The sequence below is a fragment of the Kitasatospora sp. NPDC005748 genome, assembly GCF_040630735.1.
Lineage (GTDB): Bacteria > Actinomycetota > Actinomycetes > Streptomycetales > Streptomycetaceae > Kitasatospora.
This window is the reverse complement of the sequence record NZ_JBEXYD010000009.1, coordinates 57,672-113,851: the sequence shown is the minus strand read 5'-3', so window position 1 is coordinate 113,851 and position 56,180 is coordinate 57,672. Positions and strand designations below refer to the sequence as shown.

Sequence of the window (56,180 nt, the reverse complement as noted above, 5' to 3'; positions counted from 1 at the left end):
GCGCGGTCGGGGACTTCGCGGCTGCCGCGGCTGCCGGGGCTGCCGGGAACGGCCGCCGACCGGTCAGTCGAAGTCGACGAGGTGCTGCTTGGCGAGGATCTCCTCGCGGCGGTCCCGCTCCCGGACCAGGTGCGCGGCACCGTTGTGGACCAGGACCTCGGCGGGGAATCCGTGGCTGAGGAAGAGCCCGGGGGAGGCGGTCGGCCCGTAGGCGCCGGAGCGCTCGACGCCCAGCAGGTCGCCGGCCTCGACCGGCGGCAGGGCGACCTTCTTGCCGATGACGTCGTTGGGCGTGCAGAGCGGCCCGGTGACGGTGTACGTGTCGCTGGGCTCGTCCCGGTACCTGGTCAGCGAGCGGATCGGGAAGTTGCGCTTGACGAAGCTGCCGACGCCGACCGCCGCCATGTGGTGGTTGGTGCCGCCGTCGGCGACCACGAAGCGTTCGCCGAGGGACTCCTTCACGTACAGCGCGCGCACCACGTAGGTACCGGCGTGCGCGGTCAGGTAGCGGCCGAGCTCGTTGATCAGCCGGCAACCGGGGTGCGCCCGGACGAAGGGCTCGACGACCTCGTTGATGCCGGCGAGGACGGCCCCCAGGTCGAGGTCCTTCTCGTTGTCGAAGTAGGCGACGCCGAAGCCGCCGCCGAAGTCGACGGTCTCCAGCGGGATGCCGAGCGTCTGCGACAGCTCCTCGGCGATCACCAGGATCTGCCGGGTGTTGTGCACCAGGTCGTCGGCGTTCAGGAACCGGGTGCCCATGTAGGCGTGGAAGCCGCGGACCCGGACCCGGCGCAGTGCGTCGATCACCGGGCGGGAGCGGCGCAGCAGTTCCGCGTCGATGCCGAACTGGCGCGGCTTGCCGCTCATGGCGAGGCCCGAGCCCTTGGTGTGGAAGTCGGGGTTGACCCGGAGCAGGACCGGCACCTCCGCCCGCCCGGCCTGTTCGGCGATCTCCTCCAGGAGGCGCAGCTCGTCCAGCGACTCGCAGACGATGGCGTGCAGGTTCGCCGCGACGCACGCCTCCAGCTCGGCGCGGGTCTTGCCCGGCCCCAGGAAGATCACGTTCTCCGGCGCGATGCCGGCCCGCTGGACGGTCATCAGCTCGACCAGGGAGGAGATCTCGGCGCCGGCGCCGAGCGAGCCGAGGTAGCCGCAGACGGCGACGTTGGGGTTGGCCTTGAGCGAGAGGAAGACGTCCACCGCGGGGTGGAGCCCCTCGCGCAGCGACTGGTAGACGGTGCGCAGCACCTCGGCGTCGTAGACGAACAGCGGGGTGCCGAACTGCTCGGCGATCCGCGAGACCGGTACCCCCTGCACCCTCAGTTCGCTGGTGTTCATGGCGTCCTTTCGGTGGTGCCGAGACGGTGGAGCGCCTCGGTGGTCCGGCGGTCGAGGTTGCCGAGGCCGTGCCGGTCGGCGGCGAAGAGCAGGGTGTAGAGCCGGCCGTCGAACGGGAGGGAGGTGCCGGCCTGCGCGTTGACCGTGCCGAAACAGGTGACGACCAGCCCGTTGCCGTCGACGGGCGGCCGGGCGAGGTCCCCGAGGGCGTGGGCCACCTCGTCGAAGGAGACCGGGGCGGAGATCCGCAGTGGGTAGTGCTTCGCCAGCGCGGCCCCGCCCGGGGCGAGGAAGCGCTCGGTGACCTGCCCCTGGTAACTGGACATGTTCAGACGGGCGTTGATCTCCAGGACCGGGTACACCAGATCGTCCTGCCCGAGCAGCGCGTCCACGCCGACCACGCCGAAGAAGCCGTCCTCGAAGAGCCGGGCACCCAGCCGCTCGGCGGCGGCGACGAGGCTCTCGTGCTGGACGGGCGAGAGCGCGGCGGGCATGACGTGCCCGAGGTGGACGCCGCCGGAGGTCAGGGCCTCCTTCGCGAAGTCGAACCTCACCCGCCCGTCCCGGGCGATGGTGAACTGGTAGTTGAGATCGAACCGCTTGGGCAGGAACCGCTCGACGACGACGTGGATCGCGTCGTCCCCGCTGCTTCGCGCGCGGCGGTCGACCATGCGCAGCAGCCGGTCGGCCTTCTTGCGGGTGTCGAGCACGATCAGGCCCTTGCCGGAGACGCCGTAGGCGTCCTTGACGATCACCGGCCCACCGTCGCCCAGCGAGTCGTCGAGCGCCCGGTGGAGCTCGCCCACCGTCTCGCAGGTGAAGCCGGGGATCGCCCGCAGGCCGAGCTCCTCGGTCAGCCGGCGGCTGTAGATCTTGCTGTTGACCCGCGCCGAGGTCTCCGGACCGGGCACCGCGGGGCGCAGCCCGGTCCGCCGGCAGATCTCCTGCTCCAGGGGGGAGTTGCCCATCGGCATCAGATAGGCGCCGCCGCCCGCGAGCACCCGCAGCCGGTCCAGCAGCTCCGGGGAGTCGAGGACGGCCCCGCTGGTGCCGTCCTCGCCGGCCGGTGCCCGGGTGATCAGTTCGGTGGGCGCGCCGAGCCCGGTCTTCTCCGCGTACGCGCGGTAGCCGGGATCGAGCGGGCGGTCGAGCAGCAGGTGGTCGGTCGGCTCGGCGAGCAGGGCGCCGAGCTCCTCCATCCGCTGCACGGTCGCGGCGGTGGTGGTGATCCGCGCCGCCGGGAGCCCGGTGTGGCCGCGCGCCCACTGGTTCTCCACCTCGAAGTTGCAGAGCCAGACGAACCGCGCTTCGCGGTCGCCGGTCAGCGCCTCCTTGAGGTCCGCCGTGTAGGCGGTGCCGGTCATGGGGTGCCTCCCTCGCGGTGGGTGATGACCATGGCGCCGAAGGTGGCGCCCAGGCCGACCGAGACCAGGACGTAGTGGCCGCCGTCGACCAGCCGGCCCCGCTCGCGCAGGGTGGTGTAGTTGAGGAACACGTCCGAGGCGAAGCAGTGGCTGTAGAGCGGGATGTTGTCCAGGAAGAAGCGGTCCGGGTCGGCGCCCATCCGCTGGATGGTGTGGCGCCAGGAGACGGCGTTGACGTTGTGCGGGATGACCAGGTCGATCTCGTCGAAGCTCAGGCCGGCCCGGCGGACGGACTCCTCGATGACCTCGCCGAGCACGGTGGCGTAGTCCTGGCCGAAGGCGCTGATCTCCTGCGGGGTCATCTCCAGGCCCGCCGCGTAGGCGCCGAGGGTGCGGGTCAGGTACGAGCGCACCTCGTCGCCGGGGCCGCCGACGGTCAGCAGGCAGGCGGAGGCAGCGTCCGCCATCACCGCGCTGTTCGGGATCAGCTGGACCTTCGGGGAGTACGCCCGCTCCCCCGTGACCATCAGCGCGTACGCGCCCTCGGGCGCCTCGGCCCGCAGCAGCTCGCCGGCCAGGTCGATGGCGCCGAGGCTGCTGACGCACGCCTGCTGGGTGAGGGCGAAGGCCTCGGCGTCGTGCAGCTCCAGCTTCGCCCGGATGACCCGGGCGGCGTCGATGTGCGGCGGGGCGAGCGTCTGCATGGTGTGCGCGTAGATGACGTAGTCGACCCGCCGTCCTGCGGGAAGCGCCGCCAGGGCACGGCGGGCCGCGGGAAGCACCAGGTCGAAGAGGCCGGTGCCGGGATCGAACCGCAGCCGGTCGAGGCCGTAGATCTTCCGGAACACGCCCACTTCGGCGCGGCGCAGCCCCAGGCTCTCGGCGAGGTCGTCGATCCGCACGCTCCGTTCGGGGAGGAACGACTCGATCCTCTCCAGTGTGGTCACGCCACCCATCCGGGTACTCCCCTCATCCGCCCGCTCCTCATCCGCCCGCTCCTCATCCGCTCCCTCCTCATCCGCCCGCTCCTCAGCGGCCGGCGAACTCAGCGCGGACCAGCCAGCTGCGCGCCACGCCCCGGCGGTCGCGGGGCTGCACCTCGTACGGCCAGCGCCCCTGGCCCGCGCCGGGCTCGCCGGGCTCCCGCAGCTCGCGGACCTTCCAGCCGGTACCGGCCAGGAACTCCTCCGGCTCGTCGGTGCCGAAGAGCCAGGGCGTGCCGTCCTCGCGCAGGCCGGCCAGGAAGGCCCTGGAGAAGGGGCTGCGCAGCAGCGCCCGGCTGGCGAAGTCGACGGCCAGCCGGCTGCCGGGGGCCGAGACCGAGCCGAGCACGCCGAGCAGGTGGGAGGCCTGCTCCTCGGTGAGGAAGAACATCAGCCCTTCCGCGACCCAGAGCGTGGGCAGCTCCGGGTCGAAGCCGGCGCGGTGCAGCGCGGGCAGCCACTCCGTGGCGAGGTCGGCCGACACCTCGCGGCGCTCCACCGTGGGCTCCGCCCCGAGCGCGGCCAGTCGGGCACGCTTCTCGTCGATGAGGCCGCCGTGGTCGACCTCGTACACCGTGCTGCCGGGCGGCCAGGCCAGCCGGAACGCCCGGGTGTCCATCCCCGCGGCGACCAGGACCACCTGCCGGATGCCGCTGTCCGCCAGCAGCGCCTCGATGCTGTCGTCCAGGTACTTGGTGCGGATGGCGATGAACGGGATCAGGCCGCCGCCGCCGTACTTGTCGAGGAGCTCGAAGCCTCGCGGGGCCGCGAGATCGCGCGCGAACCTGTCCTGGAACATGGCGTCACCAGGGCGCTCGGACTCGACGGCGCGGGCCGCGGCGGTCCACTGGGCCGTGTACGAGACAGCTTCCATGGGGATGGCCTCCTACGGGAGTCGGGCCGGGGTGAAGAAGGCCTTCTCGATCGACGAGAGGGTCTGGAGGTCCTGCATGTCGATGCTGTCGAAGTCGATCTCGACGCCGCTGGCGCTCTCGATCGTGTAGACCAGCTCCACGAAGGAGAGCGAGTCGACGAGGCGGCTCTCGATGAGGTTCTCGTCGGGCTCGATGGATTCCCGGTCCGGGTGCCTGGCCAGGATCCACTCGCGGACCTGGTCGATTCCTGCCGAAGCCATTGCCACTCCTCGGGTGTTGGGGCGATAGGGGGATAGGGCGATAGGGCGATAGGGCGATACGGGCATGCTCGGGCCGTGCGGGATGCGCTCGGGACGTACGGGATCCACGCTGCCCGTGCCGGGCCCACGCGGGCCGGTGCGGGATCCAGGCGGCCCGGTGCGGGATCTACGCGGAGGCTCCGCGGCTCAGGCGAGCTGCCGGGCCGCGGTCCGCACCGCGTCCAGGGCCTCGACCGCGTCGCCGTGGTGCAGGTCGACCAGGACGGAGAGCCACCGCTCCAGGCCGAACGCCACGCAGCTGGTGAAGACGAACTCGTTCTCCGGCCCGCGGATGTCGCAGCGCTCGCCGAAGAAGTTGCGGTGCGTGTTGACGGAGGAGACAGCCAGGTCGCCGACCTGGAACTCGTACTTGACGGGGCTGAGCTTCTGGAGCAGGGCGCGGGCGCCGTCGGCCCGGAAGAACGGGTCGAAGGCGGGCACCTTCTCCAGCCGCAGGGACAGCGCGTCGGCGAACGCGGCGATCCGCTCGGCGAAGGACCCGAGGACCTGCTGCGTGTGCTCGTACGAGCCGAGTGCGACGACCTCGCGCATCTGGAAGCTGAGCAGCCGCCGCAGGCCCTCGTACCGCTCCTCGTTGCGGAAGCAGCGGTTGACCAGGGTGATCAGCGCGTCCGCCGCCACGACGGAGTTCTCGTAGTACAGGAAGGCGCTGTAGCAGGTCGCGTGGGGCAGGCCGACCTGTGCGCCGCGCAGTGCGGCGGGCGCGAACCGGCCGTCGACGGGCTTGTTCTCGCCGCTCTCCAGGTCGAGTCCGGCACCGACGAGGGCGAGGTGCGGGAAGTTGACGTAGACGTCGAACTTCTCCAGGTCCGACACCGGGTACAGCGGCGGCGGGAGGATCTCGCGGGCTCCGGCGGAGCGGCCCCAGCCGGCGAACGTCCGGTCGAGTTCGAGGAGCAGGTCGGTCTGGTCCGGGTCGAGGATGACCAGTCCGCCGGCGGGGCCGGTGGTTCGGGGGGCGGTGCCGGCCATCAGATGAGCCCCGTCTTCTCGAGGTACTTGGCGGTCTTGCGGTAGACGCTCTGCTCGAACTCGGCGCGCTGCGGGGATTCGAGGAGCTGCCGGCGCAGGCCGTGCGGGTCCTCGATGCCCGCGTCCCGGTACACCTGCGGGCTGTAGAGCGTCTCGAAGCTGTAGGTCATGTAGCGCCGGATGTAGCCGGCGATGTCCCGCATCTCCTCCTCGGTGGAGGTCTGCCGGACGTCGGCGGCCAGCGCGGTGACCAGTTCACGGCCGAAGGCGATGTGCCGCGACTCGTCCTGGTGGTGGATCCGGTTGATCCCGCGGACCGTCTCGTGCAGGCGGTCGTCCAGCGCCATCCGGGAGTTGAAGTGGTCCACCAGCTCCTCGAAGATCAGGATCCGGGCGAAGACCAGCAGGCTCTCCACGTTCGAGCGGGGGATCTCGACGTTCGCACCGGCCGGCTGCCGGTAGATCTTCCTGCCGTAGCGCAGGCAGAACTCGGCGAAGAACCACATGTGCTCGTTCTCCTCACCGATGAAGTGGTGGAAGAAGTCCGAGGGCGTCTCGAAGCCGGTGGTGTGAATCCGCTTGGTGACCTCGATGAGAAGTTCCCGGATTCCGTGCACATTGAGGCTGTAGAAGTTGATGCTCTCGTACCGCGACAGTGCGTGGAGCTCCTTTTCGGTGAGCCGCCGGGCGGCCTCGGTACCGTGGGTGGTGGTGAGTTCGGGGCTCATCCACCACATCTCCTCGGGCAGGCTGTCCGGCCATTCGAAGAGTTTGTAGGGGTTGTAGTAGTCATCGATCGACTTCGTGGTCAGACGGTCGAGTATTTCCAGGAACCGGCCGTCCTGGTCGATCAGTTTGCTGACCATGCTGGCGTTGACCTCCGAGTTTCCCCGGCCGCCTCGCGGTGACCGGCCGCCCCAATGCCGTGCCGTTTTCCGGCACTCTTCGAAGGTAGGGAAGTCCCGGCGGGCGCCGCAATGACCTGATGTGGTGTGGCCACATACGGCCATATCGAAGCGGCGACGCCCGCCGGGACCGACGGCACCGGACCGGTCAGCCGGCGGCGCCCCGGACCGGCAGGAGTCCGGCCTGGACGGCGGCCGCGCCCGCCTGGAACCGGCTCTCGGCGTTCAACTCGTCCATGATGGTGGCGAGGTGACGGCGGAAGGTCCGCGAGGACATGCCGATGCGCCGGGCCACCACCTCGTCCTTGAGCCCCGAGGCGAGCAGTTCCAGGATGGCGCAGCGGACCTCGTCCAGGGTCTCGCCGTACCTGACCACGTTCGAGTCGATGTCCGTCCCGGACGCCCAGGCGTGCTCGTAGGAGCGCACCAGCCGGGCGACGATGGCCTGCTCGTAGACGACGGTGACGCCCGCGTCGTCACCCCCGGGGTCGGCCAGGAAGGCCACCTCGCCACCCACGATGACCAGGCGCTCGAAGGCCTGGGTCGAGGTGCGGACCCGCGCGCTCGCCTCGGCCAGCGTCCGCAGGCTGCCGCGTGAGGCCAGGCTACTGCGGGCGGTGTGCGGGTACAGGACCTGAATCGGGACCCCGGGCGGCAGCGCCGACAGGCCCAGCACGTGCGAGTCCTGCCCCTGGACCGGGGCGAACGGCTCCATGACGAGGATCTCGGACGGGCGGTCGCGCAGGGCGTCCGCCATCCGCAACCCGGTCTGCTCCCGGTCCAGCCCGCTGAGCACCGGCTCCCTCCGCAGCCGGGTGCGCTGGAGGCTGCTGTAGGTGTCGGCGAACGAGCCCAGCGTGTCCTGGAAGTCCGTCAGTTCACGGCGCTTCTCGCGGATCGCCTGCTCCAGCGGCATGAGCAGTTCCAGTTGGGCGATCTCGGGGCTGCGCGCCACGAAGCGCCCCTGCTCCTGGCAGTACCTGACGAGCTTCAGGCAGCGCAGGGCGGAGAGCGCCTGTTCCGCCCGCTCGGCCGTGATGCCCAGGTCGGTGGCGAGCTCCGGGAGGGTCACCCCCTTGGCCACCAGCAGCCGCTCGTAGACCCGGACCGCCAGCTCCTCGTCGATCGAGCACAGTCCCCGCTTCACGCTCTGTCTCCGTCCGCTCGTCCGGTGGATCCGACACCCAGATCCGCGGTGATCGTCGCGACCACCGCGGCCAACTGCTGATCGAGGAAGAAGTGGCCACCGGGGAAGGAGGTGAGCCGGAACTCCCCTGTGGTGTGGCCCTTCCAGCCGAGCGCCGCCGCCAGGTCGAGATACGGGTCGGCGTCCGCGAACAGGAAGGTGACCGGACAGGTCACGGTGGTGTCGGGCCGGGCGGTGTAACGGGAGTTGGCCCGGTAGTCGTTGCGGATGACGGTCAGGATCGACTCGCGGTACTTCGGGCGGTCCAGCAGCCTCGCCGGGATCCCGCCCAGCTCCCGGAGTTCGTCCAGGACCTCGTCGTCGCCCCGGGGGATGTTCAGGCCGAGCCCGGCGGACGGCGAGCGGCGGCCCGAGACGAACAGCCGCACCGGCGCCCGCCCGGCCGCCTCCAGCCGGCGGGTCACCTCGAAGGCGACGACCGAGCCCATGCTGTGGCCCAGCACGGCCAACGGCAGGTCGTCGAAGCCGAGCAGTTCGGTGCCGATCCGGTCGGCCAGCGCGCCGATGTCGTCGATCCCGCGCCCCCCGGACCCGCCGCGCCGCCCGGGGTACTGGACCGACAGCGCCTCGACGCCGCCGGGAAGGGCGGCCGAGAGCAGGCGGTAGGTGCCCGCCGAGGCCCCGGCGTGCGGGCAACAGACCAGGCGCAGCCCGGCCTTCGGTGCGGGGTCGAATATCCGGATCCATCCCGTGTTATTGGTCAAGCCTTGTTCTTCCATCCCAGTTGTCCCGTCCTATCCGATCACTGGGCAGCGGAGACGCAAATGATTGACGCAGGCGTGGAAGTTCTTCGGTGAGGAGAGTCGGCAGAAGGCAGGTTCGGCGCTTTCCTCGAGCCGTGATCGCCGTCGGGGCGGAGTCGACGGCGGCAACTCGCGTTATCCATGGTGAGGGCCGCAACACGGTTCGCGGCCACAGCAGTTGCCAGGACGTCAGCTTACCTTGCGCCACTTTCATGTCAACCAATCAGAGTCCGTGTGCGACGTGTTCCCCGTGGGACTGCTGGTGAGGATTGGAAGGCCATGAAGGAACACGCACCATCCTGCCCGGACGCACCCGGGAGGCGCCTCGACCACCTCTTTCCCGACCGTCCGCCCCCGGGATCGCGGTCCGTACCGCAACGAAGCGGTGGCGAAGGCCATTCACCTCCATGACAGAGATATCTCGACGGTGCACATCGCCTATCCGCGGAACGACCCCGCGAAAGTCCGCCCCTGCACCACCCGGAGGCCCCCACGGCCTTCTTCGGCGTCAAGCCCGCGTAGTTCTTCGGTGACGAGGTCGCAGAGGAGGCCGATTCGACGCCGACGAGGTGGCTCCGCCGGTCGGCCCTGTCGGCCCTGTCGGCCCTGTCGGCACTGTCGGCCCTGTCGGCACTGTCGGCACTGTCGGCACTGTCGTCAGCGGCGGCAGCGGCGGGCAGCGGCGGCCGCTGCCCGGCGGCCTCACTCCGCGGCCGAGGACACCGGCGCGGCAGGGGGCTCGGCGGGCGCCGTGCGGCCGTCCGCCCGGCCCGAGATCCAGGCGAGGCCGGCCGCCGACACGGCGAAGGCCGCCGCGACCGGGAGCAGGTGCCCGGCGGAGCCGAAGGCCTTCAGACCGATCGCCCCGAGGACGCTGGACAGCGAGACCGCCAGGTACAGCACGGCCGCGTTGAGCGAGACGACGAGGGACTCGGAGCCCGCCGGGGCGAGCGCGATGATCCGCTGCTGCTGCGGCGCGGTCAGCGACCAGGAGGCCACCCCGCAGAACGCCACCGACACCAGCGCGGCCGCGAACGAGCCCCGGCCCGCCAGCATCGCCAGGAAGACGGCCGCGAGCCCCAGGGTCGCGGCGATCACCACCTTGCGCGGCCCGTACCGGTCGGCGAGGTGCCCGGCCATCAGGTTCCCGGCGGTGCCGGCCACCCCGAAGACCAGCAGCAGCAGCGACACCCGTGCCCCGTGTCCCCCGACGGCCGGCGCGAAGACGGAGCTGATGTACGTGTAGGGGAGGTAGACGCCGACGAAGGCCAGCAGGGTGAAGGCGAGCACGCCGGCCACCCGCCGATCGGTGAGCGGTGACAGGCGCCGTCGTAGCCCGGCCGCGGTGCCGAGCCTGATCTCGGGCAGTCGCCACGCGATCACGGCGGCGACCGGGACCGCCAGGGCGGTGACGAACCACATCGTCGCCCGCCAGCCGATCGCGTCGCCGAGAGCGGTGCCCAGCGGCGCGCCGAGGGCGAGCGAGGCGGTCAGGCCCACGGTCACGATGGCGATCGCCCGGCCACGGTGGCGCTCACCTGCGAGCGCCGCCGCCGTGGCGCCCGCGTTCGGGGTGAACATCGCCGCACCGACCGCCGCGATCACCCGCGAGGCCAGCACCAGCCCGTAGCCGGGGGCGACCGCCGTCACCACGTTGCCCACCCCGAACACCAGCAGCGCCGTGACCAGCACGGTACGCCGTGACCAGGTGCCGGTCAGCGCCGCCAGAACCGGGGAGAGCACCGCGTAGGCGAGGGCGAAGACACTGACCAGCTGGCCCGCCGCGGCGACATCGACGTGCAGTGAACCGGCGATGTCGGGGAGCAGGCCCGCGATGACGAAGGCGTCGGTGCCCACGGCGAAGGTACCGAGGGCCAGGAGCATCGCGGCGGGTCCCCAGGGGGCCGCCGGGGACGCGTCGGCGGGGTCGGTCACGGTGCGACTCCCGGTTCGATGATCGGCGTCTGTTACGACCGGCATCGTAACGGCAGAGGCCTCCCCCACTGGTGCCGACAGCGCGGCCGACCGTCGGGTTCCGGCCAAATGCCCGTCGGAGAAGTTCCGTTGTAGCCATCGACGGCCGACGACCCCGCGGCGACGCCGGTCCCCCGCAACTCCCCCGCGGCGGCCGAAAGACGTCAGAAAGGTCGATGTCCATCGGACAAGACGACTACTATCGAAGCACGGAGAGCCTCCTGCCGAGCGGCCCGGGCGGATGGGTACCGTCGGCACCGGTGCACGGCCGCACCGACGAGCAGGGTGGAGCGGATGCACGCGATCGAGGAGACCTGGCTGCCACAGCCCGACCTTGCGGCGGTGGACATCGGCACCGTGCTCCAGGCACTGGCCGATCCGGTGCGCCTGCAGATCCTCCGGGCGCTCGACGCCTCCGCCGAGGAGTCGTGCACGTCGCTGGACCTGCCCGTCAAGCGCTCGACCGTCTCGCACCACCTGCGCACCCTGCGCGAGGCCGGTGTCGTGGCGACCAGGCTGGTCGGCAACAGTCGGCTCAGCCGGCTGCGCCGGGACGACCTCGAAGCCCGTTTCCCCGGACTCCTGACCTCGATCCTCACGGCCGCCCCGGCGACCGCCCCACCGGCCGTCCCGACCGGCTGACCCGGCTGACCCGGCGGGCCCGGTGATCCGGTGATCCGGACCGCCACCGCACCGCCGCGCCATCGCGCCATCGCGTCCACCCAACCGCCCCACCGGCGAGAAGGAGCACAGCATGGGCCGCTACGCCCACCTGGCCTACACCGACGAGGTGCGCCTGGTCCAGAGGGAACAGGGAAGCGAGTTGTCGGCCATCCGCCAGCTCGCGCACGGCGACGAGCCCGAGGAGCTGACGGACGCCGAGACCGACTTCATCCAGTCCCGCGACGGGTTCTACCTGGCCAGCGTCAGCGAGACCGGCTGGCCGTACGTCCAGTTCCGCGGCGGTCCGCCCGGCTTCGCCCAGGTCGTCGACGAGCGGACGATCGCCTTCGCCGAGGTGCGCGGCAACCGCCAGTACATCAGCACCGGCAACATCCGCGCGGACGGCCGGGTGGCGCTGTTCTTCATGGACTACGCCCGCCAGGCCCGGCTGAAGCTCTTCGGCCGGGCCTCGGTGCAGGACCTGGAGGAGAATCCGGAGCTCGACCGGCGCCTGCTCGCCACCCGGACCGGGGGCCGGGTGGAACGCCTGATGACCATCCACGTCGAGGGCTTCAACTGGAACTGCCCCCAGCACATCACCCCGCGCTTCTCCGAGGCCGAACTCCGGCCCCACCTCGACCAGTTGCAGGACCGGCTGGCCGCATTGGAGAAGGAGAACCGCCTACTGCGGACGCAACTGGAGCAGCGGGCCGGGTAGACCCGCCTGAAGGTGCGCGGACCTGAGAACGCCGCCCCTCCTTTGCTCTGGCGCCTTTCACCTCCATCTCATCTGCTGACCGGCTGGCCGGCATGGCTCCGTGTGTGCGGTCAGGAAGGCAAGGTGACCGACTGGGCGTGGTGGAAGACGTTCTTCTCGTCCCAGGTCTCCTTGGCCTTCAGCAGTCGGGCGTAGTTCTGCTTGTCATCACGCGGTCGGCGTCTCCGCGCAGCCCAGGGGCGCGATCCATCAGCCGTGCCGCCGAGATCCTCGACCTCGGCCTGGACGCCCGGGAAAGCTGCTGCCGTGGACCTCCATGTCCAGGCACTGGGGACGTGGCTCCGCGGCTATCACGAATCCTCGCACGCGTGCGGGGGGGCAGCACGGCGGCGCCCCGGCGCTGTCGGCCCGCTGACCCGGAGTTGCCGGCCCGCGCGTCGCCCGTTCGGGAACTACCGTTCAGGTGCGGGCCGTTTGTCGGTCGGAACACGATGCGGGGAGCGTCGTGCAACTGGGGGTCACGGGTCGATGGTCATGGCGTTCGCTCTTACGTTGCCCGGTTTGGCGCTGGCGGTGGCGCTGTTCGCGCTAGCCTCGACGGCGTTTCGACAACTGGCCGGTTCGAGGCTGGTCCCGGCTCGGCTCCGACGACGGCTGAGCCGGGTCGGCGGCGCGCCTTCGGTGTCCACCGTGGCCATGGACGTCTTCACCGGCTCGGTGAACAGCGGCAAGGCCACTGAGCTGGAGGAACGCTCTGCCGAGGCAATGCGCCGCGATGAGGAGGGCGACGCCGCACCGCCCCGCTCGACCATCGATCTACACTCGGGCCGCGCCGTCATCGTGCTCCCGAAGCAGCCGACTGGCACCGACCGAAAGCCCGGCGGACGGAATTGACCGCCTCGACCCTCACTCCTCCACTCCCATGAGAGTCGTGAGAGTCGATGGTCCCCCGTGCCCGACCGGCGGCGGCCAACCGGCCAACTGCTCCCCGCGCCCGTGACAGTCCATCGCGGTACCGGCCACCCACAGTCCCCGCTCGCAGGTCTCGGCCGCCCAGATCGTGACCCGTCTAGGGCGGCGGCTGACCCCCGCGGACGCGGGGAGGACGGCCGCATAGCGATCATCAGGCTGTGGTCGGGTTGGTTCCGGGCGGTCGCGCCAGCGTTGTTCGGCGGTTCGGTCTCGAAGAGGGGCGAACAGCCGTGGGGCGAGGCGGGGGACGCCAAAGCCAATGCTGCGCCGCAGGTCGGAAGGGGTCCTCCCCGCGGACACCGCCGCGAAGGCCCCGGCGCCGTCGCCCGAATAGACGGGCGCGGACCGAACGGTCCTCCCCGCGTCCGCGGGGGTCAGCCCTTCAGCAAGGAGCGGACGCGGCACACAAGCGCGGCAGTGCGCGAGCTGCGTGGTCCGAACACCTTGCAGGACGAACGCGCCGCGCCCGCTGCGGGCGGCAGGCCCGTACAGTCCGTCCCCGGACCGGGCCACCGCAGCCGCCTTCTGCGGGGCGCTGCCGCCTGATCCCACCGCGCGGGACCTCCTGGCGCGGGACGCGCCCCCGCCCGACGCACGGCTGGCAAAAGTCGGCCACCAATCCCCGAGAGCGAGCGGTGAATGACCGAACAGCAGGAATTCCGCGGTGGCGTGAACGTCGTGCGCCGCCGCGGGGACGTCGTCCACCGGCCGACGTCCCCGGCGACGCCGGCGATCCACCGGCTGCTGCAGCACATCCACGACCACGGGTACCACGGCGCACCGGAGCCCCGGGGCTTCGACGCCGACGGCAACGAGCTGCTGACCTTCCTCGACGGCGAAGTGCACGACGCGCTCACGCCGGACCTGCGGACCGCCGAACTCCTCTCCTCCGCCGCCGAGCTGCTGCGGGGCCTTCACGACGCCACCGTCACATTCCACCGGCAACCGGGCGATTCCTGGCTGTTCCCGGTCCGGCAGCCGGCCGAGGTCATGTGCCATGGTGACGCCGCTCAGTACAACTGCGTGGTGAAGGACGGCCTGGCGGTCGGTTTCATCGACTTCGACGCGGCGCATCCAGGACCACGCGTCTGGGACGTCGCCTACGCCGTCTACCGGTTCGCGCCGTTGCAGGGGCCGGACAACCCGGAGAGCTTCGGTACACCCCGGGAACAAGGGCGCCGGGTCGCAGCCTTCTGCCGGGCCTACGGGCCGGGCGTGGGCGCCGAGGTCATCGACACCGTCCCCGACCGGCTGCAGGCCCTCATCGACTTCATGCGCGACCAGGCCGCGCAGGGGAACGAGGCATTCCAGCAGCACATCAGGGACGGCCACACCGACCTGTACGAGGCAGACATCCGCTATGTACGCGCCCACCGCGACACCCTACGCGCGGCCTTCGAGGCGGCATGACCGTGCCACCCGCACTCCTGCTGCCCCCCGCACACACAAGCGAGGGGATCACCCTCGCCCGGCCTGCGAGACGGTGTCCACCATCCGCTGCTCCGACTCCGGCGGTGGCTGACGCGGCGGCTCTTGCCGGACTCCCGCGTCACGGGCGGTCGCACGGGAAGTCGGCGGGGCCGACTTCCTGTGCGCGGGTGTCACTCGTCAGTGGCGCCGTCGGTGAGTTCGCGGACGATGTCGAGGTGGCCCGCGTGGCGGGCGTATTCCTGGAGGACGTGGAACAGGATCCAGCCCAGGGTGGGGCGCTCGGTGCCGTCGTCGGGGAAGCGGCCGCCGGCTGAGGCGACGGCGGACAGGGGCGTTTCCGAGGCGACGGCCCGGGTGTACTCGCCACCGGCGCGCAGGTCGGTGAGGAGGTCGGCGGCGCTCTCCTGCGGGGTGACGTGCCAGCGGTCCTCCGGACCGCGGTCGCCCCAGGGGGCCGGGACCGTCTCGGCGCGGAATCCCCATCGGAGCCAGCGCTGCTCCATGTGGACGAGGTGCTTGAGGAGTTCGAGCATCGTCCAGCCGGAGGGGACGCGGCTGGTGCGCAGGTCCTCGTCGGACAGTCCCTCGATCTTGGCTCCGATCGCGGAGCGGTAGTAGTCGAGGTAGTCCAGCAGCAGGGTGCCGGGGTTGGAGAGTCGCGTGCTCGGCTCGGGCAGGGGGGTGATCACGGCGCCGAGTCTGCCACGGGGTGTCACATCTCCTGCCGCTGCGCTGTCACCCTTGCGGACGTGGGAAGCGGGAGAAGTGCTCGTGAGGATGAAGGCCGTCATCGTGTGCGCAGGCCCTCGTGGCTGATGTCGCCGACTACCTCCTCGGCGGCCAGGCGGTCGACCGGTTTGGCCAGGCTCCTGGTCGGGAAGAGCAGGCCGTGTTCGGCCTGCTGGGATGTGGCGGCCTGCTTGATCCCCCGGCGCTCGGGCATGGTGCAACGTGCTTACCCCGTGCGGTCCCGGGAGTTCGACACGGAGATCGTCGACGCGGGTCAGGGGTTCCGGCAGAATCGGCTCTTCCCGGTGAGACCGCCCGCCCGGCCTTTTGGGCGGGCGGTCTCACCGGGTGTCAGGCCGCCCGGTAGTACTGCCGCCTTGATGCGCGTCGGCCGCTGTCGGCGGCTCGACGGCATGTCTCGCGCGGTTCACGGTCCTCCCGCGCGGCAACGGGAGCCCGGCTCAGCTTCTCGCCGTTGCGTCACCTGCCGCCACGCGGCAGGTGACGCAACGGCCGCCGCTCACTTGGCGAGGAACGCCAGGAGGGCTTCGGAGACTTCCTGTGCGTGGGTCCACAGGAGGCCGTGGGGTGCGCCGTCGATGACGACGTAGTCGGCGTGCGGGAGTGCCTGGTGGAAGAGCTCCCCGGTTGCCTCGATGGGCAGAATGCGGTCGGCCGTGCCGTGCAGGATCAGAGTCGGCACGTCGATCTTCCGGACGTCGGCACGGAAGTCGGTGGTCCACGTGGAGACGCAGGCCAGCGAGGCGTACCAGGAGGCGCCGGCGGCCACGTTCCAGCTGTTGCGGACGGCTTCCTCGCTGATGCGGGTGCCGAGGTTCTCGTCGAGGTTGTAGAAGTCCTCGTAGAACGCGCTGAAGTAGGCGTAGCGGTCGGCGGTGACGGCCCCTTCGATGTTCTTGAAGATGGCGCCGTCGACACCGCTGGGGTTGTCGTCGGTCTTGAGCAGGAAGGGTTCGAGGGAGGCGAGGAAGGCGGCCTTGGCGATCCGGGCGGAGCCGTAGGTACTGAGGTAACGGCCAACCTCACCGGTGCCCATGGAGAAGCCCACGAGGACGACGTCGTCGAGGTCGAGGGTCTCCAGGACCACGTTGAGGTCGGCGGCGAACGTGTCGTAGTCATAGCCGGTGGTGGGCTGGCTGGAGCGGCCGAAGCCGCGCCGGTCGTACGTGATCACGCGGTAGCCGGCCGACAGGAGCGCGGCGGCTTGCTTCTCCCAGGAGTGGCCGTCGAGCGGATAGCCGTGGATCAGCACGACCGGCTGCCCTGTGCCGTGGTCCTCGTAGTACAGCTCGATACTGGTGGAGTTCTCCTGGTCGACGGTGATGAACGCCATGGTGGTTGCTGCCTTCCGGTGTGCATGTGTCTGATGGTGAAGTGCCCCGATCGGGCACGGCTGTGCGGTGATGCGCGATGAGCGACAGGGCGGGGCCTCGGTCATCGGACCGTGCGGGCCGCCTGCTCGACGATGCGGGTCACGGCCTCGGGACGGGATACGGATACCGCGTGGGACGCGTCGATGGTCGTGGTGCGGGCACCGGCGCGGGCTGACATGAAGCGCTGGGCAGCCACTGGGATGTTGCGGTCCTCCGTGGTCACCAGCGACCAGGAGGGGATCGTCTTCCAGGCGGCCTGGGTGGACTTCTCCTCCAGAGCGGCGGCAGCGATCGGACGCTGCCCCGCAGCCATGAGCCCGGCCTTGTCCTTCGGCACGTCTGCGGCGAACTGGTTGTGGAACTTCTCCGGCTTGATGTACACGTCCGCGCCCTGATCACCGTCGGGCAGCGTGTAGTTGACGGACTCGACGGCTTGGCCGAGGGTGCTGCCGGGGAACTTGTCCGTCAGTCCGATCGAGCTCTCGCCCACGTCCGGCAGGAACGCCGCGATGTAGACCAGTGCCTTCACCTTGCCTTCGAGACCCGCGGCGGCCTGGCTGATGACGGTGCCGCCGTAGGAGTGACCGACCAGGACCACGGGCCCGTCGATGTGGTCGAGGACGCTGCGCAGGTAAGAGGCATCGGTCGCCGGACCTCGCAGCGGGTTGGCGGCGGACACCACCGGGTAGCCCGCACGCTGCAGCCGGGCGACGACACCGTCCCAGCTCGCGGCGTCGGCGAACGCTCCGTGTTCCAGCACGATCGTCGGACGTGCGGGGTGGTGGGGCGTGGCGTCGGCCGCAGCGGGCAGGGTGACGGCGGCGACGGACAGTCCGACGGCCGCGGTGACACCGAGCAGCGCGGATCTGCTGCCCGGACGGACGAGGCGGGTGTTACGCATGGGTGAGATCCCTCTTGTGTGATGGATGGTGCTCGACGGCCCGAAAGGCGATGCAGCTGGTACGTCGAGAAGCGGGGCCGGAGCGCTTCTCCTCCGGTACCTGGTTGGCGTGCGTCCGTCTGCGCCACGTGAGCAGCGCGGAACGGAGTGCGGGTGGGCGGCAGCGACAGCGGCCCGGAGGGCGGCTGCCGGGCGGCACGTTCGGCGGTGTGCCACAGCGCCGCGCGCGGAGCCTACGGCTCACCTCAGCCGGTACGCTCCAGGGCTTCGTAGACATGCCTGAGGTAGCTGTGCGTGCGCTCCGAGCCGAGGATGCCGTCGCCCACCCGGTTCATCGTGTAGGAGAACGTGACGCGCCGGTCGAGGTCCATCATGACGATCGAACCGCCCCGACCGACCCAGAAGCAGATCCTCCCGGTGGGCATGTGCGGCATCGTCCTCGGATCGGAGAGTGCGTAGCCCATGCCCCAGCGGATGGGAACGCCCAGGAACAGGTCGACTCCGTCGGCCTGTACGTCGAACACCTTGTCCACCGTCTCCTCGGAGAGCAGCCGGCGGCCGTTGACCTGGCCGCGCCGCGAGATGACGGAGAGTGCTCGGGCCAGGCCACGCGCGTTGCCGTGTCCGTTGACGGCTCCGAGTTCGGCGGAGCGCCACTGCGGCGTGTCGACGTGCTCGTCCCGTGCGGGGCTTCCGAGCAGCGTCTTGGTGAAGATTCCCGCGGGATCAAGACCCGTGGGTATACCGCCTGGCTGTGAGGGGGCCACCAGATCGGCGATACGCGGCCAGTCGGCCCGTCGCGCACCGATCTGGACATCAGCTTGCGCCGGTCCGGCGATCTCGGTGGCGACGAACTCCGTCAGGGTGAGACCACTGGCCCGCCGGACGAGCTCTCCCACCAGTTGCCCTTGGGTCTGCACGTGGTAGCCCGAAGCGGAGCCCGGCTCCCACCAGGGTGCCTGCGCGGCCAACCGGGCACTCGCGGTAGGCCGATCATAGAGATCCTCCATGCGGAAGGGCTGCTCCCAGCCGGGGAGTCCCGAGGTGTGAGCCAGGACGTGACGCACCTCGATGCGCTCCTTTCCCTGGGCGGCGAACTCGGGCCAGTAGTGCGCGACCGGGCGGTGCAGATCCAGCGCGCCCCGGTCGACGAGGATGAGAGCCGCGAGATTGGTGAGGGTTTTCGTGGTCGACCACAGATTCACCAACGTGTTCCGGTGCCACGGAGCGGTCCGTGCTTCGTTCGCGTGGCCACCCCACAGATCGACTTCCATGACCCCGTCCACATCGACGGCGATCGACGCCCCCAACTCCTCGCCGGCTTCGAGGTGCGCCCTCAGCGCCGCTCGCACCGGTTCGAATCGGTCTGTGCTCGTTCCCTCGACATCCATGCTCTTCTCCACTTCGGACGACAACTGTGCGGCGCTGGGCCCCTGGTCAGGCCCGGTTCTCCGCCTGGAACATCCAGCTCTGCTTCTCGAGATCGGCCGTCAGCCCGATGAGGAGATCCTCGGTGACGACATCCACCGGGCCCATCGCGACGATGCGCTCTCGCAGCCTCTCGGTCACGGTAGAGAGCGCGTGCACCAAGGCCTCGACGGCGTCACTGTCCTTGGTCCAGCCCGGCGGAAAGGCGGGCACGCCACTGGCCCCCGCAACGGTTCCGGCCCGTCCGTCCGGACTGATGCCCAGGGCGGCCGCGCGCTCAGCCACCGTGTCCGCATGGTTCCGGGCGACGGTGGCGGCCTCGTCGAGCTGGACGTGAACCGAGCGGAAGCGCGGGCCGTACACATTCCAGTGGGCCTGCTTGGCCACCAGGGACAGGTCGAGCAGGTCGGCCAGGGTCGCCTGCAGCGCCGCACCCGCGGTCTCGCGGTCGCGCTCGGGCAGAGGGTTGTTGACAACCGGCACAGGAGTGCGGTCCTTTCGTGACAAGCGCGGGCTCTCAGGCGGCGAGGAAGTCGAGGAGGGCGGCGTTGACCTCGGCCGCGTGGGTGAGCAGCAGCCCGTGCGGAGCGCCGTCGATCTCGACGTACCGCGCGTCGGGCAAGCGGCGGCGGAACTCGCGGGCCGTGGCGTCGATCGGCAGGATGCGGTCGGCGGTCCCGTGCAGGATCAGCGACGGCACGTCGATGCGCTCCACGTCGGCCCGGAAGTCCGTCAGCCACGCCGGGACACACGCGTACGCCGCCATGGGCGACGAGTCGATGGCGGTGGCCCAGTTCGCCCGCAGCGCGGACTCGCTGAGCCGCGACCCGAGCGTCTCGTCGGTGTTGAAGAAGTCGACGAAGAAGCTCTCGTACCAGGCGTAGCGGTCGGCCTCCGCCTGCTCCGCGATGCCGTCGAAGACGCTCTGCGGCACACCGGTGGGGTTGTCCGGCGTCTGCAACAGGAACGGCTGGAGCGAACCGAGGAACGCCGCCTTCGCCACCCGCTCCGAGCCGTGGGCGCCGAGGTAGCGGGCGACCTCGCCCGAACCCATCGAGAACCCGACGAGAATCACGTCACGCAGGTCCAGCTGCGTCAGTACGGTGTCCAGGTCGGCGGCGAAGGTGTCGTAGTCGTAACCCGTCATGGTCTTGCTCGACCGGCCGAAGCCACGGCGGTCGTAGGTGATGACGCGGTAGCCGGCCTTGACCAGCGCATCGGTCTGCTTCTCCCACGACTGCCCGTCCAACGGGTAGCCGTGGATCAGGACGACCGGCTGCCCCGAACCGTGGTCCTCGTAGTACAGATCGATGCCGGTCGAGCCCTCGGAGCCGACGGTGATGGTTCCCATGGTGTACCTTCCCGCCCGTCCGCCGTGTGCGCACCGGGCATGGCACAAACCTAGGAAACAAGCAGGTCGGACCGCGTCCGTCGGACTACGGGTTCGACGTACGTCATGGTGCTGCGTCTTCCGTGTACGTCATGACGCTGCGCGTTCGGGCTAGGTCGCCGGGCCACCGAGCACCGCGGCGAGTTCGCCGCGGGACGTGACCCCCAGTTTGGGGAACATCCGCTGGAGATGGGTGCTCACCGTCCGGGGCGAGACGTACAACCGCTCGCCGATCTCCCGGTTCGTCAGACCCTGCGCGGCGAGCTGGGCGACGTGCAACTCGGTCGAGGTCAGCCGGTCGACCGCGGCCGGAGCCTGGCGCGGGGACGACGCGCCCGCCGCACGCAGCTCCTGCCGTGCCCGCTCCGCCCATGCCGACGCACCGAGGGCGTCGAAGATCTCGCGTGCGGCCTGCAGGGCGACGCGGGATTCCGCGGGCCGCCGGTGCCGCCGCAGCCACTCGCCCAGGGCGAGGCGCGCCCGCGCCCCCTCGAACGGCCAGTCCGAGGGGACGGCGTCGAGGGCCGCCCTGTACAGCGGCTCAGCGGCATCCTGCGGGCTCAGCAGGGCCCGGCCCAGTCGCAACCCGCAGAGCAGGGCGGGCGAAGACGTCGATTTCCCGAGCGGGGTCAGCTCCCGCACGATGTCGCGTGCCACCCCCGCGGATTCGCTGCGCACCGCCGCCTCGACCAACTCCGCGACCGCGTAGAAGCGCAGCCAGGAGTGGAAGGCGGGGTCGGCCGGGTCGAAGACGCGGTGCAGGTGGCCGAACGCGTCGCCGTAGCGGCCCTGACAGAGTGCCGCCTGCCCGCGGGCCATCTGCATGATGGCCAGCACCGGGCGCCCTCCGCTGGGAAGGGCCTCGCGTTCGGCTTCCGCCGCCCATGCCTCTGCCGCCGGGTCGCCACTGACGGCGGCCAGCTGCGCGCGGATGGCATTCACCATCGCGTGCACAAGAGGCTGACCGGTCTCGCGGGCAAGCGACGCGGCCTCCTCCGCGGCCAGGGAACCAGCGCGCACGTCACCCAGCCGTGCGGCGCTCCCCGCCTGGACGCAGAGGGCTCGGGCCAGCATCGACAGCCTGCCCTGCGCTCGCAGAGCGTCCAGCGACCTCGCCGTCAACCGGCTCGCCAGGGCGGGAGCGCCCACCGTCACGGCGGCGGCCCCCAGGAGCTGGTCCCCCTCCGCGTTCTCCGACGAGCGCTCCAGCTGACCGGCCAGGCCCTCCATGACCCCTATCCCACGCTCGACCGGCGCCGAATACGCCCGCAGAGCGACCAGGTCGGCGTTGTCGGCAGGCACGGGCATCAGGTCGGCAGCGGTGGCCACCCGCTCCCGGGCGGCCGGGCCCGGCTCTCCCCAGAAGCACTGCAGGACCGCGCTCCACAGCATGCGCAGCCCCAGTTTCGGCTCGCCGCCGGCGGCGATCTCGACCGCCAGCTCGGCCAGCTCGGCGGTCGCGGCACCCTCCCCCCGCGTCCCCTCGGCCAGAGCGATGCTGACCCAGGCCGCGCGGCCTTGGTCCCGGACCGAAAGGTCCAGTGAGCGCGCCTGGGTCAGCAGATGCGTCGCGATGTCTCCTTGGCCCGACTCCAGTGCGAGCTCCGCCGCGCGGAGCAGCCGGTCCGCCCGCGCGGAGGAGTCCTTCGTCAGCTCCGCCGCCCGCCTCAGCGCGGCCAGAGCCGCGGCGACACCGCCTCGCCGCAGGGCTCTGCCGGCGGTGGAGTCCAGATCCCGTGCCACTCCTTCGTCGAGGCCGGCGGTCGCGGCGGCACGGTGCCATGCCTGCCGATCGGGCTGCCTCTGGAGCGCGGCGGCCAGCGCGGCGTGCGCGGTCCGGCGTTCCGCGGCGGTGGCGGCGTGGTGTATCGCCGAGCGGATGAGGGGGTGCCTGAAGGCCGTCCCCTGGGCCTCCACCAGGCCCGCGTCGATCGCTGTCTCGAAAGCACCGACGTCGACCGTCGTCCCGAGCATCCGGGTCGCCGCGGCGAGGCATTCGTCCATCGTCCCGTCACCGTTGAGGGCCGAAAGGAGCAGGACCGCACGGGTGTCGGCCGGCAGGCGGGAGATCCGTGCCGTGAACGTCCGCTCCAGCCGCGCGGTCAGCGGCAGCGGACCTGGGTTGAGCGCGTACGCCCCGCCGACCGACTGCAGCGCGACCGGCAGCTCGGTCAGCGCCAGCGGGTTCCCGGCGGCCTCCTCCAACAGTCGCCGTCTGACCTGCTGTCCCAGTGCGGGGGCCACCGCGTCCAGCACCTCACCCGACACCTCGTCCGTCAGCGGGCCCAGGTGCAGCACCGGCAGGCCGGCACTGCTGAGGCCGTCGTCGAGGCGCCGGGTGACGGCGACCAGAACGAGAGGGTCGGACTCGATCCGCCGCGCCACGAACCCGAGCACATCGAGGCTGGCACGGTCCATCCAGTGGGCGTCCTCGACGACCACCAGCAGTGGCGCCTTCGCCGCCGCGTCCGTCAGCAGGGTCAGCGCGGCCAGGCCGACGAGGTACAGATCGGGTACGGCCTCGTCGACGAGGCCGACGGCCGCGAGCAGCGCGGTGCGCTGACGTCCCGGCAAGTCGTCGATTCCGTCACGCAGTTGGTGAACCAGCTGGTGCAGACCGGCACAGGGCAGGTCTTCCTCCGACTGGACCCCCACAGCGGTGATCACACGGGTCCCGCCGCGCGTTGCCGCGCCCGCGGCCTCCGCGACCAGCGCCGACTTGCCGATCCCCGGCGCCCCGGTGATCACCGTCGCGCCGCCCGAACCGGCGGCCCCCTGCTCGACCAGGGCCGCCAGGGTGTGACGCTCCGTATCGCGACCCAGTAGCGCCCGCCGATGCATGCCGCAACCCCCGTGTCTCTGTGCCTCCCCAGCAGCCGACGGTCCGCGTCCTCGCGGGACCAGGCGACCTGGGCGGCATCTCCAATGGCGGGCGACCTGGAAGCCTGGCCTGGATGCCGATCACGCAATGGTATGCGTGCTGCTGAGCGGGAACGACCGCTGTGCTCGGGAGCGCAGAGCATCACCTCCAGGGCCCCGTCGTCGCAAGCCCGTCGGACGACTTCTGCGGCCTGGCCGGTCTCGCGTACGTCGCCGGGCACCGCGAAGGCGGACCCACCTGCCTCCTCGATCCGCGCGACGACCCGGTCGGCGGCGGACGCGGCAGCGCAGTGATTCAGCGCACCCGGAAGCCGGATGCGCTCAGCTCCCGTGCCATGGCAGCCCCGACCCCCTCCCCGCCACCCGTCACCAGAGCCGTTCGTCTCCCTGCGACGGTCATCTCGACCTCCCGACCGTCGAGCCGGAACCATCCGTGCTTCCATCCTATCGGAGCGGAGCACTCCGTTCCGATAGGATGGAAGCACCACCCAGGCGATCGCCCGCTCCACGCGGCGGTTACGCCACTCCCCCGCACATGAACGGAGGCGTCGTCGATGGACGACACCAGAACTCGGCACCGCGCCAGGGCCGCATCAAGGCCGAACGCGGTGCTTGCCGCGCTGCTCGCGACCGTGGGCGCCTACGCGCTGATGCAGACCATGGTCATTCCCGCGATGTCCGTGCTCGCGGAGCGCCTGCACGCCGACACCGCCATGGCCGGATGGCTGATCACCGCGTTCCTGCTCGGCGGGGCGGTCCTCACCCCGGTGCTGAGCCTGCTCGGCGACAAGTACGGGCACCGACGGCTCCTTGTGGTCGTCCTGCTCGTCTTCCTCGTGACCACCCTGGCCGCCGCCGCCTCCCCGAACATCGGCTTCCTCATCACGATGCGGGCCGTGCAGGGAGCCTCGATGGCCACGCTCCCCCTCGCCCTGGCGCTGGTCCGCGAGGCGATGCCCAGGGAGCGGATCGCCTCCAGCTTCGGCATCACCGCCGCCATGCTCGGCGGCGGCGCAGGCGTCGGGATGGTCGTCGGCGCGCTGATCATCCAGCACACGTCATGGCGCTGGATGTTCGGCGCCGAAGCCGTGTTCATCGCCCTCGCGACGCTCATGGTCATCGCCTGGGTGCCGGAAAGCCCCGAGCGCCACCGCAAGCGGATCGACGTGCCCGGGGCGCTGCTCCTTGCCGGAGGCCTCACCGCCCTGCTGCTGGCGATCACCGAAGGCACCAAGTGGGGCTGGGCCTCCGCCGGGGTGCTGTCGCTCTTCGCGGCCGCCGTGGCGCTCTTCGCCGTGCTCGGCGTGGTGTCGGCCCGTCGAACGGACCCCATCCTCGACCTTCGGCACGTTACCCACCTGCCGATGCTCGTCACGAACCTCGCGGCGCTGCTGATCGGCGTGGTGCCGTTCTTCTTCTACGTCCTGGTCCCCGAACTGCTGCAGCTGCCCACCGGGCTTCCGCCCGTGCTGCGCCCCATGGCCTCCTACGGAGCCGGCCTGAGCATCGTCCAGGCCGCGCTGCTGATGCTGCCGAGCTCGCTCTTCGTCGTCGTGGGCGGACGCACCGCGCACGCGCTGCGGGGACGTCTCGGCACCAGGGCGCCGCTCGCCGCGTGCATGACGCTGATGACGGCCGGAGCCGTACTCACCGCCCTCTTCCACAGCTCCCCGGCGGAACTCGCGATCTGGTTCTGCCTGGTCGGCCTCGGCGCGGGCTACGGGTACGCGGCGCTCGCCGACCTGGTCGCGGCCCTGGTGCCGCGCCGTGAGATCGCCTCGGGCAACGGCCTGAACACCGTCATCCGGACCGTCGGCAGTGCCATCGGCAGCCAACTCGCCGTCGGCTTCCTGCAGACCTACACCGTGCACGGCACGCCGGTCCCTGCCGAGAAGGCATTCACCGTGAGCTTCTGGGTCGCCTCCGCGCTCGGAGTCCTCGGTATCCTGCTGGTCGGCGCCCTGCGCATCCGCCCCTACCACCAGGAGCCCATGCCCGAGGCCAGGGTGGTGGCCGTAGACCGGGCCGCCGCCAACCAGCACTGAGCGGTCACCCCGCACCGCGCGGCGGGTCGGCGTCGCCTGCCCGCCGCGCGGCACCGAAGCGAAGGAGCACGAGCATGCGCGCCGCCCGCAGCGGACCGCCCAGCGGACGCCAGAAGGAAGCCGACCGCAACGACGAGCGGGTCCTGCGCGCGGCCCGCGAAGTCTTCGCCGAGCTCGGCTGGAACGCTCCCGTCTCGGAGATCGCCCGCCGGGCCGGCGTGGGCATGGGCAGCCTCTACCGCCGCTACCCGGCCAAGGAGGACCTCGCCCAGGCGCTCCGCGTGCAGGGCATGGATGAGCTGGCAGCCCTGGCCCGCAACGCCATGGCCGCCCACACCGATCCCTGGACCGCACTGGCAGCCTTCCTGCGCGCAGCTCTCTCCGCACCCGACGCGGGCTCGCTCCTCCCCCTCATCGGCGGTCGCCTCCCCTCCACCGATGAGATCGACGCCGCGTCCAACCGCCTCAAGGCCGCCCTCGACGACCTGGTCGACGCCGCCCACCGCTCTGGCGCGCTGCGCGAGGACGTTGGCTCCGCAGACCTCCCGCTGCTGCTCAGCCACCTCAGCCCCCGCCTGCCCACAACCGCCGAACGCGCGGTCGAACTGCACCTGCGCTACCTGGACCTCGTCCTGAGTGGCCTGCAGAACCCCTCGACGCCGGACCAGCAGTCCGCCGGCCCGCCCGACTGGACAGAGCTGACCGACCTGTGGAACACCCCGTGACCCGCACGCACCCTCAACTCCACTGAAGCCACTCGCCATCGGCCTCCGGCAGTGCGCAAGCCGGTAGCCGCACCCTGACAACGCGCCGCGCCGACACCCGGATGACCTCGCTCTCATCCGTCACACCCTCGACGACAAGGGCCGAGACCGTACGGGCCCGTACCCGAGGATCCGGGAGTGGCGACGGCGTCGGGCATGGGGGAAGGCAGATCGCTGCCCTGGACGTTCAGTTCGGCGAGGAAGGCCTCGGTTGCCAGGAAGCGGGTTTCGGAGCAGCCGGCCGCGTTCCCTGCCGGTCTGTCCTCCGCTGTTCCCGAGGTCTTCGATGCCCGCCGCCCACCGGCTGGCACGCGTTCCTCACCGCGCGGCGTCGAGGCGGCCCTCCAATTGCAGCAGCAGGGTGGCGAGGCCGTCGGCGAGCTCGGCCCGGGTGTCGGGGGCGAGGCCCGACAGCAGTGAGCGTTCGAGCTCCAACTGGGCGGGCTGGGTGCGGTCGGTCAGCTCGCGTCCCTCCTCGGTGAGGGTGAGGCGGGAGACCCGCCCGTCGCGACTGTCGGCCTGCCGGCTGACCAGTCCCCGCTCCTCCAGGGCGCGCAGGCGCTTGGTGACGGCCGCACCCGAGGCGAAGGTCTCGCGGACGAGTTCGCCGGGGGTCAGCGAGCGGCCCGAGCGGCGCAGTGTGCCCAGCAGGTCGAACTCGGCGCGGGTCAGCCCTTCGGGGCGCAGCCGTGCGTCCGCCGCCTGCTGGAGCAGTGCGGCGCAGCGGTTGATCCGGCCGATCAGTGCCATGGTTTCGATGTCGATGCCGGGGTGGACCGCCTGCCACTGCCGCATGATCCCCGCGACGATGTCCTCACCGGGCTGTGGCGTCGGCTGCTGCGCCTTTGCTGGAGCGGGCCGCCGACGCCGTCGAGCATGCGAGCGGCCGGGAGATCGTCCCGGGCGGCGACGGCGAGCTGAAGAGGAAATGCGCTACGACCTCGGCGCCGACATCGTCTCCGGCAGCGTGATCGCCGACGCGATGACTGAGCTGAACGCCGGCGAGCGGATCGCCCTGGTCGCCGTCTGCGCGCTCGCCGCGGCGATGCCCGCCACCGTCCTGAACGACCCGGGCCGCGAGCTGCCCGCCCCCGCCACCACCCTGCAGGCCACCACCCAGGCCGGCATCGCCGCTGGCCTCCGGTAGGGCCACCGGCTACAGCCGCTGGGGAAAGTGCTCCGGATCCAACGGGTGAAGCCAGCCGGTCGGGACGCGCACCCGCGTGTGGTCAGGACGGCAAGGTGACCGACTGGGCGTGGTGGAAGACGTTCCCGGCATCCCAGGTCTTCTTGGCCTTCTGCAGCCGGGCGTAGTTCTGCTTGTAGTAGAGCCGCTGGTAGGCCGGGTGCTTCTGGTCGGCCGTTCCGAGGTCGACGTCGGGGTAGTTCACATAGGCGCCGTCGGTGTCCGTGTCGATCTCCGGGATGCCGTTGGTGGCCCTGTAGACCGCTTGGTAGAGCCCGCCGAGGTAGGCCAGGTGCGCGGCGTCCTGCGCGGGGTCGGTCCAGTAGGTCTGGTACTGGAGCTTCATCACGGAGTCGCGCTGGGGGATCGCGGCTTCGGCGGGCTTGTGCTCGTTGATCCGACAGCCGTAGGAGTCGATCTGGACCAGCGTCTGGGTGAGATCCACGCCGGGGACGGTTTTGGTCAGCCACTCCCAGAAGGCGTCGATGTGTGTGGGGGTGAAGCGCCGCCGGTGGTAGGCGGACTTGTACTTGCCGCGCTGATTGGCCCCGGAGGGGTTCAGCGTCATGGTGGCCTGGAACCACGGCATCTGTCGGCGCTTGTCCGGATACGGCAGGAGCACGCCCCCGGCGGCGTAGCTCTGGACCACGGCCCTGCTCGTCAGCCCGGCCTCCATCGCGGCCAGGAACTCCTCCAGCGGCGCCGGATCGTCCTCGTCCCACTGGCTGAGCAGGACGACGTTCCCGTTCGTCCGGTGGGTGAGTTTGAGGATCGCGAAGAGGCCCCGGTAGACTGTCTCCTTCGGACCGCTGTGCTGGGCGAAGAAGGATCCGAAGTTCTCCACGAGGCGGCGGAAGTCCTCCGGGTGCTTGAGCAGGTCCGCCCAGGACCAGGCCACGCTGCTCAGCCAGACCCGTGGCGGCGGCTTGGGGAGGCGGGCGAAGTGGTAGCGCAGGACGACGCCGAAGTTTCCGCCGCCCCCACCGGTGTGCGCCCAGAAGAGGTCGCTCTCCGGCGAGGTCGCGGGGTCGTCCCGGTGGGCCGTGGTCAGCTCCACCGTGCCGCCGCGGACCGTGACCACGTCCACCTGGACGAGGTGGTCGACGGTCAGCCCGTCTCTTCGGGAGAGCAGCCCGTACCCGCCGCCGCTGACGTGACCGCCCGCCCCGACCGAGTAGCACGACCCCGCGGGCAGCGTGACGCCGTACGTCCGGAACAGGCTGGTGTAGACGTCCCAGTTGGTCGCGCCGCCCTCGACGCAGTAGGTGGGGGCGCCGAACTTGTCCCGCGCCGCGCGGACACCGCGCAGAGTGCTGAGGTCGAGGATGACGCCCCGGTCGTTGTCGACGAACCCCTCGTAGCAGTGCCCGCCGCCCCGGATCGTCGGCCGCAGCCCCTTGTCGAGCGCGGTCTTCAGCGCCGCCACCGCGTCCGCGTCGCTCCCCACCAGCCGGATGTAGGCCGGTCTGCTGGACCAGCGCTGATTGAAGCCCTGACTGAGCGTCTGGTACCGCGGATCGCCCGGGAGCACCGACTGCCCGCCGAGGACGCCGGGGGCGCCGGGGGCGCCGGCCGAATCGGCCGCGGCCGGGCCGGCCGCGCCGACCCCCAACGAAACGGCGGAAACCCCGGCGGCAGCCATTCCGGCACTGCCCAGGAACCCGCGGCGAGAGAATTCTTGACTCATGTCAGGACCCACTTTCTCGATTCTGAGAGCTGGCGTCCGCACGCTAGCACGGGCATTCGCCCATGTGAATACTTGTACGAATTAGTGTGACTGTACGTCCTTTTCAATCCCCCTTCGAACTCTCCCGACTCAGAGCCATTGTCAGTGGCGCCGGTTAATGTCCCCTCGTCGACCCCGGGCCCCGGGGTGACAGCTCGATTCCGGGCCTCGCACCCCGGGCCGCACGACCCTCGGAGAATGTGATGCGAAATAAGAACGCCAATATGATGAACGCGCCTCGCGCGGGCGAATTCCCTGCGCTCGGCCACTGGACGACCCTGCCGGCCGTCATCGGCGGGGTCGGCCCGGTCACCCGTCGACGTCGTCGGGCCCGCGCAGGGCGGCCACGACCAGCCCGCGGATCTCGTCCGGCCGGACGCCCCCTCCGGCGACGAGCCGGTCGAAGACCAGCCCGTCCACGCAGGCCAGCAGGGCGAGGGTGCGGCCCGCCGGATCCGCCACGCCCGGCCCTGCCCGGCGATGAAGGCGCGGACGCCGGCGCGGGCCGCGCTCTCACCCGGGACGGCTCGCGCGCCCCCGGGAGTCCGGAGGTCCGCCCAGGGCGCCTTCCGAACGGGGCTCGAAGGCGCCCTGGGCCCGCCGAGAACCGGTCCCCGACCCCTGCGGGAGGCGCCCGCGCCGCCCCCGGAACAGCCCCCGTCACCCGGAGGGAGCACGATCCGTGTGGCGTGGCTCACCATCGGGATTCTGATCTGACGATACGTCAGAGTCGCTGATGGGTCGTCACATCCACCACGGGTGAGCCCAGTTACGAGCTGATGCAACGTCAGATTCATTCAGCTCAAGGCCAGTTGAGCAGAGTGTCGGGCAGTACGCCGTTCATCACACGGGGCTACCATCGGTGAGGTTGTCCGCTCCGGCCCCGGAGTGGGGTCACCCGATAGACTGAGTGGTCCCACCGCCCCAAGGGCCGGACACGGTCGGAACCAGGGGCGAGGACGAGGAGCGCACGGCAGCCATGACCGCTGAACCGAGCCACACAGAACAGACCGCGCGGGCCCCGCAGGCCCTCTTCCCCGGTCGCCCGGCTCCGGCCCCGCGCACCCTGGTCGACATCCTGGACGCCGCCGTCCGCGCCCACCCCAACGAGCCGGCCCTGGACGACGGGCACACCGTCCTCGGCTACCGGGCACTCGCCGCCGAGGTCGAGCAGCTGCGCCACCGGCTGAACGGCGCCGGGATCGGCCCCGGTGACCGGGTCGGCGTCCGCGTCCCCTCCGGCACCAACGACCTCTACATCGCCATCCTCGCCGTACTGGCCGCGGGCGCCGCCTACGTCCCGGTGGACGCCGAGGACCCGGACGAGCGCGCCCAGCTCGTCTTCGAGGAGGCCGCCGTGGCCGGCGTGCTCGGGGCCGAGCGCGTCCTGACCCTCACCGGCGACCCCCGGCCCGCCGTCCCCGCGGACACCCGGCCGACCCCCGCCGACGACGCCTGGATCATCTTCACCTCCGGCTCGACCGGCCGGCCGAAGGGCGTCGCCGTCACCCACCGCAACGCCGCCGCGTTCGTCGACGCCGAGGCCGCCCTCTTCCTGCAGGAGGAGCCGATCGGCCCGGGCGACCGCGTGATGGCCGGCCTCTCCGTCGCCTTCGACGCCTCCTGCGAGGAGATGTGGCTGGCCTGGCGCTACGGCGCCTGCCTGGTACCCGTCCCCCGCTCGCAGGTGCGCAGCGGCGCCGATCTCGGCCCGTGGCTCGCCGAGCAGGAGATCACCGTCGTCTCCACCGTCCCGACGCTGGCCGCGCTCTGGCCCGCCGAGGCACTGAACGAGGTCCGGCTGCTGATCTTCGGCGGCGAGGCCTGCCCGCCCGAGCTGGTGCAGCGCCTGGTCACCGAGGGCCGCGAGGTGTGGAACACCTACGGCCCGACCGAGGCGACCGTGGTGGCCTGCGCCGCGCTGCTCACCGGCGACGGTCCGGTCCGGATCGGCCTGCCGCTGGACGGCTGGGACCTCGCCGTGGTCGACGAGGCCGGCGAGCCGGTCGCCGCGGGCGGCACCGGCCAGCTGGTGATCGGCGGCGTCGGTCTGGCCCGTTACCTGGACCCGGTCAAGGACGCCGAGAAGTACGCGCCGCTGCCCTCGCTCGGCTGGGACCGCGCCTACCGCAGCGGCGACCTCGTCGAGGCCGACCCCGAGGGCCTGCTCTTCCTCGGCCGCAGCGACGAGCAGATCAAGCTCGGCGGGCGCCGGATCGAACTCGGCGAGGTCGACGCCGCGCTGCAGGCCCTGCCGGGCGTCGCCGGTGCGGCCGCCGCCGTGCGGACCGCCCGCGGCGGCAACCAGCTGCTGGTCGGCTACCTGGTCACCAAGGACGGCTGGGACCGGGAGGCCTCGGTCGAGCGGCTGCGCGCCGAGCTGCCCGCGGCTCTGGTGCCCCTGCTGGCCTCCGTGGAGTCCCTGCCCACCCGCACGTCCGGCAAGGTCGACCGCAACGCGCTGCCCTGGCCGCTGCCCGACCTGGAGACCGCCGGGCCCACCGAGCAGCTCTACGGCACCGAGGCCTGGCTGGCCGAGCAGTGGACCGAGATCCTCGGCGTGCCGGTCGGCGGCCCGCGCGAGGACTTCTTCGCCATCGGCGGCGGCAGCCTGGCCGCCGCCCGGCTCACCACCCTGCTGCGCGCCCGCTACCCGAGCGCCGCCGTGCTGGACATCTACCAGCAGCCGACGCTGCGCAAGCTCGCCCGCCATCTGGAGCGGTCGGTGGCGGACAGCGGCGAGACCCGCACCGTCGCCCTGGTGCCGACCAGGGCCAAGCTGCTCCAGCTGCTCCTGCTGATCCCGCTCTTCACCGTGGTCGGCCTGCGCTGGACGGTCGCCCTGCTCACCCTCGGCAATGTGCTCGCCTGGTTCGGCGACTACGCCTGGGCACCGACCGCCTCGTGGTGGGTGGTCGGCGCGGGCGCGCTGGCGCTGTTCTCCCCGGCCGGCCGGCTCGCCATCGCGGCCGGCGGCGCCCGGCTGCTGCTGCGCGGCCTGCGGCCCGGCAGCTACCCGCGCGGCGGCAGCGCCCATCTACGGCTCTGGACCGCCGAGCGGCTGGCCGAGGTCAGTGGCGCGACCTCGCTCTCCGGAGCCTGGCTGACCCGCTACGCGCGGGCGCTCGGCGCCAAGGTCGGCCCGGAGGTGGACCTGCACTCGATGCCGCCGGTCACCGGGATGCTCAAGCTGGGCCGGGGCTGCGCCGTCGAGGCCGAGGTCGACCTCTGCGGCTACTGGCTGGACGGCGACCGGCTGGAGGTCGGCCAGGTCAAGGTCGGTTCGGGGGCCGTGGTCGGCACCCGCTCGACCCTGCTGCCCGGCGCCCGGGTCGGCAAGCGGTCGCACGTGGTGGCCGGTTCCAGCGTCACCGGGCACGTGCCGACCGGCCAGCGCTGGGGCGGCGCGCCCGCCGCCAAGCTGGGCCGGGCCGAGCGGACCTGGCCGAAGGACCGGCCGGCCCGCCAGGCGCGCTGGGCGGCACTCTTCGGCGCCAGCGGCACAGCGCTCAGCCTGTTGCCGGTGCTGCCCGCCCTCGCCGGGCTCGTGGTGCTGTCCCGCTTCGTCCAGCCCGGCCAGGACCTCGGTGCCGCGCTCGGCGGCGCCCTGCTCGGCCTCCTCCCGGCCACCCTGGCCTACGGCCTGGTGTACGCGGCGCAGCTGGTGGCGGCCGTGCGGCTGCTGAGCATCGGGCTGGCCCCGGGCGTGCACCCGTTGCACGGCCGGATCGGCTGGCAGGCCTGGACGGTCACCCAGCTGATGGACCAGGCCCGCGAGATCCTGTTCCCGCTGTACGCGGGTCTGGTCACGCCGCTGTGGCTGCGAGCGCTGGGGATGAAGGTGGGCCGGGGCGCCGAGGTGTCCACCGTGCTGGCGCTGCCGAGCCTGACCACGGTCGGGGACGGCGCGTTCCTGGCGGACGACACCCTGATCGCCCCGTACGAGCTGGGCGGCGGGTGGCTGCGGCTCGGTGAGGCGAAGGTCGGTGAGCGGGCGTTCCTCGGCAACTCGGGGATGACCGCTCCCGGGCGGGCCGTCCCGGCGCGCGGGCTGGTGGGTGTGCTGTCGGCGACGCCGAAGAAGGCCAAGAAGGGCAGCTCCTACCTGGGCATGCCGCCGATGCGGCTGCCGCGCTCGGCCGACCAGGCCGACCAGAGCCTCACCTACGAGCCGCCGGCCCGGCTGCTCTGGGCCCGCGGGCTGGTGGAGGTGGCCCGGCTGCTGCCGGTGCTGGCCTCCGGCGCGCTCGGTGCGCTGACCCTCGCGTCGCTCTCCTGGCTGTCGGCGAACTGGTCCCCGGTGGCGGCGGCGCTGCTCTCCGGGCTGGTGCTGCTCGCGGCGGGCGGGGCGGCCTGCGTGGTCGCGGTGGCCGCGAAGTGGCTGCTGGTCGGGCGGTTCCGGGCGGTGGAGCACCCGCTCTGGAGCGGCTTCGTCTGGCGCAACGAGCTCGCGGACACCTTCGTCGAGGTCCTGGCGGTGCCGTGGCTGGTGGGCGCGGTACCGGGCACGCCGGTCCTGAACGTCTGGCTGCGGGCGCTCGGCGCGCGGGTCGGGCGGGGTGTCTGGTGCGAGAGCTACTGGCTGCCGGAGGCGGACCTGGTCACCCTCGGTGACGGGGTGACCATCAACCGGGGCTGCGTGGTGCAGACCCACCTCTTCCACGACCGGATCATGCGGATGGATACTGTCATCCTCCGCGAGGGCGCCACCCTGGGCCCGGGCGGCATCGTGCTGCCCGGCAGTACGGTGGGCGCACGCAGCACCCTGGGCCCGGCCTCGCTGGTGATGCGCGCCGAGTCCGTCCCCGCCGACACGCGGTGGCTGGGCAACCCGATCGAGGTGTGGCAGGCCACCTCGTGACCGCCGCCCCCTCCGACCCGCCCGCCACCTCCACGTCCCCCAGTTCGCAGGGAGCGCACGACCCGGTGAAACCCCGCCCGGTGAACCACCAGCACGCCTCGGCGGCCCGCGCCGCCGCCCCGGACCCGTACTTCCCGAACAGCGGGGACACCCGCTACCGGGTGCACCGCTACGAGCTCGCCCTGGACTACCGCCCCGGGCCCAACCGGCTGGGCGGCACCGCGCGACTGAGCGCGGTCGCCGGGACGGCGCTGCCCGAGTTCGCGCTCGACCTCGCCGAGTTCCGGATCGGCCGGGTCCTGGTGGACGGCAAGGCCGCCCGGTACACCCACCGGGCCGGCAAGCTGCGGGTGCGGCCGGTCAAGGCGCTCGCGGCCGGCGCCGCGTTCACGGTCGAGGTGCACTACACCGGGAACCCGCGGCCGGTGCGCAGCCCGTGGGGCGGCCTCGGCTGGGAGGAGCTGACCGACGGCGCGCTGGTCGCCAGCCAGCCCGTCGGCGCGCCGTCCTGGTTCCCGTGCAACGACCGGCCCGCCGACAAGGCGACCTACCAGATAGCGGTGACCACGCCGTCCGCGTACACCGTGGTGGTCGGCGGCCGGCTGCTCACCCGCACCACGCACGCCTCCAGCACGACCTGGGTGTACGAGCAGAGCGCACCGACCTCGACGTACCTGGTGACGGTCTCGATCGGCCAGTACCGGCCGGTCGTGCTCGCCGAGCGCCCGGCCGTCCGGCAGACCGGGTACGTGCCCGAGCGGGTGGCCGGCGACTTCGCGGTGGACTTCGGGCGGCAGCCGCGGATGACCGCGTATTTCGAGGAGGTCTTCGGCCCCTACCCGTTCGGCGAGTACACGGTGGTCGTCGCCGACGAGGAGCTGGACGTCCCGGTGGAGGCGCAGGGCGTCGCCACCTTCGGCACCAACCACCTCGGCGGGGGCTGGGAGCGGGAGCGGCTGATCGCCCACGAGCTGGCCCACCAGTGGTTCGGCAACAGCGTGTCGATCGCCGACTGGAGCCACATCTGGCTCAACGAGGGCTTCGCCAAGTACGCGGAGTGGCTCTGGTCCGAGCGGGCCGGCGGCCCGTCGGCCACCACGCACGCGGCGGCCGCGCACGCCGTGCTGGCCGGCCTCCCCCAGGACCTCAGGCTGGCCGACCCGGGCCGGAAGCTGATGTTCGACGACCGGCTCTACCAGCGCGGCGGCCTGACCGTCCACGCGCTCCGGCTCACCCTCGGCGACGCCGCGTTCTTCCCGATGCTCCGGGAGTGGGCCACCGCCCACCGGCACGGCGTCGTCGGCACCGCCGACCTGCGCGCCCATGCGGGGCGCTACGCCGATCACTCGCTGGAGCCCCTGTTCACCGCGTGGCTGGACCGCCCGGAGCTCCCGCCGCTGCGGGGGCTGAGCGGGCCGACCGGCCCACCGCGACCAGGCTACTGACGGTCCGGCCCGGACCCCTCGCGGTGAGGGGGCCCGGGCCGGACCGCCGGCCCGGTGTCAGCCCGTGAAGCCGGCCGTGATGGAGGTGAACTGCCAGTCGTTCTGGGCGATGCCGGAGCAGGTCTCCTGCAGGCCGCCGCCCGCGCAGCCGCGGTCGCGGTTCACCGACCAGAAGGCCAGCCGGGCGATGTGGTGGCTGTTGGCCCAGTCGCGGATCGCGGTCCAGTTCTGGACGGTGGTGACCTCGTTGTTGTCGCTGAGGCCGTTCATGCCGGAGATGCCGACGTGCGCGTAGGCGGTGGCGTCGTCCCAGCCGAAGGTGGACTTGAGCTTGGCCTTCAGGCCCTCCGCCGCACTCACGGTGGCGGCGTACATGTCGGTGGAGGCGTTGCCGAAGTCGAACGGCATGATGGTGAACACGTCGATGTCCGCGCCGAGCGCCTTGGCCTGCTCGATCAGCCGGTTCCCGTAGGAGGTCGGGCCGGTGGTGCCGGTACCGAAGGTCAGGATGGTGCGCAGGCCGGGGTTGTTCTGCTTGACGATCTTGAGCGCGCCGAGGATGCGGTCCTGGACGACGGTGTTCTCGAACTCGTCGGTGTTCTCGATGTCGACGTCGATCGCCTTCAGACCGTAGGCGTCGATCACCTTCTGGTAGGCGCCGGCGAGATCGGCGGTGGTGGCGCAGTTGGGGCCGAGCTTGTTGCCGCTCCACCCGCCGATGGACGGGACGACGTCGCCGCCGGCCGCGCGGACGGCCTTGATGGTGGCCTGGTCGACCCCGTTCAGCAGCGGCCGCTGGCTGTCCCAGGTGGGGTTGCAGCCGTTCTGGGCGAGGACGAAGGCCAGGGTGAACCACTTCACGCCGGTGGCGTTCATGACGGTCGTGGGGGCCGGCGGGTTGCCCCAGCCGTTGTAGAGGTAGGGCGCGGCCTGCTTGAACCCGGTCGGGGTGCCGCCGCCCGGGTCGGTGGTGACCACGAGGGCGGCGGAGGAGCCGGAGGTGTTGCCGGCCGCGTCGCGGGCCTTGACGGTGAAGCTGTACGCCGTGGCGGCGGTCAGCCCGTCGACGGTCGCGCCGGTGCCGGTCGTGGTGGCGACCTTGGTGGCGCCCTGGTAGACGTCGTAGCCGGTCACGCCGACGTTGTCGGTGGCGGCGTCCCACACGAGGGTGACGCCGGTGGCGGACTTGCCGGTGCTGCGCAGGTTGCCTGGGGACGTGGGTGCCTGGGTGTCGCCCGGGGTCCCGCCGCCTGGCCCGTCCAGGCTCAGGTCGTCGGCGTAGTAGGTGCCCTGGCCGTACCAGCCGTTGACATAGACCTCCGCGCTGGTCTGCGTGGCGCCGGTGGTGAAGGAGACGCTCAGCCGGGTGTAGTCGGCGGCCGAGGTCCAGGCGGAGCCGGCGCCGGTGACACCGAGGTAGACATAGCTGCCGCGGACCCAGCCGGACAGCGAGTACGTGGTGTTGGGCTGGACGGCGACGGTCTGCGTGCACTTGGCGTTGTCGCTCGCGGAGGCGGCGCCCGCCAGCGCCTTGCCGCCGCCGTGCACGGGGGTGGAGACCACCGAGCCGAGTCCGCCGGCGCAGGACCAGCCGGACAGGGTGCCGGTCTCGAAGCCGGGGTTGCCGAGTTGGTTCGCCGCGTGGGCGGCGGTGGGGGCGGTGAACGCGGCGGCGGCCGCGAGCAGGGCTGCCGCGCCGACGGCGGGCAGTCGGGTGCGCTTGAGCACCGGGGACCTCCAGTGGGGGTGTGGGGGTGGAGGTGCGGGGAGGAGCCCAAAATGGACTGGACCAATTCATGCTGTCAAGTACCGTCCGGCGAGCGGACGGTGAGCGGGCGGCGAGCGGGCGGCGAGCGACGGGTGAACGGGGCCGAGAGCGGTCCCGAGCGCGGGGAGGACCAGGAGAGCGAAGGTCACGAGGGCAGCCGCAGTGACTGCCCTCAGCCAGGCTCTCCTCAGGTTTCCCATCACCGGAGGCCGGCTGTCCCAGGCCGGCTCTCCCAGGCCGGCCCCGGAGGCGGTCGTGCCGTGCGAGCCGGCTTGTCATGGTCGAGCCGAGGCTACTCCGCGTCGATCGGCAACCGACTGATCGTCACCATCGCCGCGTGTTGGCGGCTCCGACCCGGGGCGGGCGCCGCGAGCGGCGCGGCGGGCCCTCGGCGGGACTCCCCCGGCCGGCCCGGAAAGGAGGTGGAGGACCGTGGACGACCGACGTAGGTTGAAGGAGCCGTCCGGCCCCGCCGACGGCATCCGGCGACGGTCGACCCCCGGCCCCGGTCCGCGTTCCAGCCGCTGCACCGAATGATTCAGAGGATCAGATGACCGACCAGTACGACGAGCTCCTCCCGACGACCCGCCGCGCGCTGCTGCACCGGATCGCGGTCGCACAGGCCGAGGGCCGCACGCCCTCCCTGGTCGCCGCGGTGGTCCGGGACGGCAGACTGGTCTGGAGCGGAGCGCGCAGCATGATCGACGGTCATGCGCCCACCGTCGACGTGCAGTACCGGATCGGCTCGCTCACCAAGACCTTCGTCGCCGTCCTGGTGCTCCGGCTGCGCGACGAGGGCCTGCTCGACCTGGCCGACCCGCTGGAGCGCCACCTGCCCGGCACCCCGGCCGACGGCGCCACCGTCGCCCAACTGCTCGCCCACTCGGCCGGCCTCGCCTCCGAGACCCCGGCGCCCTGGTGGGAGCGGACCGACGGCACGCTGCGCCCCGAGCTCGCCGACCTCCTGGAGGGCGACAACCCGCGCAAGCACCCGGCGGGGCGGCTCCACCACTACTCCAACCCCGGCTACGCCCTGCTCGGCGCGCTGGTCGAGCGCCTGCGCGGCGAGCCGTGGCACGAGGTGCTGCACCGCGAGGTCCTGACTCCGCTCGGGATGGACCGCACCACCCTGCTGCCCGAGCTCCCGCACGCCGGCGGCTTCGCCGTCCACCCCTGGGCCGACGTCATGCTGCCCGAACCGCTGACCGAGACCGGGCTGATGGCACCGGCCGGGCAGCTCTGGTCGACCGTCGCCGACCTGGCCCGCTGGGCCGCCTTCCTGACCGCCGGCGACCCGAAGGTGCTGACCGCCGAGAGCCTCGCCGAGATGCGCGTACCCGCCGTCGGCCCGGGCGGCGAGAACTGGTCCGGCGGGTACGGGCTCGGGCTGCAACTGCTGCGCCACCAGGACCGCGTCCTCTACGGCCACACCGGTTCGATGCCGGGCTTCACCGCCGGCCTCTGGATCAGCGAGGCGGACGGTCTGGCGGCGATCGCGGTCGCCAACGCGACCAGCGGCGGCGACACCCCGCGGGTCGCGGCGGAGCTGATCTCCCTCACCGCCCAGCACGAACCCCGGCTGCCCGAGCCCTGGCGCCCGCTGTCCTCCCTCGACGAGGACCTGCTCGCGCTCACCGGCCCCTGGTACTGGGGCGCCGCCGGCCACACCCTGCGGCTGAAGGCCGACCGCGTCCTGGAACTGGCCCCGCTCACCGGCGGCACCCGCAGCTCCCGGTTCCGCGCCGAGCCGGACGGCTCCTGGACGGGGCTGGACCACTACTACGCGGGCGAGACGCTGCGGGTCGTCCGCGCCGCCGACGGCTCGGTCAGCCACCTGGACGTCGGCTCCTTCGTCTTCACCCGCCGGCCCTACGGTCCGGCCGAGGCCGTGCCCGGCGGGGTCGACCCGGCCGGCTGGCAGGCCTTCTGAGGCGTCGGGCCTCCCCCGGCCCGGGTGTGTCGCCGCCGCGGGGCTCCGGCACGCCGTGACGGGCGCCCGGTGCGGCGCGGCGGGCCTACGCCGCGCCGCCGCGGGGCTCCGACGCTTCGGCGTCGGGGGCCCGCGCTCCGGCCGGCGAACCAGGCGGACGGGCCAGGCGCAGGAGGTGGGCCGTGCGCAGCGCGTGCGACGCGAGCAGCGTGCCGACGACCGTGCACGGCGCCAGCGCGGCGTCCGTCGCGCCGCTCTCCCACCCGAGGAAGGCGCCGACCGCCAGGAACGGGACGACCCCCGTCACGGGGGCGACCACCATCGCGAGGGCGAGGGTGCTCCGCCTGCGGTCCTCCTCCCAGCACCGGTCGGCGGTGATCTGCAGGGCGCCGGCCATCGCCACCACCAGCATCCACCAGGGTGAGGTGGCCAGTCCGACCAGCCTGGCGAGCAGGTGGAGGAGGAGCAGTCCGACCGCGAGCTGGGCCTGCACCCGCAGGATGTCCCACAGCTCCGCGGCGATCTCCCGCCGCCGCGCCGAGCCCGGTTTCCACCCCATGGAGCGGAGCATACGGTGGCGCCCGCACACCGAACAGGTGTCCGGCAGACAGTGAGTGGCCCCATTCAGCAGGTGCACATCCAAGCTCTGCCGAACGGCAACGTGGACGCCAGCCGACACGGAGAAACATACGGATACCGGTTCGCACGCCCCACGACCGAGAGTGCGGGCCGGTGCCACGGCGATCCGTGGCCGCCGTCGTCCGTGCCGCCCTGGAGGGTCTGCCATGACCACCGTCCCCACGTACGCTCCGCCCGCCGTCACCCCCGGCCACACCTCGGTGCTCCCCATCCCGCTGCCGGCGCAGCAGACCGTCGTCCAGCCGGTCACCGTCCAGCCGCTCACCGTCCGACCGGTCCCCGCCCCGGCCGTACCCGCCCCGGCCGCTCCCGTGCCCGCCCTCGCGGCCCCGGCGCTCTCCGCACCGGCGCTCTCCGCACCGGCCCTCCTCGGCAAGGTGCCGGCGCCCGCCTACACCGTCGCGCTCGCTCGTGACGAGGCCGACGTGCGCGCCGCCCAGCTGCTGCGCCACCAGGTCTTCGCCGCTGAACTCGGTGCCCGGCTGCACAGCCCGGTGGCGGGGCTGGACGTCGACCCGTTCGACGCGTTCTGCGACCACCTGCTGGTGCGCGAGGGCGAGGACGGCCCCGTGGTGGGGACCTACCGGCTGCTGCGCCCGGCAGCCGCCCGACGGGCCGGACGGCTCTACTCCGACGGCGAGTTCGACCTGCGCAACCTGTCCCCGCTCCGCGACGGCCTGGTGGAGCTGGGCCGCTCCTGCATCCACCCGGACCACCGGGGCAACGGCGCGGTCATCAACCTGATGTGGGGCGGCATCGCCCGCTACCTCGCCGACACCGGCAACACCTGGGTCGGCGGCTGCTGCTCGATCCCGCTGGACGACGGCGGCGCGACGGCGGCGCGGGTCTGGGACACCGTCAGCGCCAAGTACCTCGCCCCCGAGGAGTACCGGGTCGCCCCGCACCGGCCGTGGGACCCCACCGGCCTGCCCCGCGCCGAGCGGGCCGCGCTGCCGGCACTGCTCCGCGGGTACCTGCGGCTGGGCGCCTGGGTCTGCGGCGCGCCAGCCCACGACCCGGACTTCGCCACCGCCGACCTCTACGTGCTGCTGTCCCTGGAGCGCACCGATCCGCGCTACCTGCGGCACTTCCTCTCCGGGCTCGCTCCGGCGGCCCCGGCCACCGGACCGGCCGCGCCCGGCGGTACGGAACCCGCGCCCGGGCCGCTCTTGTGAGCGTCTGGCTGCCGACCGCCCCCTGCACGCCGGAGACCTGCCTGACCGAGGCCGCCCCCGTGGTGGCACTCCCCCGGCGGATCCTGCGCCTCGCCGCGTTCCTGGTCGTGCTGGTGACGGGCCTCGCGCTCACCCCGTCGGTCCGGGCCCTGCCCGGGGGGCCTCGCGACGCGCTGGTCCGCTTCTGGGCACGCACCCTGCTCGGCGCGCTCGGGATCACCGTCCGGATCGCGCCGCCCCCGGCCTGCGGCGGCGGGGTGCTGGTGGTGGCCAACCACGTCTCGTGGCTGGACATCCCGCTGATCGCGGCCGGCCGGCCCGGCCGCTCGCTGGCCAAGACCGAAGTCCGGCACTGGCCGGTGCTCGGCCCGCTGGTGGCCTGGGGCGGCACCGTCTTCCTCGACCGCGACCGGCTGCGCACCCTCCCCGGCACGGTCGCCGCGGTCACCGAACTGCTGCGCGCGGGACGGCCCGTGGTCGTCTTCCCCGAGGGGTCGACCTGGTGCGGGCGGGAGAGCGGCCGGTTCCGCCCTGCGCTCTTCGAGGCCGCCGTCCAGGCCGGTGCTCCCGTGCAGCCGGTGACGGTCCGCTACCGACTCGCGGACGGGCGGGCGACCAGCACGCCGGCCTTCGTCGGCGAGGACGGCCTGCTCGCCTCGATCGCCCGGGTGGTGTCGGTCCGTGGACTGGTGGCCGAGGTGACCTTCCTGCCCGCGATCCCGGCACCCGCGGTCCGGACCGGTCAGCCGGCGGACCGGTGGCAGCCGCGCCGGGAGCTGGCCCGTGCCGCCCAGGCGGCCGTGGAGGCGACCGGCCGGCGAGTGCCCGGTGGTGACTGCCCGTTGTGAGCACCCGCTGTGAGCACCCGCTGTGAGTGCCCGCTGTGAGTGCCCGCTGGTGAGTCAGACCGGTGGGGTCGGTGCGGCCGGGTGCCCGCGGCGGATGCCCGTCGTGCCCGGCGCCGACCGGTGATCGACGGGCGGTGGGCCGGGCAGGTAGCCTCACGGCATCCGCCCGTCCACCACGGCTCGCCGCCGTCGACCGCCGTGCCACACCGTCCGACTCCCCTGCGACCGGCAGGCGTTCCGCGGGACCGCCCCCGCCCGCCGCCGAGGTCGGCCGACGCCACGCCCAGGAGGACTCCCGCCGTGTCCGAGCTGTACCCGATCGGCAAGCCCTACGCGCAAGGACTCCTGGAGGTCGGCGACGGCCAGCGAATCTACTGGGAGGCCTCGGGCAACCCCGCCGGCAAGCCCGCCGTCGTGGTGCACGGCGGACCGGGCTCCGGCCACAGTCCGAAGAACCGGCGCTGCTTCGACCCCAAGCGCTACCACCTGGTGCTGTTCGACCAGCGCGGGTGCGGACGGAGCCTGCCGCACGCCGCCGACCCGGCGACCGGTCTGGAACACAACACCACCGCCCATCTGATCGCCGACATGGAACGGCTTCGCGAACACCTGGGCATCGAGAAGTGGCTGCTGTACGGCGGCTCCTGGGGCTCGACCCTGATCCTCGCCTACGCGCAGACCCACCCCGAGCGGGTCTCGGAGATCGTGATCTGCGGGGTGACCATGACTCGCCCCGAGGAGACCGATTGGCTGTACCGCGGCGTGGGCCGGCTGCTGCCGGGCCCCTGGGAGGCCTTCCGCGACGGGCTGCCGCCCGCCGAACGGGACGGCGACCTGGTGGCCGCGTACAGCCGGCTGCTGAACAGCCCCGACGAGGCCGTCCGCCGCAAGGCCGCACGGGACTGGGCGACCTGGGAGGACGCGGTGATCGCGCACGAGTCGCTGGGGAAACCGAACGCCTACTCCGACCGCCCGGACGACGCCCTGATGGCGTTCACCCGGATCACCGCGCACTACTTCGCGCACGACGCCTTCCTGGAGGACGGCCGACTCCTGCGCGACGCCGGACGACTGGCCGGGATCCCGGGCGTCCTGATCCACGGCCGGCTGGACCTCGGATCGCCGCTGAAGACCGCCTGGGAACTGGCGAAGGCCTGGCCGGACGCCGAGTTGACGGTCATCCAGGACTCCGGCCACACCGGGAGCCCCGCCATGGGCGAGGCGGTGTTCGCAGCCATCGAACGGTTCGCCGGACCCGCCCGGAACTGACCACGACGGCTCGCTCCGGCCGTCTCGTGCCGGCGGCGAGACGGTCCGCCGGCCCGACCGGGAGTCGGACCTGCGGCGAGACCGAGACGGCGGAGTTGCCCGGCCGTTGCCCGGCCGGAGGCCGCCCGGGCCCGGTCGGCCGTGTGCCCAAGGGCCGCTCCCGGCCGCCCGATCGGGCCCCTACGATACGAGCATGATCGCCTATGCCCCCGCAGCCCTGTTCTTCGTCCTGTGCGGGATCGGGGTGCTCCGTGACCGACGCCGATTCAGCAACGCCGTCCTGCTCGGCATAGCCGTCTCCTTTCTCGCCCTGGCGCTGCTCGCCGAGTTGCGCAAGGCCCCGACACTGGTCGCCGAGGTGGCAGCCGTCGCCATCATCCTGCTGCCGGCGGTCGGAACGCTGGCGCTGGTCGGCTTCCTGATCGCCAACGGCCTGACGATGGTCCGCAAGGAGGGCAGACGGCCGGCCAATCTGCTGTCCCTGCTCGCGGGCCTCGGCATCCTCTCCGTGATCAGCCTGCTCGTCGCCGCCGTGGTGACCCGCTCGTACCGGCTGGGGGTCCTCGCCGGCACCGCCGTGCTGGTGGTCGGTTACATCTCCTTTCTGTTCGTCTGCTTCGTGGGCTACGCCTTCCTGTACGGCCGCCACCGCCCCCGCCGGGACGTCGACTTCGTCGTGGTGCTCGGCTCGGGCCTGATCGGCGGCGACCGGGTGCCGCCGCTGCTGGCGAGCCGGCTGAACCGGGGCCGTGAGGTGTACGAGAAGCAGGCCGCTCGCGGCAACCCACCGGTGCTGATCACCTCGGGCGGCCAGGGACCGGACGAGAAGCTACCCGAGTCCCACGCGATGGCCGACTACCTCGTGCAGCGCGGCTTCCCCGAGGCACACCTCGTGCGTGAGGAGCACTCGCGCACGACGGAGGAGAACCTGCTCTTCTCCAGAGCGATCATGGAGCAGGCCAAGCCCGGGTACCGCTGCGTGATCGTCACCAACAACTTCCACGCGTTCCGTGCCGCGCTGACGGCCCGTAAGGCGGGTGTGACCGGGCAGGTCTTCGGCTCCCCCACCGCGGCGTACTACTGGCCGAGCGCGACGATCCGGGAGTTCGCCGCCGTCTTCCTCTCCCACAAGCTGATCAACTTCGGCATCTGCGGCTTCCTCGCGCTGTGCGGAGTGCTCGCCGCCGCGCTCTGACGCACCGGACACCCCGTCCTTCCGGGCCCCGGCCGCCAGAACCCGGGGAAACGGCCCGGGGGCCGCCGTGTCATGCCGTCGGACGCGGCGCCAGGACCGCGCAGGTGGTCGTCCCGTGCGCGTACAGCTTGCCGTCCTCCACGCCGACCACCCGCGCCTCCGCCGTCGCGAGGGTACGGCCGACGTGCAGCGCGATGGCCTCGCACCGCAGCTTCCCCGAGTCGGCGAACACCGGGCGCACCATGTGCACGTTCAACTGGGTCGTGGTGTAGGCCGTGCCGGCGGGCAGTCGGCTCATCACGGCGCAGCCGAGCGCCGAGTCGAGCAGGGTGGCGAGGTAGCCGCCGTGCACGGTGTTCATCGGGTTGAAGAGATGCTCGCCGACCTCGCCCTCGAAGACCGCCGTGCCCGGCCCGGCCTCGACCAGTCCGAAGCCCAGGGTGCTGGCGATCGGCGGAGCCTGGATCCGTCCCGCGATCATCTCCTGCAGGATCTCCTCCCCGGTGAGGTGCGGGAACGCGGAGACCGGCGGTCCGACCTGCCAGTGGTGGGTACGGCTGTGCGACGCCTCGTCCGGCACGGTCTGCTCTCCCTGGAATCCATACGTGGTCATGGGACCAACCTGCCCGCTCCGCCCGTCCTGCTCAACTGCGATTCGCACTTCGGAGCGGCTCCGCCCATGGCGGCACCGGCCATGACGGGCGCGCCGACAACGGGTGACCGTCACATGTCACCCGACGGCCGGACGCGCCACGCTGCACGGCAGTCCACCGAGTCCACCGAACTCCGCCCCCACCCAGGAGTCCTCCATGGTTCTGCTGCCCGTGCGCGTGTCGACCGCGCCCGCCGTGACCGCCCCGTCCACCGCGCCCGTCCCACCGACCGGATCCGACGTGCCCGGATCCGACGTGCCCGGATCCAGCGCACCCGGATCCAGCGCACCCGGTACCACTGAGACCGGGACCGCCCGCGCCGTGCCCGTCGCGGGACCGGCCCGCCCGGGCCGGCGGTTCGCGCGCCGCGCCGCGGCTGCGCTGCTCGCGGCGCTGGCACTCGCCTCCACGGCACCGGCCTCCGCCGTCGCGGCCGCCACCCCGGGCCCCGGCCGTACCGCGGCCTCCGCGACTTCCGCCGCGCATGTGGCCGCCCCTGCCGCTTCCACGGCGGGCGGGACCTTCCAACAGGTCACCGGGTTCGGTGGCAACCCCGGGAACCTGGCGATGTTCTCCTACACCCCGGCAGGCCTGCCGACCGGCGCACCGCTGGTGGTCGCGCTGCACGGCTGCACCCAGACAGCCACCGACTACTACCGCAACTCCGGCTGGACCACCCTGGCCGACCGGTACGGCTTCGCGGTGGTGTTCCCGCAGACCGGCAGCGCCAACAACGCCCTCTCCTGCTTCAGCTGGTTCGACGCCGCCAAGGACAGCCGGGGCGCGGGCGAGGCCGAATCGGTGTCCGAGATGGTCACCGAAGCCCGGGCCCTGTACGGCTCCGACGGGCGCCGGGTGTTCGTCACGGGCCTCTCGGCCGGTGGCGGTATGGCGGCCGACCTGCTGGCCGACTACCCCGACGTGTTCGCGGGCGGGGCGATCGACTCCGGCCTGCCCGCGCACTGCGCCACCACCCAGGCCGCCGCCTCCGGGTGCCAGAACAACGACCAGCGGCTCACCCCGGCCCAGTGGGGCGACCGAGTCCGCCGGGCGTACCCGGGCCACAGCGGGCCGTGGCCCCGGGTGGCGATCTGGCAGGGCACCGCGGACACCACCGTCAGGCCCGTGAACGGCACCGAGCTGCGGGACCAGTGGACGGATGTGTGGGGCATCGGCCAGAGCGCCTCCGCCACCCGGAACCTGCCGGGTGGCACCACCGAGTCCGTCTACAACGACGCGAGCGGCCGGCCCGCCGTGGCGCTCTACTCCGTCGCGGGGATGGGTCACGGGCTCGCGGTCGACCCGGGCCCGGGGGCGGACCAGTGCGGGGCCGGCGGCGCCTACTTCCTCGACACGATCTGCTCCAGCTACTACACCGCGCGGTTCTGGGGCTTGGACGGCGGCGGCCCGGCCACGCCCTCGCTGCCCGCACCGGCGGGCCTGACCGCGACCGCCACCGGCCAGGACTCGATCGCGCTCGGCTGGCAGGCCGTCACCGGCGCCGCGTCCTACGTGCTGTACCGGAACGGAACGCGGGTGGCCGCCCCGGCCGGCACCTCGTACACCGACGGCGGCCTGAACCCCGGGGCCTCGTACACCTACACCGTGGCCGCCGTCGACGCGGCGGGCGCCGTGGGAGCCCGGTCGGCGGCGGTGACGGCGAGCACTCCCGGCGGCGCGCAGCAGTGCTTCACGGACAGCAACTACGACCAGGTGAAGGCGGGCCGTGCGACTCAGGCCGGCGGCCTCACCTACGCCCTCGGCTCGGGACAGGCCATGGGCCTCTGGAACACCTTCACGATCCACACGCTGAAGGAGACCGGGGCGGGCTACTTCGTCCTCGCCGACGGGCAGTGCTGACCCGCGACCGGCGGCGAGTCGGCCCCGGCACGGGCCCTGATGCTGCCCCCGACTCCGGACCGGGCCCGCGTGTCCGCAGTGTCCGGCCACCGTGCCACCGCCGGTGTGCCGGCCTCCGCCCAACCTTCTGAGCTTCCTCATCCGTGCTCCTCTCCGGGGCGCAGACCGGCGAACAGGTCGGATTCGGGGAGGACCGTCTCCACCAGGCTCCGGGCCAGGTGGTAGTCCTCCGTCGGCCAGACCTCGCGCTCGATCTCACGCGGGTGTGCCATGAACCCGGTGCCGGGCTGTATCTGGGTGGCGTGCGCGAGCAGGGCGGCGTCCCGTACGGCGAACTGCTCGGCGCAGCGGATCCGGGTGGTGGTGGCGAGGGCGGGCGGGGCGTCGGGCCAGCCGGCCAGCACCTCGCCCATGGCCGAGTCGACGCCGCGAGCCGTCATCGAGTCGTGCATGGCCTGGAACCAGGCCCGGGACAGCGCCAGGTGATAGTAGAGCTTGGCCACCTGCCAGGGCTCGCCCGCCTCCGGACAGCGGTCGGGGTCGGCCGCGCCCTCGACCGCCTCGACGGTGACCCGATGGGTCATCACATGGTCGGGGTGTGGGTAGCCGCCCGTCTCGTCGTAGGTGACGACGACGTGGGGGCGGAACTCGCGGATCAGCGTGATCAGCGGCTCGGCGGCGACGGCGGGCGGCAGGAGCGCGAAGCAGCCGTCGGGCAGTGGCTCGCCGGGGCCAGGTAGCCCGGAGTCGGTGAAGCCCAGGAAGCGCTGGCCGACACCGAGGATCTCGCGTGCGGCGGCCATCTCCTCGCGCCGGATCCGGGTCAGCTCGGCCCTGGTCCCGGGCCGGTCGAGTGCCGGGTTGAGCACCGAGCCGCGCTCGCCGCCGGTGCACGTCGCGACCATGACGTCCACCCCCTGGGCGGCGTAGCGGGCGAGGGTGGCCGCCCCCTTGCTGGACTCGTCGTCGGGGTGGGCGTGCACGGTCAGCAGCCGGAGTGCGGAGGGGTGAGTGAACATGCGCGGTTCCTTCGGTCCGAGTGGCGTCGAGCAGCGGTCCGGTCCGGTGGCCCGCCGGGAAACAACTTAGGTCCGACCCATTGACTGGGTCAAGCCTAATTTCTGTACCCGACCCAGTGAATCTGCGCTACGCTCACGCCATGACCGAGGGCACCCCCAACCTGCGCGAGCTCAACAAGCGCCGCACCCGCGAGGCGATCTCGAACGCCGCCACGCGGCTCTTCATCGAGCACGGCTTCGACCGGACGACGATCGCCGAGGTCGCGGTGGCCGCCGGGGTCGCCAAGATGACCGTCACCAACCACTTCCCGCGCAAGGAGGACCTCGTCCTCGACCTGCACCGGGAGATGATCGCCGCCCAGGCCGAGGCGGTCGCCGGGCGCGCGCCCGGCGAGTCCGCGCTGGCGGCGCTGCGCCGCACCTGCCTCGCCTCGATCGACCGGCACGACCCGGCCCTCGGCTTCGCCGATCCGCCGTTCGCCCGCACCGTCACGGAGAGCCCCGCCCTGCTCGCCCGGCTGCGCGAGATCCACGAGCAGAGCGAGAACGCGCTCACCGCGGCCCTCGCCGAGGCCACCGACTCCCCACCGGGCGACCTCACCGCCAGACTCGCGGCCGGCCTGCTGGCGGCGATCCGCCGCGCGCTCTTCACCGAGGTCTTCCGCCGCGTCCTGACCGGCGAGGAGCACGAGGCGATATCGGCGGCCATCCGACCGTCCGCCGTCCGGGCCTTCGACCACCTGCGGAGCGCGCTCGACGGGTACGCCGTCCGGCCGACCGACTGACGCGCCGCCACACACCGGGCGCGCCAACGACGGCATCCCCCGACCGGGCCGCTCGTCGTACAGGCACACCGGCACACCGGCACACCGAAAAAGCGCAGGTCCCGACACTTGACGAAAGGTTGACTTGTTCACGGCAGAACGTTGGCGGGCCCCGACCCTATGGTCGGCGCATGCCCCCACAGCCCCTCGGGCGGACAGCCCTGCCCGTCCTGCCCTACCGCAAACCCACCCCCGGTCGGGACTACTGGGTGCTGGACGACGTGCTGCCCGATCCGGACGCGGTCCGCGAACGGTGCCTCGCCCGGGGCGACTGGACCGAGGGGTACCCCTACCGGCCCGAGACCTGGCCCGGGCTGCGCACCATGCCCGGCCTGGAGCCGGCCGAGCTCGCCCGGGTGGAGGCACTGGTCCGCCGGGCGACCGGTACCGCCAAGCTCTGGGTCCAGAGCACGCCCGGCGGCGGAACGCTCAACCACAACTGCGTCCAACTGGTCGGCGCCGGCGAGTCGGAATCCCGCCCCCACACCGACTCCCGCGCGCTCTGCCGCTACGCGGCCGTCCTCTACCTCAGCCCCGGTGCCCCCAAGGAGGCCGGCACCAGCTTCTACCGCCAGCAGTTCCCCGGCGGGCGCCTCGGCGGCAACCTCGTCGACGCACCGCACAACAACCTCGTCGAGGCGCTCGGCACGCGCCGCGTCCCGGGTGACGCCTTCACCGAGGACGTCCGCGTCCCCAACCGCTACAACCGGCTCCTGCTGTACCGCGCCAACCTGATCCACAGTGCCACCGGCTACTACGGCATCCCGCTGGAGGAGCGGCGAATGACGGCCGTCTTCTTCTGGATGGCCTGACCCCGGAGCGCCCTGGCACCGGGCCCCGGAGCACCCGGCCCCAGGTCCCTGACGCGACCCGTCCGTGCAGCGGAACCCCGGAGCACCGGCCCCGCCGCCCACCCTGGTTCACGGCACGCCCACCCGGGGAAACAGCGCTCATGGACAGCGACCTCCCGCCGCACCCGGAGCCCGGTACGGCGACCGGTGCGACCGACGATCCCGGCAGCGACACCCTCAGCGACACCCTCAGCGACAGCGGCGACGACACCGACAGCACCAGCGGGACCGGCAGTGGCGACGGCGCCATCGGCGGTTCGGTGACCGAGGCCGTACGCCCCGATTGGTCCGGCATCGACCGGATGACGACCCTCGACCTCCTCCGCCTGATGAACGACGAGGACCGCACCGTGGCCAAGGCCGTGGCCACGCAGCTGGAACCGATCGCCGCCGCGGCCGACGCGATCGCCGCCCGGATGGCCCGGGGCGGCCGACTGGTGTACGTGGGGGCGGGAACGGCCGGGCGGCTCGGAGTGCTGGACGCGAGCGAGTGCCCGCCGACCTTCAACACCGCCCCCGGCCAGGTCGTGGGCCTGATCGCGGGCGGCTCCGCAGCGCTGGTCCGCGCCGTCGAGGGCGCGGAGGACCGGCCGGACCTCGCCGTCGCCGACCTCGAAGCACTCGCCCCGACGGCCGCCGACTGCGTGGTGGGCGTCTCCGCCTCGGGCCGTACGCCGTACACGGTGGCCGCGATCCGACAGGCCCGCGCCGCCGGAGCGCTGACCGTGGGCGTGGCCTGCAACCGGAGGTCCGCCCTGGTGTCGGCGGCCGCGCTGGGCATCGAGGTGGTGACGGGGCCGGAGGTGCTGGCCGGATCCACCCGGCTCAAGGCGGGCACCGCACAGAAGTTCGTCCTGAACCTGCTCTCGACGGCCGTCATGGTTCGGCTCGGCAAGACCTACGGAAATCTGATGGTCGACGTGCGGGCGGGCAATGCCAAGCTTCGCGACCGGGCCCACCGGATCGTGGCCACGGCCACCGGCGCGGACGAGGAGACCGTCCGGAGCGCGCTGGCCGTGACGGGCGGCGAGGCCAAGGACGCCGTCCTGGTCGTGCTCGCCGGAGTGGACGCGCCGACCGCCCGCCGACTGCTCGCCGCCTCGGGCGGCCGACTGCGCGAAGCCCTCGAATCGGCCCGGCCGGTGAACTGACGGACGGTGGACTGACGGACGGTGGACTGACGGACGGTGGACTGACGGACGGCCTCGGCGGCACGCACTCGTGGCGGCCGCAGAGACGCCGCCGGAGCACACTGAGCCGGCTAGCCGTTCGTCGACGGCGTGCTTGTTCCGCCAGACGATGTAGCGGCGGATCATGCTTGAACTTGGTGATCTCCATGATCTCCCGGCGCTCGGGCAGGGGTGAACGCCCGTGGCCGCCCGCCCCTGTGCTTCGGGAAGAGTGAGTCGAAGCCGTCGGCGTTGAAGTGGTGGATCACGTCGCGAACCCGGTCCGTACTGGTGAAGGTGACCTCGGCGAGCTTCGCCACAGGCACACGCGGGGCAGACAGCAGGACCATCTGTGCCCGCCGCCAGGACACCACCACCCGGCGACCCGGTGGACGATCCGCAGCAGTCGGCTGCCCTCGTCATCATCGATCTCGCGGACCTGTACGTGGACGCCGGGTCGCCAACCATGCGGTGCGGGAGGGGGATCCGTTGCGTCGGTCTACGGCTGATCGAATGTCCAGGTGAGGACCACCTGTCCCGTTTCAGGGACGCCGCCGGCGCGGCGGTACGTGGCCAGTGCTGCCGCGTTCTCCTCGTCCGTGATGGTCCACACGCCATAGCAGCCCCGTTCACGGGACAGGTCGGCGAGCGCCGACACCAGAGCCCGGCCGACGCCACGCCCGCGGAAGGACTCGTCCACGCCCAGCTCGTACAGGAACATCTCGGTTCCCTTGTCCGGATGGGTCATCTCGACACCGGTGACGATCCCCGCCGGGACGTCGTCCACATAGGCGATGAGGAGGTGATGGCGCTCGTCCGTCAGGAACCGTTCAGTGGCCTCCCGCCCTGGGACGGTGTCGAAGAGATGTCCAGCGGCGTCGACCGCCTCGACCTGAGTGACACGACGGATCTCCATTCGAGGATCCTGACACGTTCCGGCATCGGGGGGCGGGCATTTTGCCGCAGAGCGATCCCGACGCCGAACCCATCTCTGCGGCCTTCGGAACCCCGTCGCTCTGGCCTCTGTCGGTACCTCAGCAGGGCGAACGTTGCCTGATGCGGCACTGAGAGTCATCCCGTCGGTGGTCTTGCCCGTGGGATGACCTTGGCCGTGGCTGGTGTTATCACGGCGTCTGAGCCGCCCTGGACTGCCCCGTTCGCCGGACTGAGCCCGCGTGCCGTCGGCGAGTTGGTGAGGCAGCCGCGCCGGGTCGGTCGGCCCCTGCCCGGCAACCGCAACGACTGCAGGGCATGGGAGGAATCCGGGGCCAAGGCCGCCGTCGGCCGGCCAACCACGATCGCCGACGACGGCTACCCCGGAACCGGTCTCGTCATCCCGCACCGCCGCCTCCGTGGCGACGAACTGACCGACTGGCAGACCGAACACAACCACGACCACCAACGGGTCCGCGCCCGCGTCGAGCACGCCTTCGCCCGGATGAAGACCTAAAAGATCCTGCGCGACCGCCGCCTGAGAGACGACGGTGTGCGCCACGCGATGCACGGCGTTGCCCGTCTGCACAACCTCGCTCTCACGGGATGACTCCCGCCGCATGCGCGACCTGAAGGGTTCCCGGGAGAGGGCTCCCCACCTCGCAGTCTCGGAGGAGAAATCAGGCGAGACAGAACTCGTTGCCCTCGATGTCCTGCATCGTGATGCACGACTCGTTGACGCCATCGGCGCGCTGCGTCAGCACGTGCTTCGCCCCGAGCGCCATCAGCCGTGCGCATTCGGCCTCGAGCGTGGCCAGGCGCTCGTCACCCACGAGCCCGGTGCCGGCCCGCACATCGAGATGCACCCGGTTCTTGACGACCTTGCCTTCGGGGACTCGCTGGAAGAGCAGGCGCGGAGCCACACCCGCGGGATCAGTGCACGCGAAGTAGATCGCATCCTCGGGCGGCAGTGAGCGGAAGCACTCCTCCCACGTGGCGAAGCCCTCCGGGACCGGCGGCATGACGTACCCCAGCACCTCGCACCAGAAGGCGGCGAGGCGCACGGGCTCCGCGCAGTCGAAGGCCACTTGGAACTGTTTGATCGTTGACATTGGCGCACAATAACAGGGGCGCTGCTCATCTCCGCAGGTCAGGGGATCCACAGGTGGTCAGGCGGCGGGGTGGACGGCAGCGCCGATGGTGCGGACCACGACACGGTAGGCGGCGGGTACACCACCTACCGGCGGCCGGATGCCGAGGATCGAGCAGGCGATCTCCGCCGCCCTGGGTGGGGCGCGCCGTGGTCAATGTCGGGGCCGGCGCGGCGTCGTACGAGTCGGCGACGCTGGAGGTGACGGCGGTCGAGCCGTCGGCGTCCATGCGTGCCCAGCGCCCCGCGCACCTGTCTGCCACCGTCCGGCGGTCACGAGAGACGGACGGCTTCCCGCGCCACCACCTCACCGAAGCGGGGCAGGTCGAGGTCGACCGCCGACCGGTGCTCCGCCTCCGTCAGGGCCGCCATCGCATCCTCGACGAACACCAGCTGGTAGCCGTGGTCGGCGGCTGCCCGAGCGGTCGACTCCACGCCCAGGTTGGTCGCGATGCCGGCGAACACCAGCGTGTCCACGCCGCGCCCCTGGAGCAGGTCGTGCAGCCCGGTGTCCTGGAACCCGCCGATGGTGCGCTTCACCAATACGGCATCGGCGGTCGCCGCCACCTCCGCGACCAGCCCACTGCCGGGCGGCTGCTCGGCGACGTTCGGGCGCTCGACGCGCAGGGCGACGACGGGGGCACCCGCTGCCCGGAAGGCCGCCGCCAGTTCCAGCGACGCCCTGAGCACCTCGGTCCCCGCGTGCGGGGCCAGCGGCAGGGCGACGATCCGGTCCATCAGGTCGACCAGGACGAGCGCCGTCCGGCCGGAGTCAAGGGTTCGCATGGCGGATCACGGTAGCGGATCACCGTGGCCGGATTCCTGCTCCTGGGCGGTCACGCTCCGGAATCCTCGATCAGCACCCACCGCCCGTACTCGACGTCTGCGACGTGGTCGGTCATCCGCAGGATGTCGGCGGCCTCGCTCAACAGCGGCAGGCCGCGCGACGCCACGACACGAGCCCTGACGAGCGACGGCCGAACAAGGTGCCTTCCGACCAGGCAACCGGGCAACTGATCGGACCGCCGCAACGCCGTCCGGCCGCGCCGTCGGACGGCATCGGCCTGGCCGCCGACAAGAGTTGAACGCCAACGCCGTCCTTGACGCCCTCGGCGGGTTGTCGATTTCATGGTGTGAACGTCGCCCGGTCCCGAGCATCGACGGCGATGTGGGTGCCTCATGCCCCAGGGGGTGATGTCCGCACCTCCGTCCGCGACGCACCACCCAGCGACGACACCGCACCGGCCGCCCCACCCCGAGAGCATCGGAGCTTCCCCGCACCCGAATATGGGAGCGCTCCCGCACTCCTCATCCCGCCCCACCCCGCCCCGCAAGAACCGCCCGCAAGAACCGCCCGCAAGAACCGCCCGCAAGAACCATCCGCTCCGCCCCGGCCGGTGCCCACCGGCGGAGGCCCGCCCGGACCGCCGCCGCACTCCTCGGAGAGGAAGACCGACGTGTCCCACCCCCTACGCCGCCTGCGCAGGATCGTGACAGCGCTCGCTCTCACGGCGGCCGTGCTCCTGTCGGCCCCGCCCGCGCAGGCCGCCCCCACCCCGACCAGCGCCCCGATGCCCGGAGCGACCGCAGCGACGGGAGCAACCGGCGCCACCGCCCCGGGCTCCGGCTACTGGCACACCAGCGGGCGCCAACTGCTCGACGAGGCCGGCCGACCCGTCCGGATCGCCGGAGTCAACTGGTTCGGCTTCGAAACGGCCGACCACGTTCCGCACGGCCTCTGGGCCCGCGACTACGGCAGCATGATCGACCAGATGCGCGCCCTCGGCTTCAACACCATCCGCCTGCCCTACAGCGACGACCTCTTCCGGGGCTCCGTACCGACCGGCGTCAACCACTCCGGCGGCATGAACGCCGACCTCCAGGGCCTGACCTCGCTCCAGGTGATGGACCGGATCGTCGACCGGGCCGGAGCCGCCGGGCTCAAGGTGATCCTCGACCGCCACCGCCCGGACGCCGACGGGCAGTCGGCGCTCTGGTACACGAGCGCCGTCCCGGAGAGCACCTGGCTCGCCGACCTCCGGGCGATCGCCGCGCGCTACGCCGGCAACCCCACCGTCATCGGCATCGACCTGCACAACGAGCCGCATGATCCGGCCTGTTGGGGCTGCGGCGACCCGGCGCTCGACTGGCGCCTGGCGGCCGAGCGCGGCGGCGAGGCCGTCCTGGGGGCCAACCCCTCGCTGCTCGTCCTCGTCGAGGGCGTGCAGAGCTTCCAGGGCAGTTCGACCTGGTGGGGCGGGAACCTCCGCGGTGCGGCGGCGTACCCGGTCCGACTGAGCGTGCCGAACCGCCTCGTCTACTCCGCGCACGAGTACGCCACGAGCGTGGCGCGCCAACCGTGGTTCGACGACCCGGCGTTCCCCGCCAACCTGCCCGCGGTGTGGGACTCCAACTGGGGCTACCTGTTCCGACAGAACATCGCGCCGGTGTGGATCGGCGAGTTCGGCTCCACCCTGCAAGCGGCCGCCGACCGGACCTGGCTGAGCGCGCTCACCCAGTACCTGCGGCCCACCGCGCAGGCGGGCGCGGACGCCTTCTCCTGGACGTTCTGGTCCTGGAACCCGAACTCGGGCGACACCGGCGGGATCCTCAAGGACGACTGGACCACCGTGGACACGGTGAAGGACGGCTACCTCACCGCCGTCAAGGCCCCGGGCTTCGCCGCCGGCGGCGGTGTCGGCGACACCCGGTCGCCGACGGCCCCCACCGGTCTCACGGCGACCGCTGTCACCGCCACCTCAGCCACCCTCGGCTGGGCCGCCTCGCAGGACGACACGGGCGTCACCGGCTACGACGTCCACCGGGGCGCCACGCTGGTGGGCACGGTCACGGGCACCAAGTACACGGACACCGGCCTCACCCCGGCGACCGCCTACACCTACACCGTCACCGCGCGGGACGCCGCCGGGAACGTCTCGGCCGCCTCCGGGGCGACGACCGTGACCACCGCGGGGCCTCCCGACACCACCGGCTGCACGGCCGGTTGGCACACGGACAGCCAGTGGGACACCGGGTTCACCGCGACCGTGACGGTCACCAACACCGGGAGCCGGGCCGGTAGCACCTGGACGGCCGCCTGGGACCGGCCCGCCGGGTGGCAGCCGACCGGTACCTGGAACGCCGCCGTCACCCAGTCGGCGAGCACGGTCACCGCGACCGGCCTGGCGTACAACAGCGCCTTGGCGCCCGGCGCTTCGACGACCTTCGGCCTTCAGGGCAGCGGCCGGCTCGGCGCCTCCCCGCCGGTGCCGACGTGCACCGTCACGCCCTGACGGCAGCAGGACCTCCGCCCACCCGGCACCACCAGCCACCGGGCACCACCACCAGGCGCCAGACACCAGGCCGTACCGCAGACAGCCCACCCAGACCCACCCGACACTCGCCGAGGCCCACCACAGATCCTGCTGCGGGAGCGCTCCCACGCATTTGCGTCGAACGCCTTGACGCCCCCGAGCGTTCATGGGTTGATAGCGGGGAGCCGGAGTCTGACTCCATCTCACGCACACAGCAGCCGAATTGAGAGCCTTGCCGCAGTTCGGCAACCATCCCGGCCGACCCGCCGGAAACCTGCACCGGGATCGCTCTCACCTCTGATGGGAGCGATCCCACCCCGGCGCCCCGGACCGGCGCCCTTACCCCTGGGTCCCCCACCCGAAAGGACT

At 72.2% G+C, this 56,180-nt stretch carries 47 protein-coding genes and 4 pseudogenes; 21 read left to right on the top strand and 30 right to left on the bottom strand.

The annotated features are described in order from the left end of the window. Window positions 1-63: 63 nt before the first annotated feature. The 10 genes from ABZ495_RS10215 to ABZ495_RS10170 all read right to left on the bottom strand — a co-directional run bounded on the left by ABZ495_RS10215 (window position 64) and on the right by ABZ495_RS10170 (window position 10,642). The gene (locus tag ABZ495_RS10215; protein WP_329485901.1) at window positions 64-1,338 is read right to left on the bottom strand and encodes a type III PLP-dependent enzyme; all 1,275 of its coding nucleotides are present in this window, start codon (window positions 1,336-1,338) and stop codon (window positions 64-66) included. Then, entirely contained in the window at window positions 1,335-2,702 is a 1,368-nt protein-coding gene (locus ABZ495_RS10210) for an ATP-grasp domain-containing protein (protein WP_359835225.1), read from the bottom strand. The genes ABZ495_RS10215 and ABZ495_RS10210 overlap by 4 nt, the downstream gene beginning before the upstream one ends. Continuing rightward, the gene (locus ABZ495_RS10205; protein ID WP_359835223.1) at window positions 2,699-3,658 is read right to left on the bottom strand and encodes a 3-oxoacyl-[acyl-carrier-protein] synthase III C-terminal domain-containing protein; all 960 of its coding nucleotides are present in this window, start codon (window positions 3,656-3,658) and stop codon (window positions 2,699-2,701) included. Before ABZ495_RS10205 ends, ABZ495_RS10210 begins: the two co-directional genes overlap by 4 nt. Window positions 3,659-3,731: 73 nt before the next feature. Further along, a complete protein-coding gene (locus tag ABZ495_RS10200) occupies window positions 3,732-4,559 on the bottom strand; it encodes an SAM-dependent methyltransferase (protein ID WP_329485904.1) in 828 nt (275 codons plus the stop codon). A 12-nt stretch (window positions 4,560-4,571) separates the two neighbouring features. After that, window positions 4,572-4,820, bottom strand: a complete 249-nt coding sequence (locus tag ABZ495_RS10195; RefSeq protein WP_329485905.1) for a phosphopantetheine-binding protein — start codon at window positions 4,818-4,820, stop codon at window positions 4,572-4,574. A 186-nt stretch (window positions 4,821-5,006) separates the two neighbouring features. Next, the gene (locus ABZ495_RS10190) at window positions 5,007-5,852 is read right to left on the bottom strand and encodes a hypothetical protein (protein ID WP_359835221.1); all 846 of its coding nucleotides are present in this window, start codon (window positions 5,850-5,852) and stop codon (window positions 5,007-5,009) included. Next, window positions 5,852-6,718 (bottom strand): diiron oxygenase, encoded by an 867-nt coding sequence (locus tag ABZ495_RS10185; protein ID WP_359835219.1) that lies wholly within the window; start codon window positions 6,716-6,718, stop codon window positions 5,852-5,854. Before ABZ495_RS10185 ends, ABZ495_RS10190 begins: the two co-directional genes overlap by 1 nt. Before the next feature lie 187 nt (window positions 6,719-6,905). Then, entirely contained in the window at window positions 6,906-7,904 is a 999-nt protein-coding gene (locus tag ABZ495_RS10180) for a LuxR C-terminal-related transcriptional regulator (RefSeq protein ID WP_329485908.1), read from the bottom strand. Next, window positions 7,901-8,668 (bottom strand): alpha/beta fold hydrolase, encoded by a 768-nt coding sequence (locus tag ABZ495_RS10175; RefSeq protein ID WP_359835217.1) that lies wholly within the window; start codon window positions 8,666-8,668, stop codon window positions 7,901-7,903. Before ABZ495_RS10175 ends, ABZ495_RS10180 begins: the two co-directional genes overlap by 4 nt. Window positions 8,669-9,409: 741 nt before the next feature. Beyond that, on the bottom strand, window positions 9,410-10,642 hold the full coding sequence (locus ABZ495_RS10170; RefSeq protein ID WP_359835215.1) for an MFS transporter: 1,233 nt from the start codon (window positions 10,640-10,642) through the stop codon (window positions 9,410-9,412). Between the two features lie 333 nt (window positions 10,643-10,975). Here ABZ495_RS10170 and ABZ495_RS10165 point away from each other — a divergent pair, with 333 nt between their 5' ends. Continuing rightward, window positions 10,976-11,323 carry a metalloregulator ArsR/SmtB family transcription factor gene (locus tag ABZ495_RS10165; RefSeq protein WP_329485911.1) on the top strand — a complete coding sequence of 116 codons (348 nt, stop codon included), beginning with the start codon at window positions 10,976-10,978 and terminating at the stop codon, window positions 11,321-11,323. Between the two features lie 112 nt (window positions 11,324-11,435). After that, window positions 11,436-12,062 (top strand): pyridoxamine 5'-phosphate oxidase family protein, encoded by a 627-nt coding sequence (locus ABZ495_RS10160; protein WP_359804521.1) that lies wholly within the window; start codon window positions 11,436-11,438, stop codon window positions 12,060-12,062. A gap of 110 nt (window positions 12,063-12,172) precedes the next feature. Here ABZ495_RS10160 and ABZ495_RS10155 read toward each other — a convergent pair. After that, window positions 12,173-12,253: pseudogene (locus tag ABZ495_RS10155) on the bottom strand (BBE domain-containing protein); the annotation flags it as partial. Window positions 12,254-12,623: 370 nt separating this feature from the next. On the opposite strand from ABZ495_RS10155, the gene ABZ495_RS10150 reads away from it, so the two are divergent. Both ABZ495_RS10150 and ABZ495_RS10145 read left to right on the top strand, forming a co-directional pair. Next, window positions 12,624-12,956 (top strand): DUF6191 domain-containing protein, encoded by a 333-nt coding sequence (locus tag ABZ495_RS10150; RefSeq protein ID WP_359835213.1) that lies wholly within the window; start codon window positions 12,624-12,626, stop codon window positions 12,954-12,956. Between the two features lie 717 nt (window positions 12,957-13,673). Next, complete coding sequence (locus tag ABZ495_RS10145) at window positions 13,674-14,444, top strand: phosphotransferase (RefSeq protein WP_359835211.1); 771 nt, start codon at window positions 13,674-13,676, stop codon at window positions 14,442-14,444. A gap of 191 nt (window positions 14,445-14,635) precedes the next feature. Here the strand turns inward: ABZ495_RS10145 and ABZ495_RS10140 are convergent, their stop codons facing one another. The 8 genes from ABZ495_RS10140 to ABZ495_RS10105 form a co-directional block, all read right to left on the bottom strand. After that, window positions 14,636-15,154, bottom strand: a complete 519-nt coding sequence (locus ABZ495_RS10140; RefSeq protein ID WP_359835210.1) for a DinB family protein — start codon at window positions 15,152-15,154, stop codon at window positions 14,636-14,638. A 98-nt stretch (window positions 15,155-15,252) separates the two neighbouring features. Further along, entirely contained in the window at window positions 15,253-15,408 is a 156-nt protein-coding gene (locus tag ABZ495_RS10135; protein ID WP_359835208.1) for a hypothetical protein, read from the bottom strand. Window positions 15,409-15,714: 306 nt separating this feature from the next. Then, window positions 15,715-16,548: an alpha/beta hydrolase gene (locus tag ABZ495_RS10130; RefSeq protein ID WP_359835206.1), complete on the bottom strand. Its 834-nt coding sequence runs from the start codon at window positions 16,546-16,548 to the stop codon at window positions 15,715-15,717. 101 nt (window positions 16,549-16,649) lie between these two features. Further along, window positions 16,650-17,489 carry an alpha/beta hydrolase gene (locus tag ABZ495_RS10125; RefSeq protein WP_359835205.1) on the bottom strand — a complete coding sequence of 280 codons (840 nt, stop codon included), beginning with the start codon at window positions 17,487-17,489 and terminating at the stop codon, window positions 16,650-16,652. Window positions 17,490-17,734: 245 nt separating this feature from the next. Beyond that, on the bottom strand, window positions 17,735-18,880 hold the full coding sequence (locus ABZ495_RS10120; protein WP_359835203.1) for a serine hydrolase domain-containing protein: 1,146 nt from the start codon (window positions 18,878-18,880) through the stop codon (window positions 17,735-17,737). Window positions 18,881-18,926: 46 nt separating this feature from the next. Further along, complete coding sequence (locus tag ABZ495_RS10115; protein WP_359835201.1) at window positions 18,927-19,400, bottom strand: DNA starvation/stationary phase protection protein; 474 nt, start codon at window positions 19,398-19,400, stop codon at window positions 18,927-18,929. 34 nt (window positions 19,401-19,434) lie between these two features. Further along, window positions 19,435-20,268: an alpha/beta hydrolase gene (locus ABZ495_RS10110; RefSeq protein WP_359835199.1), complete on the bottom strand. Its 834-nt coding sequence runs from the start codon at window positions 20,266-20,268 to the stop codon at window positions 19,435-19,437. Window positions 20,269-20,418: 150 nt separating this feature from the next. Beyond that, window positions 20,419-23,148: an AAA family ATPase gene (locus ABZ495_RS10105; RefSeq protein ID WP_359835197.1), complete on the bottom strand. Its 2,730-nt coding sequence runs from the start codon at window positions 23,146-23,148 to the stop codon at window positions 20,419-20,421. A 593-nt stretch (window positions 23,149-23,741) separates the two neighbouring features. Here ABZ495_RS10105 and ABZ495_RS10100 point away from each other — a divergent pair. Both ABZ495_RS10100 and ABZ495_RS10095 read left to right on the top strand, forming a co-directional pair. Further along, a complete protein-coding gene (locus tag ABZ495_RS10100; RefSeq protein WP_359835195.1) occupies window positions 23,742-25,232 on the top strand; it encodes an MFS transporter in 1,491 nt (496 codons plus the stop codon). A gap of 74 nt (window positions 25,233-25,306) precedes the next feature. Further along, a complete protein-coding gene (locus ABZ495_RS10095) occupies window positions 25,307-25,957 on the top strand; it encodes a helix-turn-helix domain-containing protein (RefSeq protein WP_359835193.1) in 651 nt (216 codons plus the stop codon). A 357-nt stretch (window positions 25,958-26,314) separates the two neighbouring features. Here ABZ495_RS10095 and ABZ495_RS10090 read toward each other — a convergent pair whose 3' ends face one another. Further along, window positions 26,315-26,791, bottom strand: coding sequence for a MarR family transcriptional regulator (locus tag ABZ495_RS10090; protein ID WP_359835191.1), 477 nt, complete (start codon window positions 26,789-26,791; stop codon window positions 26,315-26,317). 133 nt (window positions 26,792-26,924) lie between these two features. On the opposite strand from ABZ495_RS10090, the gene ABZ495_RS10085 reads away from it, so the two are divergent. Beyond that, window positions 26,925-27,143 carry a hypothetical protein gene (locus ABZ495_RS10085; protein ID WP_359835189.1) on the top strand — a complete coding sequence of 73 codons (219 nt, stop codon included), beginning with the start codon at window positions 26,925-26,927 and terminating at the stop codon, window positions 27,141-27,143. An 82-nt stretch (window positions 27,144-27,225) separates the two neighbouring features. Here ABZ495_RS10085 and ABZ495_RS10080 read toward each other — a convergent pair whose 3' ends face one another. Together ABZ495_RS10080 and ABZ495_RS10075 are read right to left on the bottom strand one after the other, a co-directional pair. Then, window positions 27,226-28,824 carry an FAD-binding oxidoreductase gene (locus ABZ495_RS10080; RefSeq protein WP_359835187.1) on the bottom strand — a complete coding sequence of 533 codons (1,599 nt, stop codon included), beginning with the start codon at window positions 28,822-28,824 and terminating at the stop codon, window positions 27,226-27,228. Window positions 28,825-29,217: 393 nt separating this feature from the next. Then, window positions 29,218-29,370: a hypothetical protein gene (locus ABZ495_RS10075; protein WP_359804505.1), complete on the bottom strand. Its 153-nt coding sequence runs from the start codon at window positions 29,368-29,370 to the stop codon at window positions 29,218-29,220. 517 nt (window positions 29,371-29,887) lie between these two features. Here ABZ495_RS10075 and ABZ495_RS10070 point away from each other — a divergent pair. Both ABZ495_RS10070 and ABZ495_RS10065 read left to right on the top strand, forming a co-directional pair. Next, the gene (locus tag ABZ495_RS10070; protein WP_359835185.1) at window positions 29,888-33,769 is read left to right on the top strand and encodes a Pls/PosA family non-ribosomal peptide synthetase; all 3,882 of its coding nucleotides are present in this window, start codon (window positions 29,888-29,890) and stop codon (window positions 33,767-33,769) included. An 80-nt stretch (window positions 33,770-33,849) separates the two neighbouring features. Further along, window positions 33,850-35,214: a M1 family metallopeptidase gene (locus tag ABZ495_RS10065; protein ID WP_359835184.1), complete on the top strand. Its 1,365-nt coding sequence runs from the start codon at window positions 33,850-33,852 to the stop codon at window positions 35,212-35,214. A 57-nt stretch (window positions 35,215-35,271) separates the two neighbouring features. Here ABZ495_RS10065 and ABZ495_RS10060 read toward each other — a convergent pair whose 3' ends face one another. Then, the gene (locus ABZ495_RS10060) at window positions 35,272-36,900 is read right to left on the bottom strand and encodes a carbohydrate binding domain-containing protein (protein WP_359835310.1); all 1,629 of its coding nucleotides are present in this window, start codon (window positions 36,898-36,900) and stop codon (window positions 35,272-35,274) included. A gap of 632 nt (window positions 36,901-37,532) precedes the next feature. Here ABZ495_RS10060 and ABZ495_RS10055 point away from each other — a divergent pair. Continuing rightward, on the top strand, window positions 37,533-38,912 hold the full coding sequence (locus ABZ495_RS10055) for a serine hydrolase domain-containing protein (RefSeq protein ID WP_359835182.1): 1,380 nt from the start codon (window positions 37,533-37,535) through the stop codon (window positions 38,910-38,912). A gap of 85 nt (window positions 38,913-38,997) precedes the next feature. On the opposite strand, the gene ABZ495_RS10050 is transcribed toward ABZ495_RS10055, so the two are convergent. Continuing rightward, window positions 38,998-39,471 (bottom strand): hypothetical protein, encoded by a 474-nt coding sequence (locus ABZ495_RS10050; RefSeq protein ID WP_359835180.1) that lies wholly within the window; start codon window positions 39,469-39,471, stop codon window positions 38,998-39,000. A 226-nt stretch (window positions 39,472-39,697) separates the two neighbouring features. Here ABZ495_RS10050 and ABZ495_RS10045 point away from each other — a divergent pair, with 226 nt between their 5' ends. The 4 genes from ABZ495_RS10045 (at window position 39,698) to ABZ495_RS10030 (ending at window position 44,038) form a co-directional block, all read left to right on the top strand. Further along, a complete protein-coding gene (locus ABZ495_RS10045) occupies window positions 39,698-40,726 on the top strand; it encodes a GNAT family N-acyltransferase (RefSeq protein WP_359835178.1) in 1,029 nt (342 codons plus the stop codon). After that, the gene (locus tag ABZ495_RS10040; protein ID WP_359835176.1) at window positions 40,723-41,574 is read left to right on the top strand and encodes a lysophospholipid acyltransferase family protein; all 852 of its coding nucleotides are present in this window, start codon (window positions 40,723-40,725) and stop codon (window positions 41,572-41,574) included. The genes ABZ495_RS10045 and ABZ495_RS10040 overlap by 4 nt, the downstream gene beginning before the upstream one ends. A gap of 300 nt (window positions 41,575-41,874) precedes the next feature. After that, on the top strand, window positions 41,875-42,843 hold the full coding sequence (gene pip, locus ABZ495_RS10035) for a prolyl aminopeptidase (protein WP_359835173.1): 969 nt from the start codon (window positions 41,875-41,877) through the stop codon (window positions 42,841-42,843). Between the two features lie 193 nt (window positions 42,844-43,036). Further along, entirely contained in the window at window positions 43,037-44,038 is a 1,002-nt protein-coding gene (locus ABZ495_RS10030; protein WP_329485923.1) for a YdcF family protein, read from the top strand. A gap of 70 nt (window positions 44,039-44,108) precedes the next feature. On the opposite strand, the gene ABZ495_RS10025 is transcribed toward ABZ495_RS10030, so the two are convergent. Continuing rightward, window positions 44,109-44,651 (bottom strand): PaaI family thioesterase, encoded by a 543-nt coding sequence (locus tag ABZ495_RS10025; protein WP_359835171.1) that lies wholly within the window; start codon window positions 44,649-44,651, stop codon window positions 44,109-44,111. A gap of 196 nt (window positions 44,652-44,847) precedes the next feature. Here ABZ495_RS10025 and ABZ495_RS10020 point away from each other — a divergent pair, with 196 nt between their 5' ends. Beyond that, window positions 44,848-46,551 (top strand): PHB depolymerase family esterase, encoded by a 1,704-nt coding sequence (locus tag ABZ495_RS10020; RefSeq protein ID WP_359835169.1) that lies wholly within the window; start codon window positions 44,848-44,850, stop codon window positions 46,549-46,551. 137 nt (window positions 46,552-46,688) lie between these two features. Here the strand turns inward: ABZ495_RS10020 and mca are convergent, their stop codons facing one another. After that, window positions 46,689-47,570 carry a mycothiol conjugate amidase Mca gene (mca, locus tag ABZ495_RS10015; RefSeq protein ID WP_359835167.1) on the bottom strand — a complete coding sequence of 294 codons (882 nt, stop codon included), beginning with the start codon at window positions 47,568-47,570 and terminating at the stop codon, window positions 46,689-46,691. Between the two features lie 140 nt (window positions 47,571-47,710). On the opposite strand from mca, the gene ABZ495_RS10010 reads away from it, so the two are divergent. The 3 genes from ABZ495_RS10010 to murQ all read left to right on the top strand — a co-directional run bounded on the left by ABZ495_RS10010 (window position 47,711) and on the right by murQ (window position 50,396). Then, window positions 47,711-48,355: a TetR/AcrR family transcriptional regulator gene (locus ABZ495_RS10010; protein WP_359835166.1), complete on the top strand. Its 645-nt coding sequence runs from the start codon at window positions 47,711-47,713 to the stop codon at window positions 48,353-48,355. A gap of 170 nt (window positions 48,356-48,525) precedes the next feature. Continuing rightward, a complete protein-coding gene (locus tag ABZ495_RS10005) occupies window positions 48,526-49,206 on the top strand; it encodes a DUF6445 family protein (RefSeq protein ID WP_359835163.1) in 681 nt (226 codons plus the stop codon). 140 nt (window positions 49,207-49,346) lie between these two features. Further along, the gene (gene murQ / locus ABZ495_RS10000) at window positions 49,347-50,396 is read left to right on the top strand and encodes an N-acetylmuramic acid 6-phosphate etherase (RefSeq protein ID WP_359835161.1); all 1,050 of its coding nucleotides are present in this window, start codon (window positions 49,347-49,349) and stop codon (window positions 50,394-50,396) included. Window positions 50,397-50,574: 178 nt separating this feature from the next. Here the strand turns inward: murQ and ABZ495_RS09995 are convergent. Next, window positions 50,575-50,844 (bottom strand): annotated as a pseudogene (locus ABZ495_RS09995) (helix-turn-helix domain-containing protein); the annotation flags it as partial. A 69-nt stretch (window positions 50,845-50,913) separates the two neighbouring features. After that, entirely contained in the window at window positions 50,914-51,330 is a 417-nt protein-coding gene (locus tag ABZ495_RS09990; protein WP_359804489.1) for a GNAT family N-acetyltransferase, read from the bottom strand. 195 nt (window positions 51,331-51,525) lie between these two features. Between ABZ495_RS09990 and ABZ495_RS09985 the strand changes: the two are divergent. Beyond that, window positions 51,526-51,957: pseudogene (locus tag ABZ495_RS09985) on the top strand (transposase family protein). Window positions 51,958-52,027: 70 nt separating this feature from the next. On the opposite strand, the gene ABZ495_RS09980 reads toward ABZ495_RS09985, so the two are convergent. Continuing rightward, entirely contained in the window at window positions 52,028-52,459 is a 432-nt protein-coding gene (locus tag ABZ495_RS09980; RefSeq protein ID WP_359804488.1) for a VOC family protein, read from the bottom strand. Between the two features lie 45 nt (window positions 52,460-52,504). Here ABZ495_RS09980 and ABZ495_RS09975 point away from each other — a divergent pair. Continuing rightward, window positions 52,505-52,746: pseudogene (locus tag ABZ495_RS09975) on the top strand (hypothetical protein); the annotation flags it as partial. A gap of 24 nt (window positions 52,747-52,770) precedes the next feature. Here the strand turns inward: ABZ495_RS09975 and ABZ495_RS09970 are convergent. Then, entirely contained in the window at window positions 52,771-53,283 is a 513-nt protein-coding gene (locus ABZ495_RS09970) for an isochorismatase family protein (RefSeq protein WP_359835159.1), read from the bottom strand. A gap of 785 nt (window positions 53,284-54,068) precedes the next feature. Between ABZ495_RS09970 and ABZ495_RS09965 the strand changes: the two genes are divergently transcribed. After that, window positions 54,069-55,790 (top strand): cellulase family glycosylhydrolase, encoded by a 1,722-nt coding sequence (locus ABZ495_RS09965; RefSeq protein ID WP_359835308.1) that lies wholly within the window; start codon window positions 54,069-54,071, stop codon window positions 55,788-55,790. Window positions 55,791-56,180: the final 390 nt, after the last annotated feature.

Excerpts from the sequence above, each read along its gene's own strand:
- ABZ495_RS10090 (WP_359835191.1), bottom strand. The coding sequence starts at position 26,791 with ATGCGGCAGTGGCAGGCGGTCCACCCCGGCATCGACATCGAAACCATG.
- ABZ495_RS10165 (WP_329485911.1), top strand. The coding sequence starts at position 10,976 with ATGCACGCGATCGAGGAGACCTGGCTGCCACAGCCCGACCTTGCGGCG.
- ABZ495_RS10045 (WP_359835178.1), top strand. The coding sequence starts at position 39,698 with ATGACCACCGTCCCCACGTACGCTCCGCCCGCCGTCACCCCCGGCCAC.
- murQ (WP_359835161.1), top strand. The coding sequence starts at position 49,347 with ATGGACAGCGACCTCCCGCCGCACCCGGAGCCCGGTACGGCGACCGGT.
- ABZ495_RS10095 (WP_359835193.1), top strand. The coding sequence starts at position 25,307 with ATGCGCGCCGCCCGCAGCGGACCGCCCAGCGGACGCCAGAAGGAAGCC.
- ABZ495_RS10200 (WP_329485904.1), bottom strand. The coding sequence starts at position 4,559 with ATGGAAGCTGTCTCGTACACGGCCCAGTGGACCGCCGCGGCCCGCGCC.
- ABZ495_RS10210 (WP_359835225.1), bottom strand. The coding sequence starts at position 2,702 with ATGACCGGCACCGCCTACACGGCGGACCTCAAGGAGGCGCTGACCGGC.
- ABZ495_RS10195 (WP_329485905.1), bottom strand. The coding sequence starts at position 4,820 with ATGGCTTCGGCAGGAATCGACCAGGTCCGCGAGTGGATCCTGGCCAGG.
- ABZ495_RS10185 (WP_359835219.1), bottom strand. The coding sequence starts at position 6,718 with ATGGTCAGCAAACTGATCGACCAGGACGGCCGGTTCCTGGAAATACTC.
- ABZ495_RS09970 (WP_359835159.1), bottom strand. The coding sequence starts at position 53,283 with ATGCGAACCCTTGACTCCGGCCGGACGGCGCTCGTCCTGGTCGACCTG.
- ABZ495_RS10205 (WP_359835223.1), bottom strand. The coding sequence starts at position 3,658 with ATGGGTGGCGTGACCACACTGGAGAGGATCGAGTCGTTCCTCCCCGAA.
- ABZ495_RS10160 (WP_359804521.1), top strand. The coding sequence starts at position 11,436 with ATGGGCCGCTACGCCCACCTGGCCTACACCGACGAGGTGCGCCTGGTC.
- ABZ495_RS09965 (WP_359835308.1), top strand. The coding sequence starts at position 54,069 with ATGCCCGGAGCGACCGCAGCGACGGGAGCAACCGGCGCCACCGCCCCG.
- ABZ495_RS10215 (WP_329485901.1), bottom strand. The coding sequence starts at position 1,338 with ATGAACACCAGCGAACTGAGGGTGCAGGGGGTACCGGTCTCGCGGATC.
- mca (WP_359835167.1), bottom strand. The coding sequence starts at position 47,570 with ATGTTCACTCACCCCTCCGCACTCCGGCTGCTGACCGTGCACGCCCAC.
- ABZ495_RS09990 (WP_359804489.1), bottom strand. The coding sequence starts at position 51,330 with ATGGAGATCCGTCGTGTCACTCAGGTCGAGGCGGTCGACGCCGCTGGA.
- ABZ495_RS10135 (WP_359835208.1), bottom strand. The coding sequence starts at position 15,408 with ATGCCCGAGCGCCGGGGGATCAAGCAGGCCGCCACATCCCAGCAGGCC.
- ABZ495_RS10030 (WP_329485923.1), top strand. The coding sequence starts at position 43,037 with ATGATCGCCTATGCCCCCGCAGCCCTGTTCTTCGTCCTGTGCGGGATC.
- ABZ495_RS10105 (WP_359835197.1), bottom strand. The coding sequence starts at position 23,148 with ATGCATCGGCGGGCGCTACTGGGTCGCGATACGGAGCGTCACACCCTG.
- ABZ495_RS10145 (WP_359835211.1), top strand. The coding sequence starts at position 13,674 with ATGACCGAACAGCAGGAATTCCGCGGTGGCGTGAACGTCGTGCGCCGC.
- ABZ495_RS10130 (WP_359835206.1), bottom strand. The coding sequence starts at position 16,548 with ATGGCGTTCATCACCGTCGACCAGGAGAACTCCACCAGTATCGAGCTG.
- ABZ495_RS10190 (WP_359835221.1), bottom strand. The coding sequence starts at position 5,852 with ATGGCCGGCACCGCCCCCCGAACCACCGGCCCCGCCGGCGGACTGGTC.
- ABZ495_RS10010 (WP_359835166.1), top strand. The coding sequence starts at position 47,711 with ATGACCGAGGGCACCCCCAACCTGCGCGAGCTCAACAAGCGCCGCACC.
- ABZ495_RS10085 (WP_359835189.1), top strand. The coding sequence starts at position 26,925 with ATGCGCTACGACCTCGGCGCCGACATCGTCTCCGGCAGCGTGATCGCC.
- ABZ495_RS10120 (WP_359835203.1), bottom strand. The coding sequence starts at position 18,880 with ATGGATGTCGAGGGAACGAGCACAGACCGATTCGAACCGGTGCGAGCG.
- ABZ495_RS10100 (WP_359835195.1), top strand. The coding sequence starts at position 23,742 with ATGGACGACACCAGAACTCGGCACCGCGCCAGGGCCGCATCAAGGCCG.
- ABZ495_RS10050 (WP_359835180.1), bottom strand. The coding sequence starts at position 39,471 with ATGGGGTGGAAACCGGGCTCGGCGCGGCGGCGGGAGATCGCCGCGGAG.
- ABZ495_RS10020 (WP_359835169.1), top strand. The coding sequence starts at position 44,848 with ATGGTTCTGCTGCCCGTGCGCGTGTCGACCGCGCCCGCCGTGACCGCC.
- ABZ495_RS10070 (WP_359835185.1), top strand. The coding sequence starts at position 29,888 with ATGACCGCTGAACCGAGCCACACAGAACAGACCGCGCGGGCCCCGCAG.
- ABZ495_RS10080 (WP_359835187.1), bottom strand. The coding sequence starts at position 28,824 with ATGGCTGCCGCCGGGGTTTCCGCCGTTTCGTTGGGGGTCGGCGCGGCC.
- ABZ495_RS10055 (WP_359835182.1), top strand. The coding sequence starts at position 37,533 with ATGACCGACCAGTACGACGAGCTCCTCCCGACGACCCGCCGCGCGCTG.
- ABZ495_RS10005 (WP_359835163.1), top strand. The coding sequence starts at position 48,526 with ATGCCCCCACAGCCCCTCGGGCGGACAGCCCTGCCCGTCCTGCCCTAC.
- ABZ495_RS09980 (WP_359804488.1), bottom strand. The coding sequence starts at position 52,459 with ATGTCAACGATCAAACAGTTCCAAGTGGCCTTCGACTGCGCGGAGCCC.
- ABZ495_RS10110 (WP_359835199.1), bottom strand. The coding sequence starts at position 20,268 with ATGGGAACCATCACCGTCGGCTCCGAGGGCTCGACCGGCATCGATCTG.
- ABZ495_RS10025 (WP_359835171.1), bottom strand. The coding sequence starts at position 44,651 with ATGACCACGTATGGATTCCAGGGAGAGCAGACCGTGCCGGACGAGGCG.
- ABZ495_RS10125 (WP_359835205.1), bottom strand. The coding sequence starts at position 17,489 with ATGCGTAACACCCGCCTCGTCCGTCCGGGCAGCAGATCCGCGCTGCTC.